Genomic DNA, 53,992 nt, shown 5'->3' on the forward strand with positions numbered 1-53,992 from the left:
CGGGCGGCCGGCGCGGGGGGTGTCCCCCCCGGCCTTCCCGCGCGCGGCCGCCCCGCCGGGGCCGGGGGCCGCGCGGCGCGCCCCCCCCCCCCCCCCCCCCCCCCCCCCCCCACTACGGGAGGCATCAAACAAGGCCCGCCCAGCGCGGGCCTTGTCCGTTTCAGGTGCCCACGCCGCTTTCAGGCGAAAGCAACGGCCGCGCCAGCCTGCGCTTCGTTTAAACTCCCGGCTGGTTTTTGTGTTTCCCGTCGATAACAGACTCTCCTGAACGAGCCTAGCCCCCAGACATGACCAACATCGCCAAGATCCACGCCCGTGAAATCCTCGACAGCCGTGGCAATCCCACGCTGGAAGCCGAAGTCACCCTGGCCGACGGCTCGTTCGGCCGCGCCGCCGTCCCGTCCGGCGCTTCGACCGGCACCAAGGAGGCCGTGGAGCTGCGCGATGGCGACAAGACCCGTTATCTGGGCAAGGGCGTGCGCAACGCCGTAGGCAATATCAATGGCGCCATCGCCACCGCACTGGCCGGCTTCAACGCCGAAGACCAGGACGGCCTGGACCGTCGCCTGATCGATCTGGACGGCACCGAGAACAAGGGCCGCCTGGGCGCCAATGCGCTGCTCGGCGTTTCCATGGCCGCCGCCCACGCCGTCGCCGCTTCCAGGAAGCAGGCGCTGTGGCAGTACCTAGCCAGCAAGACCGGTGCCACCCCGTCGCTGCCGGTGCCGATGATGAACATCATCAACGGTGGCGCGCACGCTGATAACAACGTCGACTTCCAGGAATTCATGGTGTTGCCGGTTGGCTTCAGCTCGTTCAGCGAATCGCTGCGCGCTGGCACCGAAATCTTCCACGCGCTCAAGTCGGTGTTGAAGAGCCACGGCCTGAGCACGGCGGTGGGCGACGAAGGCGGCTTCGCGCCGGACTTCCGCAGCAACGTCGAAGCGCTGGACACCATTCTGGAAGCGATCGGCAAGGCGGGTTACAACGCTGGCGAAGACATCCTGCTGGGCTTGGACGTGGCTTCCAGCGAGTTCTACGAGAACAGCAAGTACAACCTGGTCGGCGAGAACAAGCGCCTGACCTCCGAGCAGTTCGTCGACTTCCTGGCCGACTGGGCCGCGCAGTACCCGATCATCAGCATCGAAGACGGCCTGGCCGAAAACGACTGGGCCGGTTGGAAGCTGCTGACCCAGCGTATTGGCAACAAGGTGCAGCTGGTCGGCGACGATCTGTTCGTCACCAACCCGAAGATCTTTGCCGAGGGCATCGAGTCGGGCACCGCCAACGCCATTCTGATCAAGGTCAATCAGATCGGTACCCTGACCGAAACCCTGGAAGCCATCGCCATGGCCGACAAGGCCGGTTATGCGGCCGTGGTCTCGCACCGTTCGGGCGAAACCGAAGACACCACCATCGCCGACATCGCTGTGGCCACCACTGCCACCCAGATCAAGACCGGCTCGCTGTGCCGCAGCGATCGCGTGGCCAAGTACAACCAGCTGCTGCGCATCGAGGAAGCCCTCGGCAGTGGCGCGCGCTATGCCGGTCGTGATGCGTTTGTCTCGCTCAAGCGCTGATCGTCATGCGTAATTGGCGCTGGCTGCTGCTGGTGCTGGCGGTACTGCTGGGTTTACTGCAGTACCGCTTCTGGTTTGGCCAAGGCAACTCGGGCGAAGTGATGATGCTCGAGGCGCAGGTGGCCAACCAGAAGCGTGACAACGACGGTCTGCAGCAGCGCAATGATTCCCTGGCGGCCGAAGTCCAGGACCTCAAGGATGGCGAGGCTGCCATCGAAGAGCGTGCGCGCAGCGAGCTGGGCATGATCAAGCCGGGTGAAAAGTTCTACCGGGTCGTCGAAGACGCGCCGGTAGCTGCTCCCGTGGTGCCTGCGCCTGCAGCGGCAACCGCAACGACAACGCCGGCCGGGCAGGGTAATCAGCAGTCGCCACCGGAGAACATCCCTTGATCGTGCAGACCTGGGCGGTGGTTCCCGCAGCTGGGCGCGGTGCGCGCTTCGGCGGGCCGGTGCCCAAGCAGTACCTGTTGGCCGATGGCGAGCCCTTGCTCGCCCATGCCCTGCAGTCCTTGCTCGCCCATCCGGGCGTGGCCGGGGTGATGGTGGCCATTGCCGAGAACGATGTCGATTGGCCGGGCTGGACCTCGTTTGCCGACAAGCCGGTGCTGACCTGTGTGGGTGGAGAGACCCGCGCGGCGTCGGTATTGGCGGGCCTACAGGCTTTGCCCGACAGCGTACGTGCCGATGATTTCGTGCTGGTCCACGATGCGGCCCGGCCAAATCTTGCAGCGACCGATCTGAGCCGTTTGCTGGAAGTAGGGCGCGCTGATCCGGTTGGCGGCATTCTTGCCGCGCCGGTGCGCGACACGCTCAAACGAGCTGGCGATGACGGCGGCATTGACCGCACCGAGCCACGCGAGCGGTTGTGGCGCGCGTTGACCCCGCAGTTGTTCCGCCGCCATCAACTCACCCGCGCGCTGCTCGATGCCGCCGCCGCCGGGGTTGAAGTCACTGATGAAGCGATGGCGATGGAGCGGCAGGGTGTACGCCCGTTGCTGGTCGAAGGTGCGGAAAGCAATTTCAAGGTCACCACCCCCGCCGATCTGGCCCGTTTCGAATTCGAGCTGTCGCGGCGCGGCAGCTGATCCCTTGCCGGCGCGTTGGCGTCGGCTCTGCCAAGAAGTATTGCCATGAACTCTTCTGTTTCCTTCCCTCCCATCCGTATCGGCCAAGGCTATGACGTGCATGCCTTTGGTGAGGGCGACCACATCATGTTGGCCGGCGTGCGCGTAGCGCATAGTCGCGGCGTGCTGGCACATAGCGATGGCGATGTGGCGTTGCACGCATTGTGCGATGCCATGCTCGGCGCGCTGGCGCTGGGTGATATCGGCGTGCATTTCCCGCCTTCCGATGATCGCTGGAAGGGCGCGGACAGCAGTCGCTTCGTCACCCATTGCAATGAGCTGCTGCGCGCGCGTGGCTGGCAGGTTGGAAATGTCGATATCACGGTGATCTGCGAGCGGCCCAAGGTGGGCCCACATGCGTTGGCGATGCGCGAGAAAGTCGCGCAGCTGTTGGCGATCGATCTGGACCGGGTCAGCATCAAGGCCACCACCAGTGAGAAGCTGGGCTTCACCGGTCGCGAAGAAGGCATTGCCGCGCAGGCCGTAGCCTTGTTGGTGGCCGCATGATCGCGCTGCCGCTGGCCTTTGGCGAACCGGTTCTGACTGCGGCGATCCGCAGCGTGCCGGAAGATTTCCAGGTCGATGAAATTCCCGCCTTCGAAGCAACCGGCGAGGGCGAGCACCTGCTGCTCGACATCCGCAAGCGCGGAGCCAATACCGTGGCCATTGCCAAGCGGTTGGCGCAGTGGGCTGGCGTGCCGGAAATGGGTGTCAGCTATGCCGGGCAGAAAGACCGGCATGCGGTGACCACGCAGCGCTTCAGCGTGCATCTGCCGAAGAGGGTCGCCCCGGATCTGGCGCTGCTGGAGTCGGATGAGCTGCATGTGCTGGCATCGACCTGGCATAACCGCAAGCTGCAGCGTGGCGCGTTGGCGGGCAACCGCTTCAAGCTGGTGCTGCGTGGTGTGCAGGGTGACAAGGCGACCATTGAGGAGCGCCTGCAGATTGTCGCGGCGCGTGGCCTGCCGAACTGGTTTGGTGAGCAGCGGTTTGGTCGCGATGGCGGCAATGTGCCGGCTGCGCTGCAGATGTTTGCTGGCCGTCGGGTGCGCAAGGATCAGCGCTCGATGCTGCTGTCCGCCGCACGCTCGGCCTTGTTCAATCGCGTGCTCGCCGCCCGCGTTGAAGCGGGCAACTGGGACACCGCACTGGAAGGCGAGGTGTGGATGCTCGACGGCAGCCGCTCGGTGTTTGGCCCGGAGCCGATGAGCGATGTGCTGGCCGAGCGTCTGGGGCGATTCGATATCCATCCCAGTGCGCCGTTGTGGGGCATTGGTGAGCTGCGTGCGACCGATGCCGCACGGGCGCTGGAAGATCAAGCGCTGGGTGATGAGCAGGCCTTGGCGCTGCGTGCCGGTCTGGAACAGGCCGGGCTCAAGCAGGAGCGTCGCTCGCTGCGGCTCAAACCGTCGCTGATGCAGCACCAATGGCTGGCCGAAGACGTGCTGGAAGTGTCGTTCGCCTTGCCGCCGGGCTGTTACGCCACCGCAGTGCTGCATGAACTCGGTGAAGTGACCGACGCCAGCCGCAATGAAATTGCGGGCGCTCCGGCAGCTGAAGCCGATGCATCGAGCGAAGAGAGCGCCGCTGACTGAGTACGGCTGGTCAGATCGCAGCCCGGGTAAGCGCAGCGCACCCGGGAAGTGGGATCCAGTGGTACTTCAGTATTCGTCGCGAACAACCCCGGGTGCGCTGCGCTTATCCGGGCTACGGAGACTGCAGTGCTGCGCCGTCCACGCGAACAGACTGGCCGAGCGGGCCGCTCAGCGGTTGGTCAGTAATACAAGTACCGCACCGGTTCCGCCCTGGGTGGGCGGCGCCGAATGAAACGCCAACACGTCATTGCGCTGGCGCAGCATGCGATCGACCAGGTTCTTCAGCACCGGCGCACCGCCGTCTGATTGCAGGCCCTTGCCGTGGATGATGCGCACGCAGCCGTGTTCATGTGCGCGTGCTTCCAGCAGGAACTGGCGCAGCAGGTTCTCGGCCTGGGCTGCGGTGGCGCCGTGCAGGTCCAGTTCGTCCTGTACTGAATACTGGCCACGTTTGAGCCGCTGGAACATCTGCGGTGGCAGGTTGTCGCGCCGGTAACTGGCGTTGTCGCCGGCTTCCAGTGGTTTGCTGGAACGTAACAGGCGGGCGAATTCGCCCAATGCCTCGGATTCATCCTGTTCGGCCATGCGCGCGCGCGGCTTGGGCCGTGGTTTGCCCGCAGCCGGTGCCTCCACCTGGCGCATCGGCGTCACTTCGCCAATGGCCGAGCGGAACAGTGCGGCGTCATCTTCTTCATCTGGGTACGACATTCCTACAGCGTAACGTGCGCGCGGTCGCAGGCAAGTCCCTCGAGGGTGGAAAGTGCCGCAGCGCATTCCGGTATCATGGCCGCTCAGGTCGGTCCGTCACGGTGATGTACTAACCGGAGGTTCCGGCGATTGCGGCGCTGAGTGGGAGCGTCGCGTGTTGATCCAGTAACCCAGGCCTTTAATGCGCGTACTTGTATCAAATGACGATGGTGTGGACGCCCCCGGCATCAAGATGTTGGCCGAGGAGCTTCGCAACGCCGGACACGAAGTCACCGTGGTGGCGCCGGACCGTGACCGGTCGGGTGCCTCCAACTCACTCACGCTGGATCAGCCGGTGCGTCTGCGCCGCATTGATCACTACACCTGTGCGGTGGCGGGGACGCCCACCGACTGTGTGCACCTGGCGCTGACCGGCATGCTCGAATTCGAGCCGGATATCGTGGTGTCAGGCATCAACAATGCCGCCAATCTCGGCGACGACGTGATCTATTCGGGCACGGTGTCGGCGGCGATGGAGGGGCGCCACCTCGGCCTGCCCTCGGTGGCGGTGTCGCTGGTCACGCACAAGCACGAAGCCAAGAACTTCGTTACTGCCGCGCGTGCCGCGGTGGAGATCGTGTCCCGGCTGATCGCTGACCCGCTGCCGGCCGACACCATCCTCAACGTCAACGTGCCGGACCTGCCTTGGGACGAGATTCGTGGCTTCGAGGTGACCCGGCTTGGTAACCGCCATCGTGCCGAGGCTTGCGTTCCGGCGACAGATCCGCGCGGTAACACCGTGTACTGGATCGGTCCGGCTGGCAGCGAGCAGGACGCCGGCCCCGGTACTGATTTCCATGCCGTGCGCACCGGGCATATTTCCATCACCCCGATCCAGGTTGACCTGACCCGCTATTCGGCCTTGGAAAAGGTCGCCAGCTGGGTAGGTGGTCTGACCGAAACGCTGGGGAAGCCTGAATGACGCCGCGCATGCGCCTGCAGCCGGAGGCCGTGGGTATAGGCATGACCTCGCAGCGGGTGCGTGATCGTCTGGTTGATCGCCTGCGCGAAGTGGGCATTGCCGACGAGGCTACGCTCAATGCCGTGCGCGTGGTACCGCGCCATCTGTTCATTGATGAGGCGCTGGCCTCGCGCGCTTACGAAGATACTGCGTTGCCGATCGGCCATGGCCAGACCATCTCCCAGCCTTGGGTGGTGGCGCGGATGACCGAGGTGGTGTTGGCGGTCGCGCCGAAGAAGGTGTTGGAAGTCGGCACCGGCTCGGGCTACCAGGCCGCCATCCTCGGCGCGCTGGGCCTTGAGGTATTCACCGTCGAGCGTATCGGCGACCTGCTGCGGCAGGCGCGCAAGCGCTTCCGGCACCTGGGCATGAACATCCGCACCAAGCATGACGACGGCCGCATTGGCTGGCCTGAGCACGGCCCGTATGACGCCATCGTGGTGACGGCTGCCGCGCCGGCGCTGGTGGATGCATTGATCGACCAGTTGGCCGTGGGCGGCCGCTTGGTCGCGCCGGTTGGCGGGCCCGGCGGACAGGTGCTGTTGCAACTGACCCGGCAAGCCGATGGCACCATTACCCAGGAAGAGCTGGCACCGGTGAGCTTCGTGCCGTTGTTGCCGGGCATGCTGGACTGAGAACAGGATTACTCACTGAATGAAGATTTTCGGGCCGCTATACGACCGTGCCATGGTCTGGGCCGCCAACGAGCGCGCGCCCACCTATTTGACCGTGCTGAGTTTCATCGAGGCGATCATTTTCCCGGTGATGCCGGAAGTGATGCTGATGCCGATGTGCGTGGCGCAGCCGCGCAAAGGCTGGCGCTTCGCCTCGCTGAGCCTGGCCGGTTCGATGGTCGGCGCGATGGTGGGTTACGCACTGGGGCATTACGCATTTGAGGTGCTGAAGCCGGTGTTCGAGGCGATGGGCATGCTGCCGGCGATCGAAAGTGGCATCGCCACCCTGCAGGCCAAGATGGCAGAGTCGCCGTGGGCGGTGTTCACCTTCCTGGTGCTGGGCGGTTTCATGCCGATCCCGATGAAGGTCTTCACATGGGCCTCGGGTATCGTTGGCGTGCCGTTGCCGCAGTATTTTTTGAGCATGCTGGTTGGGCGCGGCAAGCGGGTTTACTTGTTGGCAGCGGTGATCCGCTTCGGCGGCGCACAAGCGGCTGAGCGGTTGCGGCGCTGGATTGAGCCACTGGGCTGGATCGCCACCGCATTGGTGGTGGGCTTGGTGGCGTGGCTGGTCTGGAGGGCTAAATTCGCATGAATGCATTGATGTTGGGCAAGGGATTGAACAGGGCGCTGGCGGTGCTGGCGGTGGTCTCGTTGGCAGCGTGTGGCACTGCTACGGTGGTCAAGCCTTCGGGCGGAAGCTCAGGCTCGTCCAGTTCGACCACGCCGCGTACCTCGGTGGCCAAGCCTGGACAGACGGCGGTAGTGCGTCGTGGCGATACCTTGTTCGGTATCGCCCGGATCAACAACATCACCCCGCGTGATCTTGCTGCCTGGAATGGCTTGTCCGAGCCTTACACGATCTATCCGGGGCAGGCCCTGCGCCTGTATCCGGGCGGGGCGACGGCTGCTCGGCCGGCAACCGGTGGTTCGACGACGGCCGCCACGCGTCCGGTAACGCCGCCAACGGTAGTTACTCCGACCCCGGTCAATAGTGGCATCGGCTGGCGCTGGCCTGCGGACGGCGCTCTGGTAGGTCGTTTCGTTGCTGGTGAGGCCACCAAGCAGGGCGTGGATATCGCCGGCAGCAGTGGCCAGGCAGTACGTGCCGCCGGCCCGGGCGTGGTGGTGTATTCCGGCGCCGGTCTGGTCGGCTATGGTGAGCTGATCATCATCAAGCACAATGACCAGTGGCTGTCGGCCTACGGCCACAACCGCAAGCGCCTCGTCAATGAAGGGCAGAGCGTGAAGGCAGGCGACCAGATCGCTGAGATGGGCCGTACCGGTACCTCGCGCGACATGCTGCACTTTGAAATCCGCTACAACGGCAAACCGGTAGATCCACTGGTTTACCTGCCGAACCGCTGAGTGTTCGCGGTCCCGCCCTGATCATTGGGCGGGACCTGCAGCAGATATGTTGCGCCCACGAATCGTGGTGGTGACAGGATTGCCGGGGTGTCGCGACGGCATCCGCGGTTTGAGAAGGAGGGGGGATGCAGAAGCCGAAGTACTGGTTCCAGGCCGCAAGCCACGGGCAGGGTTGGAGTTGGCCGCTGGCTTGGCAGGGCTGGGTCGTATATGCGCTGGTGGCGGTGCTGTTGGCGGCGGCTTTTCTGCTGTTTCCGCCTACGATCAAGCCGGTCGCGTTCGCCGGTTTTCACGCTTGCGTGGCCCTGTCGATGCTGCTGGTGTGTTGGCTGAAGGGAGAGCCGCTGACTCGTTAGATAGCGACATGAAGAATCCGGTATCACCGGGTTTTCGATATCTGTAGGTGTGGCAGGAGATTCGGCCGGCGTTTCCGGCGTTGCAGCTTTACCTGTAGTGCCGAGCCATGCTCGGCAGCGGCTTTCCCGGTGATGCGTCAATGCGCACCGCACTTGTGGGAGCGGCGTAAGCCGCGAGGCTGATGAACTAGCTGATGCCTTGGCGGTAAGGCCCCTGCCGAGCATGGCTCGGCACTACAGTGCGGCATCCAGCTTTGCTGGCACGGACTGCGGGTCAGGTGTCGTTGGGATTGCCGGCATGTCTGCGGGCTGCTAAACCGTCAGCTTCGCGGCTTGCGCCGCTCCTGCAAAAATGCCCCGACGCAGCATGGCTGCGCGCTACGGGGCACTTTCCAGAATGATGGCCATCACCACGCGGCGGTTTTCACCGGCCAGCACGTTGTAGGTGCGTGCGGCCGAGGCGTTGTTCATCACCTCGATGCCGATGCCGCGGGTCAGGCAGGCCGCCATGATCGCGGCCGGCGGGAAGATCTGCTTCTCACCCGTACCAAGGATCACCAGCGCCGGATTCAGTTCCAACGCTGCGTCCAGATCTTCGGCGCGCAACTCGGCCACCGAGGCAACCGGCCAGTCTTCAATCAAACTGTTCGGCGCAAGGATGAAGCTGCGGCTCAGTGCGCGGTCGTTTACCTGCGCATTGCGACCATCGGCCGAGCGCAGGGAATAGATGTAATCAGGAAGCTCGCGACTGAACTGCATGGGTATTCCTCGGCAATCAGCCGCGCGGCAGCACGATCTGGCGCTTTTCCTTGGCCGGGCGGTACAGCACGGCGACGTGGCCGATGCGCTGTACCAGGGCGGCGCCGCTGGCCTGGACCAGCTCATCGATCAGGGTATCGCGGGCTTCGCGGTCTTCTGCAGCAACCTTCACCTTGACCAGCTCATGGCGTTCCAGCACCTCGTCCAGCTCGGCCAAAAAGGCCGGAGTGACCCCTTTGCCACCGATCTGCAGCAGTGCTTTCAGGTCGTGCGCGGTGCCGCGCAGGAATCGGTTCTGGGCCGAGGTCAGGACGATGGACATGCAGGACTACAGGTAATCAAGGGGGTTCAGGGTATCATGACCACCCCTGTGAGCCCCATTGCCGATGCCTTCCCGTAGCAAAAGTAGCCAGCGCTGGCTGAAAGAACACTTCTCCGATCCTTTTGTGAAAAAGGCCCAGAAGGAGGGCATGCGCTCGCGCGCGGCCTACAAACTGGAGGAGTTGCTGGAACGTGACCGGCTGCTGAAGCCGCATATGGTGGTGGTCGATCTGGGCGCCGCGCCGGGTGGCTGGTCGCAGCAGGTGCGCAGGCAGATGGGCGATACCGGCCGCGTATTGGCCTTGGATATTTTGGAGATGCCGCCCTTGGCTGGCGTGGAGTTCCTTCACGGGGACTTCAGGGAGCAGGACGTTCTATCAGCATTTGAAGCCATGCTTGGGAATCAGCCGGTAGACCTTGTGCTGTCGGATATGGCCCCCAATAAGAGTGGTATGGATGCGGTTGACCAGCCGCGGATGATGCACCTGGCGGAGTTGGCGATGGATTTTGCCGACAACCATCTCAAGCCGGGCGGGGCGTTCCTGATCAAGTTGTTCCAGGGCGTCGGCTTTGATGACTACGTGCGTGAAATGCGCCGTCGTTATGACAAGGTCGCCATTCGCAAACCGGACGCTTCACGCAAGCGTTCATCCGAGGTTTATGCCTTGGGGCAGGGCAAGCGTACCCAGATAAAGTAAGCTCAGCCATACGACTTTTCAGCATTTAGTATCTAGAGGGACACCGGAGCCGATGAGGATGAACGACCTGACCAAGAACCTCCTGTTATGGGTGGTTGTCGCCGTCGTGCTGATGGTGGTGTTCCAGAGTTTTGCCCCGCGCAGTGGGGCAGCCGCCGCTGGCGATGCACGCAATTACACGCAGTTCCTGCAGGAAGTGGATGCTGGCCGGATCAAGTCGGTTGAATACACCGACAAGACCACGTTGACCACCAACCATCTGCGCTTCAAGCGCGCTGACGGCTCCGACGGCGCGCTGTATGCGCCGGCCGACCCGAAGCTGCTGGATCAGCTGTATTCCAAGAATGTTGAAGTTGCCCGTCAGGAACCGGCTGGCCCGAGTTTCTGGGGCATCGTGCTGCAGTTCCTGCCGATACTGCTGCTGATCGGCTTCTGGATCTTCATGATGCGTCAGATGCAGGGCGGTGGCGGCGGTGCCAAGGGCGCGATGTCCTTCGGTAAATCCCGCGCCAAGCTGCAGGGCGAAGACCAGATCAAGGTCACCTTCGCCGATGTTGCAGGCTGCGACGAAGCCAAGGAAGAAGTCGGCGAGCTGGTCGAGTTCCTGCGTGATCCGTCCAGGTTCACCAAGCTGGGCGGCAAGATCCCGCGCGGTGTGCTGATGGTCGGTCCGCCGGGTACCGGTAAGACCTTGCTGGCCCGTGCCATTGCCGGCGAGGCCAAGGTGCCGTTCTTCGCGATCTCCGGTTCGGACTTCGTCGAGATGTTCGTCGGCGTCGGCGCCAGCCGCGTGCGCGACATGTTCGAGCAGGCCAAGAAGCACGCGCCTTGCATCATCTTCATCGACGAAATCGATGCCGTGGGCCGTCACCGCGGCTCGGGCACCGGCGGTGGCCACGATGAGCGCGAGCAGACCCTGAACCAGATGCTGGTCGAGATGGACGGCTTTGAAGGCGGCGAAGGCGTGATCGTGATCGCTGCCACCAACCGTCCTGACGTGCTGGACAAGGCGCTGCTGCGTCCGGGCCGTTTCGACCGCCAGGTCATGGTCGGCCTGCCGGACATCAAGGGTCGCGAGCAGATCCTGCGCGTGCACCTGCGCAAGGTGCCGGCCGCCGACGACGTGCGTCCGGAAGTGCTGGCGCGCGGTACCCCGGGTTTCTCCGGTGCCGATCTGGCCAACCTGATCAATGAAGGCGCCCTGTTTGCGGCTCGTCGCAACAAGCAGGAAGTCGACATGAAGGACTTCGAGGACGCCAAGGACAAGATCTACATGGGTCCCGAGCGCCGCAGCATGGTCATGCGTGAGGAAGAGCGTCGCAATACCGCTTATCACGAGTCCGGCCACGCTGTTGTCGCCATGTCGCTGCCCAAGGCCGATCCGGTCCACAAGGTCACCATCATGCCGCGCGGTTGGGCCCTGGGCCTGACCTGGCAGCTGCCGGAGCATGACCACATCAGCAAGTACAAGGAGCGCATGCTGGAAGAGCTGGCGATCCTGTTCGGTGGCCGTATCGCCGAGGAGATCTTCGTCGGTGAGATGTCGACCGGTGCGTCCAACGACTTCGAGCGTGCAACCAAGCTGGCCCGCGCCATGGTCACCAAGTACGGCATGTCCGATGTGTTGGGCATCATGGTCTACGCCGATGAAGAAGGCGGCTATGGCATGCACAGCAAGACCATTTCCGAGGCCACCCAGCAGAAGGTGGACGCGGAGATCCGTCGCATCCTTGACGAGCAGTACAACGTTGCCTACAAGATCCTGGATGAGAAGCGCCAGATCGTCGAGGCAATGACTGCCGCGCTGCTGGACTGGGAAACCATCGACGCCGACCAGGTCAAGGCGATCATGGAAGGCCGCAAGCCGTCACCGCCTGCAGGTTGGGTGGACAAGGGCGGCAACAACGACCGTGCCGACGATGGCAAGGGTGGCGATGCCCCGCAGCCGGTGGCGCCGATCACCGATCCTGCCGGCCAGCACTGAGCCCGCAGTATCAACGCAACCAGAACGGGCCGGTTTTCCGGCCCGTTTTTTATGCGTCAGGCCCTGCACTGGGCGAGAATGGCGTCACTTTGGTTTTCTCAGGTTTTTCCCATGAATGATGCTCCGTCGCCGCCCAAGGCACCCTCGGCCAATGTGCCGGAGATGATCATCGCCACCGTGGCCGGTGTCGGTTTCGGGGTGAAGACCAACAACTTCCTGGCTGGTATTTTCATCGGCGTGGTGCTGGGCGTGATCCTGAGCCTGATCGGCAGCCGGATCCGTGCCCGCAACAAGCACTGAGGCTTGATGCCGCCGCTCCTGTAACACGGTGGGATTGACCGGTGACTTAGCTGGAGCGCCGTTGCGGTGGCTTAAACTAGGCGCTGTTGCAGTCCGCCGGAGCGCCCATGTTTGATGTTTTCCCAACCCTTGAATGTGGCGAGCGTACGCTGCGGCTGGATCGACCGCAGGTGATGGGCATCGTCAACGTCACCCCGGATTCGTTCTCCGATGGTGGCCAGCATGCCGACACTGCCGCTGCCGTCGCGCATGCCTTGGCACTGGTCGAACAGGGGGCTGATCTGCTGGATATCGGTGGCGAATCCACACGGCCGGGAGCAAGCCCGGTATCGGTGCAGGAGGAAATTGACCGCGTCGTGCCGGTGATCGAAGCGTTGGTCGCGCAGGTGGCAGTGCCACTGAGCGTGGACACGTTCAAGCCGGAAGTGATGCGCGCTGCTTTGGCGGCTGGTGCGCACATGATCAATGACGTGCAGGCGCTGCGCCAGCCTGGGGCGTTGGAAGTGGTTGCTGCATCCAAAGCTGCGGTCGTGCTGATGCATGCCGTTGGCGGCCCTTACGACGCGGGCGTTGCGCAGGCCTACGTCGATATTGCGGGTGACGTGCAGCGTTTCCTCGCCGAGCGGATTTTCTCCGCCGAGATGGCCGGTATCGGGCGCAAACGCCTGCTGCTGGATCCTGGTTATGGATTCAACAAGGACACCGCGCAGAATTTTGCCTTGCTGGCGGCACAGGATCGCTTGAATGATCTGGGCGCGCCGGTGCTGGCGGGCTTCTCGCGTAAGCGCTGCATTGGTGATGTCACCGGGCGAGCGCTTGCTGCAGAGCGCATGGCCGGTTCGCTGGCCGCGCACCTGCTGGCGGTGCAGAAGGGCGCGATGATGGTGCGCGTGCACGATGTGGCTGCGACTGTGGATGCGCTCAAGGTGCTGGCTGCGTTCGATGCGGTACCTGCACCGCGTGCCGACAAGCCTGCAATGCCGCGCTGGCCGGACGAGGATTGATGGGCATCGATCAACGGCCCTTGGCCATTGCCTTGATGGGCCCGACCGCCTCGGGCAAGACCGCGGCGGCGATTGCTTTGGCCAAGGCCTATGACGGTGAGATCGTCAGCGTCGATTCGGCGCTGGTCTACCGTGGTTTGGACATTGGTGCAGCCAAGCCGGACGCCGCCGAGCAGGACGGCATCCGCCATCACCTGCTGGATCTGCGCGATCCGTGGCAGACCTATTCGGCGGCGGAGTTCTCCGCTGACGCGACAGCTGCGGTGCGTGACATCGTTGCACGTGGCAAATTGCCGATCCTGGCCGGCGGCACCGGGCTGTACTTTCGTGCCTTGCTTCAGGGGCTGTCGCCGATGCCTGAGGCCGACCCGGAGATGCGCGCGGCCATTGCCGCCGAGGCCGAGGTCTGCGGCTGGCCGGCCTTGCACGCGCAGCTGGCAGCTATCGATCCGGTCGCCGCAGCGCGTATCCACGCCACCGATCCGCAGCGCATCCAGCGGGCGTTGGAGGTGTATCGACTGACCGGCAAGCCGATCAGCTATTGGCAGGGTTTGCCGGGGATCGCGCGCCTGCCGGCACGGGTGCTGAAGCTGGTACTGGCGCCGGCTGACCGCGCGGTCCTGCATCAACGGATAGAGCGCCGCTTCGACCTGATGCTGGAGCGCGGCTTTCTGAACGAGGTGCGGGCGCTGCGGGCGCTGCCGCAGATGACTGCGGTGGCTGCGCCCTTGGACCTGCCGGCGGTACGTGCGGTGGGTTACCGGCAGGCCTGGCAGTTCCTGGACGGGCAGGGCAGCGCCGGCGAGTTCCGCGACAAAGGCGTGTTTGCGACCCGCCAACTGGCCAAACGACAGCTCACCTGGCTGCGCGGCGAGCTGGATGCGCGCTGGTTTGACCCGGTTCGGGACATGTCTGGTGTGCAGAACGCGGTTTCCCGCTTTGTGCAAGGCTGAGCAAGCGCGTGGCGGTGTACCATCAGGGTTCCGGACGGGCAGGGGATGCCGCCATCGGTCCGGTCCATAAAAACAATAACGAGGAGTAGACGATGTCCAAGGGGCAGTCTTTGCAGGATCCGTTTCTGAATGCGTTGCGCCGCGAGCGCGTGCCGGTTTCGGTCTACCTGGTAAATGGCATCAAATTGCAGGGCACGATTGAGTCGTTCGACCAGTTCGTGGTGCTCCTGCGCAATACCGTCAGCCAGATGGTCTACAAGCACGCCATTTCCACCGTGGTGCCGGCGCGTAACGTGCGCGTGGGGCCGGGTGGTGGCTATGTGCAATCGGGTGACGGAAGTCAGGCAGCTGATGACGAAATTGACAACGACAACGAATAAGCAGGTGGCGGCGCATGTTTGACCGCTCTAAAAAGGGCGAACATGCGCTGTTGATCCAGCCGCATGTTGGCCGGCTGGAAGAAGATGTATTGGAGGAGTTCACCGATCTGGCGCGCTCGGCCGGGGCGACCATTGCCGCGACCATCAGTGCGCGCATGGATAGGCCGAACCCATCGACGTTGATCGGCAGCGGCAAGCTGGAAGAAGTGAAGGCTGCGGCCGACGCCACCGGTGCAGATCTGGTGCTGGTCAACCATCAACTCAGCCCGGTACAGGAGCGCAACCTTGAGCGCTACCTGGAGCGCCGGGTGATTGATCGCACCGGTCTGATCCTGGACATCTTTGCCCAGCGTGCGCATAGCCACGAAGGCAAGCTGCAGGTTGAGCTTGCGCAGTTGCGGCATATGGCGACGCGGCTGGTCCGCGGCTGGACCCACCTTGAGCGTCAGCGTGGTGGTTCCATCGGCCTGCGTGGCCCGGGTGAAACCCAGCTGGAAACCGATCGCCGCCTGCTGCAGAAGCGGGTGGAACAGCTGCAGAAGCGGCTGGAGAAGGTCGAGGTGCAGCGTACCCAGATGCGCCGTGCACGCGTGCGCAGCGAAATGCCGCGTATCGCGCTGGTTGGCTATACCAATGCTGGCAAGTCCACGCTGTTCAATGCCTTGACCGGTGCTGGCGCCTACGCGGCCGATCTGTTGTTTGCGACGCTGGACCCCACCGTTCGACGTATCAATCTGCCGGGCGGCAACGCGATGTTGGCCGACACGGTCGGCTTCGTGCGCAACCTGCCGCACGATCTGGTGGCGGCGTTCCGCTCGACCCTGTCCGAGGCGCGTGAGGCGGATTTCCTGCTGCATCTGGTCGATGCCGCCGATCCGCTGCGCGAGGAACGCATCGCCCAGGTCGATGAAGTGTTGGAAGCCGTCGGTGCCGGCGATCTGCCGCAGCTGCTGGTGTTCAACAAGATCGATCGCATCGAAGGCGCCGAAGTGCGCCACGACGCGCAGGATGGTGTGCCGGACGAATCACGGCGCGAGCGGGTATGGGTTTCCGCGCGTGATGGCCGTGGTCTGGAACTGCTGCAATCGGTGTTGGGCAAGCGCCTGGGCCTGCAGCATGTCACCGGTCAGATCCGTCTGCCGCCAAGTGCGGGCCGCCTGCGCGCACGCCTGCACCAGTTGGAAGTCATCCGCAGCGAGCAGGCCGATGAAGAAGGCTGGCTGATCGAGGTTGATATCCCGATTGCTGAAGCCGAAAAGCTGGCAGCAAGCGAGGATGGTGGCGTGATCCGACCGCTGCTGCCGGAAAAATTGCCTGAGTGGTGATTCAGGTGGGAAGAGACAGCCGGCCCCGTGCCGGCTGTTTTGTTTTGTAGGAGCGGCGTAAGCCGCGAAGCAGGGGTTCCCGAAGCTGGTAGCACCCGTGCAATCTGATGATGTGTCGGCTTAGCGGCTTAAGCCGCTCCTACAACTCCCACGCGGGCGTTATCTGCGGTAAAACGTAAGGGTTCTCCGCCCAGCCCCCTTTACCGCAATGTCCAATCCAACCGATGCCGATCTCAATGCCCTGGCCGCCGTGCTCGGCGAACGCCTGCAGCAGGCCTCCCTGCAGCTGGTAACCGCGGAAAGCTGCAGTGGCGGCTGGATTGCCAAGAGCATGACCGATATCGCCGGCTCCTCGGCTTTCTTCGACTGCGGCATGGTGGTTTACAGCTATGAAGCCAAGCAGCGCCTGCTCGGCGTCCGCGCGCAGACACTGGAGCAGTTCGGTGCGGTCAGCCGCGAAACCGTGCTGGAAATGGTGGCCGGTGCGTTGATCAATTCCGGCGCTGGAGTAGCAGTGGCGGTGACCGGCATCGCCGGCCCCGGCGGCGGCAGCCCGGGCAAGCCGGTCGGCAGCGTCTGGATAGGCTGGAAGCGGCGCGGCGGCTATGCGCGCGCGCAGTTGTTCCAGTTCGATGGCGACCGCGATGCCGTACGCCGGCAAACCGTGGAAGCTGCATTGCGCGGCATCGACGAGCATCTATGACATGCTGGCCCGGCCAGCAACCGGGATGAGTCGCGATGTGGGAAACACTGGGCACGGTCCGTGATCTGGGCCGCTTGCAGGAAATAGCCGCAGTTTTGATCCGCTATGGTTTCGGCGACGTGGTGCGCCGGACCGGGCTGGCCTCGGTGCTGGAGCGCGCGGGTCGGCTGGTGCGTTGGAACGACAGCCAGCAGATGCTGCGGATGACCGCGCCGGTACGTGTGCGCAGTGCGATGCAGGAACTGGGGCCGACCTTCGTCAAGCTCGGCCAGGTGCTGGCCACGCGCGTGGACCTGTTGCCGCCGGAATGGATCGCCGAGCTGTCCGAGCTGCAGAACGCGGTGCCCGCATTGCCTTATGCCGCGATCCGCGAGCAGCTGGAGGCCGATCTGGGCGCGCCGCCAGCGCAGGTGTTCGCCTTCCTTGATGAAACCCCGATGGCAGCCGCTTCCTTGGCGCAAGCGCATCGCGCACGTCTGCACGACGGCCGTGAAGTGGTGCTGAAAGTACGAAGGCCCGGCATCCGCGATGTGGTTGAGGCAGATCTCCGGTTGCTGGCGCGGTTGGCCGAGATCGTCGAAGCGCGGCTGCCCGATCTGCGCCGCTATCGACCAGCTGAAGTGGTGCAGCAGTTTACCCAGTCGCTGCGCAGCGAGATGGATTTTGCCGCCGAGTGCCGCAATTCCGAGCGCATCGCACGCAACTTCGATGGCCGCGATGACATCCTGATTCCGGGCGTGCATTGGCAGTGGACCTGCGAAAGCCTCAACGTGCAGGACTTCGTCGATGGCATTCCGGGTCGCAAGCTGGAGGCAGTCGATGAGGCCGGTCTGGACCGTGCTGCCCTGGCCCGGCGCGGCGCCGAGATAGTGCTGAAAATGGTGCTGGAAGACGGCTATTTCCATGCCGATCCGCATCCTGGAAATATCTTCTACATGCGCGACGGGCGCATCGGCGTGATCGACTTCGGCATGGTCGGTGCGCTGTCCGAAGCGCGCCGCTTCCAGGTCGCACAGCTGCTGCACGGGCTGGTTGAGCAGGAACCGCAGGTGGTTGCCGATGTGCTGCTGGACTGGGCTGGCGGTGTGGAAGTCGACGAAGGTCGCCTGCAACAGGACATCAGCCAATTCGTCGATCAATACCGCGGCGTGCCGCTGAAGGATCTGCGCATCGGCCTGATGCTCGGCGACATCACCCAGCTGCTGCGCAGCTACAGCCTGACCTTGCCGGCCGATCTGGCATTGATGATCAAGGCCTTCCTGACTCTTGAAGGCATGGGCCGGCAACTGGATCCGGATTTCGACATGGCCAGTGCCGCGCGTCCATTCCTGGAGCGGGTGGTGTTGCAGCGCTATGCGCCCAAGGCACTGCTCAAGCGTGGCCGCCGCAGCTTGCTGGGGATGCTGGACCTTGCCGGGGAATTGCCGCGTGATCTGCGCCGCTTGGTGCAGGCGGCACGGCGCGGGCAGCTGAAGCTGCGGGTGGAAACCACTGCCTTGCAGGGCTTCGGCGATCAGGTGAACCGCGCCGCCAATCGCCTGGTGGTTGGCGTCATTACCGCGGCATTGATCATCGGATCGTCGATCGTGATGCACAGCGTAGGCGGCCTCTCAAGCCGCTGGTTCCTGGCGCTGGGGCTGTGCGGCTTCGTTGGCGCGGGCATCTGCGGGGTCTGGATACTGTTCTCGATCTGGCGCAGCGGGCGCCATCACTGATCTTGGCCGAGGGGCTTGCAGATCTTTTTGTTAGTAGTAATACTACTAACCATGAACCTCACCGACACCCAGCAGGCCATCCTCGACTTGATCGCTGAGCGCATCGAGGCCGAGGGCATGCCGCCATCGCAGACCGAGATCGCCCGTGCCTTTGGTTTCAAGGGTGTGCGCTCGGCCCAATACCACCTGGATGCCCTGGAAGCGGCCGGCGCCATCGAGCGCGTCCCCGGGCGTGCACGTGGCATCCGCTTGGTGCGTCAGGAAGGTGAGGGCGATTCGGCGCCGGAGTCGCAGCTGCCTGCGCAGGCAGCCAATGACGACGTACTGCGCCTGCCGATCCTCGGCCGGGTCGCTGCCGGTCTGCCAATTGGCGCGGACATCGGTTCGGACGACTACGTGGTGCTGGACAAGGTGTTCTTCTCGCCGGCACCGGATTACCTGCTGAAGGTGCAGGGCGATTCGATGATCGACGAAGGCATTTTCAATGGCGACCTGATCGGCGTGCACCGCACCCGCGATGCGGCCTCCGGGCAGATCGTGGTGGCGCGTATCGATGACGAGATCACCGTGAAGCTGCTGAAGATCGCCAAGGACCGGATCCGCCTGCTGCCGCGCAACCCTGACTACGCACCGATCGAGGTCCTGCCTGACCAGGATTTCTCCATCGAGGGGCTGTATTGCGGGCTGCTGCGGCCGAACCGCTGAACCCCACGGATTTGGAAGCTGCGCATTTCGCAGCCGTAACTGACTGTTTCCCTTACGTAGGGCGGGTGTTTGGGCTGCTGTCGGTATCCTTGTCGGCCCAATAATTTTGTCGTCTCGGTTGCAGTCTCAGCCTGTGCGATACGACACCCCTACAGTGGACCCCATGACGAAATCAACGAAATCAACCCCGAGGACGAACGCGATGGACGAGAACAAGAAGCGCGCGCTTACTGCTGCACTGAGTCAGATCGAAAAGCAGTTCGGCAAAGGCTCGGTGATGCGTATGGGCGACCGCGTTGTCGAACCCGTCGAGATCATCCCCACGGGTTCGTTGATGCTGGACATCGCACTCGGCATAGGTGGCCTGCCCAAGGGCCGTGTGGTTGAAATCTACGGCCCGGAATCCTCCGGCAAGACCACCCTGACCCTGCAGGCGATTGCCGAATGCCAGAAGCTGGGCGGCACCGCCGCCTTCATTGACGCCGAGCATGCACTAGACCCGATCTACGCCGCCAAACTGGGCGTCAATGTCGACGACCTGCTGCTGTCGCAGCCGGACACCGGCGAGCAGGCGCTGGAAATCGCCGACATGCTGGTGCGTTCGGGCTCGGTCGACATCGTGGTGGTTGACTCGGTCGCCGCGCTGACTCCGCGTGCTGAAATCGAAGGTGAAATGGGCGATCAGCTGCCGGGCTTGCAGGCCCGCCTGATGAGCCAGGCGCTGCGCAAGCTGACCGGCAACATCAAGCGTTCTAACACGCTGGTCATCTTCATCAACCAGCTGCGCATGAAGATCGGCGTGATGATGCCGGGCCAGAGCCCGGAAGTGACCACCGGCGGCAACGCGCTGAAGTTCTATGCCTCGGTGCGTCTGGACATCCGCCGTATCGGTGCGATCAAGAAGGGCGACGAGATCATCGGCAACCAGACCAAGATCAAGGTGGTCAAGAACAAGTTGGCACCGCCGTTCAAGCAGGTCATCACCGAAATCCTCTATGGCGAAGGCATCTCCCGCGAGGGCGAGCTGATCGACATGGGCGTGGAAGCCAAGCTCGTTGAGAAGGCTGGCGCCTGGTACAGCTACGGTGAAGAGCGCATTGGCCAGGGCAAGGACAACGCCCGCGGCTATCTGCGTGACAACCCGCAGGTTGCAGTCCGCCTTGAGGCCGAGCTGCGCGAGAAATTCCAGCCCACCGAAGCGGCGCGCGAAGAAGGCGACGACGAAGACGGCGAGGAGTGATTTTCCCGCGGGAGCGGGCGGCGCATCGTCAGTGACGCCGTCCGCTCCTGCGGCATTTTGTCCATGAATACCCCGCGGCAGGGATGGCGCGGGGTTGGGTATTGCCGGGGCTGGGCTCTTGGAACTGGACTCGCTGGAGTCAAGTCGGGCTGGGTTGAGCCTGGTCGAGACGAGCTTGGCTGAAGCTGGCCTGGCCGAAACGAACCTGGCTGAAACGAACGTGGTGGCGTGATGACCGAGATGGATGATCAGCCTGAGGGCAAAACCAAGCGCGGTCGCCAGCAGACGCCGCTACAGCGCGCACTGGGCTTGCTGGTCAGGCGCGAGCATTCGCGTAAAGAGCTGGGCCGCAAGCTCAAGTCCCGCGGCGTCGATCCGGATGCGGTCGATGCGGCGGTGGCCAAGCTGGCCGAAGAAGGCTGGCAGGACGACACCCGTTTTGCCCAATCGGTAGTACGCAACCGCGCCGGTAGTGGCTATGGGCCGCTGCATATCCGCGCGGAGCTGGGCACCCACGGGCTGGACAGCGAGCAGATCGAGGCCGCGATGGCCTCGTTTGAAGGTGATTGGACTGAAAACGCGCGCGAGCTGGTGTGCCGCCGTTTTGGTGCCAGCGGCCCGGAAGATCTGGCGCAGCGGCGCAAAGCCGCGGATCTATTGGCCCGGCGTGGCTTTGATGGCAACTGTATCCGCCAGGCCAGCCGCTACGATCCAGAGGACTGAACAGGACTGGGCGGGCTGGGCCTGATACCCTTTCAGGGTTTCGGTTGTCCCGAATTCCCGCGCCCGCAATGGCTGCTGGGACCCGCTTGCCAGCTTACCGCCAGTCCCCATGAATACACCTGCCAAATTTACTACCTCCCAGATCCGCGCTGACTTCCTCGATTTCTTCAAGGGCAAAGGCCACACCATCGTGCCGTCGGCACCTCTGGTGCCAGGCAATGACCCGACCCTGTTGTTCACCAACTCGGGCATGGTCCAGTTCAAGGACGTGTTCCTGGGCGCGGAAAAGCGCAGCTATGTGCGCGCGGCCGACGTCCAGCGCTGCCTGCGTGCCGGCGGCAAGCACAACGATCTGGACCAGGTCGGCTACACCGCGCGCCACCACACTTTCTTCGAAATGCTGGGCAACTGGTCGTTCGGCGACTACTTCAAGAAGGACGCCATTGCCTGGGCTTGGGAACTACTGACCCAGGTCTGGAAGCTGCCGGCCGATCGCCTGTTGGTTACCGTTTACCAGACCGATGACGAGGCCTACGCGCTGTGGCGCGACATGATCGGCATCCCGGAATCGCGCATCGTGCGCATCGGTGACAACAAGGGCGCGCCGTTCGCGTCGGACAACTTCTGGCAGATGGCCGATACCGGTCCCTGCGGTCCCTGCACCGAGATCTTCTTCGACCATGGCGACCATATCGCCGGTGGCCCGCCGGGTTCGCCGGACGAGGATGGCGACCGTTTCATCGAAATCTGGAACCTGGTGTTCATGCAGTTCGACCGCCAGCCGGATGGTTCGCTGCAGCCGCTGCCGGCGCCGTGCGTGGATACCGGCATGGGCCTGGAACGGCTGGCGGCGATCCTGCAGCACGTACACACCAACTATGAAATCGATCTCTTCCAGGCGCTGATCCGCAAGGCGTCCGAGCTGACCGGCATGGCTGACCTGGAGAACAAGTCGCTGCGCGTGATCGCCGATCACATTCGTGCCTGCTCGTTCCTTATTGTCGACGGTGTGCTGCCGTCCAACGAAGGTCGCGGTTATGTCCTGCGCCGTATCATCCGCCGCGCCCTGCGCCATGGCTGGATGCTGGGCGTGCGCCAGCCGTTCTTCAACAAGCTGGTGCCGACCCTGATCGAACAGATGGGTGAGGCCTACCCGGAATTGCCGGCGCAGGCCGACACCGTCGTGCGTGCCCTGCATGCCGAAGAAGAGCGCTTCGCTGAAACCCTCGATTCGGGCATGAAGATTTTCGATGACGTTGCTGCCAAGGTCAGCGATGGCGTCATTCCCGGCGTGGATGCATTCCGTCTGTACGACACCTACGGCTTCCCGGTCGACCTGACTGCCGACATCGCCCGCGAACGCGGTATGACGGTGGATATGGCCGGCTTTGATGCCTCTATGGAGCAGCAGCGCGAAATCGCGCGTGCGGCCGGCAAGTTCGGCGGCGGCGTGACGCTTTCCGCGGAACTGGTCTCCACCCTGAGCCCAACTGTTTTCCTCGGCTACGACCGTCTGCAGGCCGATGGTCTGAAGGTTGTTGCGCTGATCAAGGACGGCCGCGCGGTCGATGCCGTGCAGGCTGGCGATGAGGTCATCGTGTTTACTGCGCAGACCCCGTTCTACGCCGAGTCCGGTGGCCAGGTCGGTGATACCGGCGTGCTGTCGGCAAGTGACGTCAAGCTGGCGGTGAGCGATACGCAGAAGTTCGCTGGCCAGTTCCACGGCCATGTCGGCAAGCTGGAGCAGGGCGCGCTGAAGGTCGGCGATGTACTGGCCGGTGCGGTCGACGCTGCGCGCCGCAGCGCCACCATCCTCAATCACTCCGCTACCCACCTGCTGCACGCCGCCCTGCGCGAAGTGCTGGGCACCCATGTGCAGCAGAAGGGCTCTTTGGTAGCGCCGGATCGTCTGCGTTTCGACTTCTCGCACTTCCAGCCGATCACTGCCGAAGAACTTGCCGTCATCGAGCGCAAGGTCAACGAGCAGGTGCGTGCCAACAATGCCGCCGAAGTGCACAACATGGGCATGCAGGAAGCCTTGGACTTCGGTGCGATGGCGCTGTTCGGCGAGAAGTACGGCGAGAACGTGCGCGTACTGAAGATGGGCGAGTACTCCACCGAACTGTGTGGCGGCACCCATGTTTCACGTACCGGTGATATCGGCCTGTTCAAGATCACTTCCGAAGGCGGTGTGTCTTCGGGCGTGCGCCGTATCGAGGCGGTGACCGGGCAGGGCGCGCTGGACTATGTGGCTGACGAGGAGGCACGCCTGCACGAAGCGGCGCAGCTGCTCGGCGGCAGTGCCGGTGACGTGGTCGAGAAGATCCGCCAGCTCGGTGAGCGGCAGAAGAAGCTGGAGCGCGAGCTGGAGGCCCTGAAGGCCAAGGTCGCCTCAGGCGCTACTGCTGACCTGGGCGGCTCGGCGGTTGATGTGGCTGGCGTGAAGGTGCTGGCGGTGCGCTTGGAAGGCTTTGATGCCAAGGCGCTGCGCGATGCGATGGATCGCCTGAAGCAGCAGCTGGGCGATGCGATCATCGTGTTGGCCGGCGTGCAGGATGGCAAGGCAGCCTTGGTTGCCGGCGTCAACGGCGCGGCGCTGGGTAAGGTCAAGGCGGGCGAGCTGCTGGCCCATGTTGCGGCCCAGATCGGCGGCAAGGGCGGTGGTCGTCCGGACATGGCCCAGGGTGGCGGTGAGGATGGTCCCAAGCTGGTGGCGGCCCTTGAAGGCGTGCTGGCATGGGTCAAGCCACATCTGGCCTGAATGTGACAAGTCGCGCACCTTGAAGGTGTTCGCGCCCTGACGGTAACATTGGGAGTCTTTTCCCCTTTGTCGTGGGGCGCATAGCTCTAAGCGCGCCAATGCCGGTGGGAAACCCACCGGTTCCATGGAGATTTACACAATGTTGATCCTGACTCGCCGAGTAGGCGAAACCTTGATGATCGGCGACTCGGTCAGCGTGACCGTGCTCGGCGTCAAGGGCAACCAGGTACGTATCGGTATCACCGCACCGAAGGATGTTGCTGTCCATCGTGAGGAGATTTTCCAGCGTATCCAGCGTGGCGATGAGCCCGCAACTCCCGGAAGTGAAGAAACTTCCGAATAAGGGGTTTACCTTTCACCTCGTTTAACGTTATTCTTCGCGCCCCGCTACGGAATACACGTAACGGGGCAAGAGAAACGGAGTGATGCCCGAGTGGCTGAAGGGGCTCCCCTGCTAAGGGAGTATAGGGTTAAAAGCTCTATCGAGGGTTCGAATCCCTCTCACTCCGCCAGTTTCAAAAAAGCCCCTTTATCGGGGCTTTTTTGTGTCCGCAGGTTTTTCATTTGCGGTCTCTTTGAGTTTCTCTTTGGGGGTTGTCGCGCTTGGCGCGTGCAATGGTGCTGCGTGATTGTAGAGCGCTGTGAGGCTGTGCTGATGGTCGCGCTGTAGTGCCGAGCCATGCTCGGCAGAGGCTCTCCCGATAATGCCTCTGCCGAGCATGGCTGGGCACTGCGTTGCTTGCGCTGAAACGCACTCGCTTCTTTTGTAGGAGCGGCATACGCCGCGAAGCTGATGCTCGATCAGGTTGCGGGCATGCGGGTGATTTCAATGACGTCAGTTTCGCGGCGTATGCCGCTCCTGCAGGTGCAGATGCGCCTCTGGGGGTTTGTAGGGCGTTGTCGTGCTGTGCTGATGCGGTACTGGGAAAGCCCCTGCCGAGCATGGCTCGGCACTACAGTACTCGCGCTCCTGTATCGCTGGTGTGCGCTGAAGGGCCTGTAGCCTGCGATGGCGCTGCATGGTGGGGTGCAGTAGAGCCGAGCCATGCTCGGCTGAGGCTTTCGTGGTGAGGCCTCTGTCGAGCATGGCTCTGCATGCGCTCCTGCGTCGCTGGTGCGCTTGTAGGGGTGTAGTGGCGCGCACGGAGGGGTGCTGTTGTAGGGCCGAGCCATGCTCGGCTTGGGGCTTTCCCGGTAACGCCTCTGCTGAGCATGGCTCGGCACTACCTGTCCGGCTGTCCGGTTGAATTACGCTCAAAAAACGCGCATAAAAAAACAGCAGGCAATGCCTGCTGTTTTTAGTATTGGTGCGCTCGGAGAGATTCGAACTCCCGACCACCTGGTTCGTAGCCAGGTACTCTATCCAACTGAGCTACGAGCGCTCAACATTGCTGTTGTAGTTTGAAGCGGTGCAGATTGACTCTGCGTTCTGACATGGTGCGCTCGGAGAGATTCGAACTCCCGACCACCTGGTTCGTAGCCAGGTACTCTATCCAACTGAGCTACGAGCGCCTCGTTGCCAGGAGCGAGATTATGCGGATTTGAGACGTTTGCGTCAACGCTTTTGTGAAAATTTCTTAATCTTCGGGATGAATCAGTGCCGAAGCCACGTTCTGTGGTGATTTCATCCAATGAAAGTGGTCGGCACGTGCGCCCAGTTCGCGTGATGACAATACTTTCAGGCTGCGTGCCGACGCTGGAAGCTTGGCCAGCAGCTGCTGCATCGAGCTGGCCGGCGCCAGCCAATCGCTGTCCAATACCACGGCGCGTGTCGGTGCGCTGATACGGCGCATGCCAGCTTCAAGGTCGATAGGCATTCCCTGTGCGGCGTAATGATTGCTCAGGCCCACGCGCGCCCAGTCGTGTATCAGTCCGCGCGCTTCGGTGCCGCCGAAACCGACGCGTCGGCCGGGCAGGGTGCCATTGCGTTGTGCAAGCCATGGCAGGAAACGATAGGCCAGCGGCAACAGCCAGCCGCGCGGTGGCGGAAAGCTGCGCCACCATGGCGTGCCGCTGGCGACCAGCCATAATGCATCGAGCTCGGCATCGCGCAGGCCGGCATAGCAACAGCTGAGCTGACCGCCAAGGCTGTGGCCGCCAAGCCGGAACGGCAATCCGGGTAGCACTTCATGCACGGCCGCTTCGGCTGCTGGCAGGTCGATCTGCAGCAGTTCCTTGTATCCCCAGTCGTGGCTGCGGTCCGGGCGCAGAGTGCTGCTGCCGTTGCCGCGCCATTCGTGCAGGAAGACCGCAATGCCGTGGACGGCGAGGGCCTCGGCGAAAAGTTGGTAATGGCGCGCAGCCACGCCCAGCGCCGGCAGCCACAACAGGCAGGCGCGGGGCTGAGCGGGCAGGCAGGTCAGCAGTTCGAAGCTGTGGCCATCGGTGCAGTTGACTGGAACCGCCGTTGTTTTGAAAGGCGGGGAGTTCGTACTCATGCCGAAGGTGCCGCGCCAAAATGATCCAGCACCATCACTTTGCTGCGGCCCGGGTGATAGCCGCCCTGCAGGCCGCGTGCGACATAGTCGATCGCCGCTTCGCAGGCATTGGCCAGCGACAGTCCGCAGCACAGCTGCGCAGCAATCGCCGAAGCCAGCGTGCAACCGGTGCCATGCGCATCCACCGGCAGGCGGACGTGGCTGAATTCCTCGCGGCTGACACCGTCGAAGTAACGATCAACGACGCGGTTGCCTTCCAGTAGATGGCCGCCTTTGAGCAGCACTGCGCCAGCACCCATCTCGATCAATGCGGCAGCTGCATCTTCGGCCTCGTCGCCATTGCCGATGCTGCGACCGAGCAGGAGTTCTGCTTCGGGTGTGTTGGGTGTCAGTAGGGTGGCCAGTGGCAGCAGGCGCTCGCGCATTGCGCGCAGGGCGCTGTCTTCAAGCAGTTTGGCGCCGCTGGTGGCGACCATTACCGGATCGAGCACGATATGGGTGGGGCATCGCTGCTCCAGTACATCGGCAACCAGGTGGATCACGTCGGCGTTGGCTAGCATGCCCAGCTTGACCGCATGGATGTCGAAATCGTCAAAGCAGGCATCCAGCTGCGCCTGCAGGAACGGCAGCGGTGGCACGTGCACGGCGGTAACGCCGCGGGTGTGCTGTGCGGTGAGGGCGGCGATTGCCGACAGGCCATGCACGCGATGTGCGGCAAAGGCTTTGAGGTCAGCTTGGATGCCGGCACCGCCGCCGGAATCGGAGCCGGCGATGGTGAGGGCGGAAACGGGCGTTGAAGGACTCATGCGCCGATTGTGCAGGGTTTGCCGCTGGCCTGCCTCAGGCTTGCCGGCGCATGGTCCATTGCCGGTACAGCACATAGCCCAGGCCGCTGAGTCCGGTCAGTACAGCCGGGACAAGCAGTGCGTCGTATTGCCAGCGCGCGAACAGCCATGCACCCACTATGCCGCCAGCCAAAAAGCCGCCAATGATCAAGCCGCTCAAGGTCAGCCGGTGCATCGGTACCGGCAGGCCGCGCAGCAGATGGCCCAGACCGATGCCGAGATCGGTGAACATGCCGCTGAGGTGTGTGGTGCGCACTACCGCGCCGCTGAAGGTGGTGGCCAGCGCGTTCTGCAGCCCACAGGCCATCGCGGCAGCCAGTGCGCCCCAGACCTGCTGTTGCTTGAACAGTGGGATGGCCAACAGCAGCAAGGCCGATTCCAGCGCCAGTGCGATGCCGTAGCGTCGGCCAAGTTGCAGGGTGCTGTCCTGGATGATCAGGCCGCTGAGCATCGCACCCAGCGCAAAGGCGATCAGCAATCCCCACAGATGGCCGACGGAGCGCCAGTCGGCATGCGCAAGGGCAATGCCGAGCTGGCTGGTGCTGCCGGTGACATGACTGACCGCTTGATGCTCAAACCCCAGAAACCCGACCGAATTGACCATGCCGGCCACGCAGGACAGTGCAATGGCACCTATCCAGATCCAGGTGGGCAGGCGGACCTTCATGCCGACGCCGGATCAGGGCTTGGACAGCGCGCCGTTGCGCTCGATGCTGGAGAACGTGCCGGCCTGCGGGTCGTACACAGCACCCCAGAACTGCGCGCCACCATCGCAGACACGGATGGCTTCGCGGGCCGGATTGGTGTCGCTGTGGTCGGGCAGGGTGAAGGCGTTGATGTAGATCAGGCGCTTGCCGCTGGACTCGAAGCCCACGTACTGCCGGCCGGACAAGGCCGGCTCGGCAATGGTGGGTTGCAGCTGTGCCAGTTGGCTTTCCAGTGCGTCGATATCGGCGCGGCTGGGTGCCCAGTAGCCGGTGACTTCACCGGCATGCTTGGCGGGGCTGTCGCGCGAGCAGGTGTCCAGCACCTGCGCGGCGACCACGGGGCGGGTAACGACCCAGGACTGTCCCGTCTTGACCGCCGTCGGCACGCTGCCGGGGCGCGTGTTCGACGGCGTGCAGGCTGCCAGGGTGAGTGTTGCTGCAGCCAGCAGGGACAGCGTGTGCAGATGTTTCACAGAACCTCCGAAGCGTAATCGGCCAGACGCGAGCGTTCGCCCCGGCGCAGTGTGATGTGTGCACTGTGCGGCCAATTCTTGAAACGGTCCACCGCGTAGGTGAGGCCGGAGGTGGTTTCGGTGAGGTAGGGCGTGTCGATCTGCTCGACGTTGCCCAGGCAGACGATCTTGGTGCCGGGGCCGGCGCGGGTGATCAAGGTCTTCATCTGCTTCGGGGTGAGGTTCTGCGCCTCGTCCAGGATCAGGTAGCGCGACAGGAAGGTGCGGCCGCGCATGAAGTTCATCGAGCGGATCTTGATGCGGCTGGCCAGCAGGTCATTGGTGGCTGCGCGGCCCCAGGCGCCGCCGTCCTGGTTGTGGGTCAGCACTTCCAGGTTGTCGGTGAGCGCGCCCATCCACGGCGTCATCTTTTCTTCTTCGGTGCCGGGCAGGAAGCCGATGTCCTCGCCGACGCTGACCGTGGCGCGGGTCATGATGATCTCGCGGTAACGCTGCGTGTCCATGGTCTGCGCCAGGCCGGCAGCCAGTGCCAGCAGGGTCTTGCCGGTGCCGGCGGTGCCGAGCAGGGTGACGAAGTCGATCTCCGGGTCCATCAGCGCATTGAGCGCGAAGTTCTGCTCGCGGTTGCGCGCGGTGATGCCCCAGACCGAATGAGAGCCATGGCGGAAGTCGTTGACCACCGACAAGGTGATGCGGCCGTCGCCCTCGACCTTGCTGACCTTGAGCTCCACTTCGTCGTCGCCGGCCAGGTAGGCGTACTGGTTGGGATGCCAGTCTTCGTCGTCGGCGGCCTGGATCTCGTAGCTGGTGCGGCCCTTGTCGCTCCAGCTGCGCAGGCTTTCGCTGTGCTTCTTCCAGAAATCCTCCGGCAGCACGGTGGCGCCGGTGTAGAGCAGGCTGAAATCGTCCAGCGCGCGGTCGTTCTCGTAGTCTTCCGAATCGATGCCGGCGATGGCGGCCTTGATTCGCAGGTTGATGTCCTTGGAGATGAACACCACCGGGGTTTCCGGGTGTTCTTCCTTCAATGCCAGGATCGCGCCGAGGATGGCGTTGTCCGGGATCACCTTGCCAAAGCTTTTACCGGCCTCGAAGTGGCTGGTCTGGAAGTACAGGTTGCCGGCGCTCTGCGCGCCACGCAGCTGCAGGCCCTTGGGTCGCGCCAGTGGCACGCCGTTCTGCACGCTGCCGATACCGGCTTGTTCGATCAGCTCGTTGAGGAAGCGGCTTACCTGGCGGGCGTTGCGGCTCGCTTCGGTGGTGCCCTTCTTGCCGTTGTCCAGCTCCTCGATCACCTGCATCGGCAGGTAGACATCATGTTCCTCGAATTTGAACAGCGCGGTCGGATCGTGCATCAGCACGTTGGTATCCAGTACGTAGATGCGCTTGCCTCGGGTCATCGTCGATTCCTGGTGGCGGGACAGGGTCACGCCATCGCACCTGCAGAGCAGGGCGATGACGTGGGTTGGAACGGGATGTGGGTCACTTGGTTTGAGCGGCCTTCAGTGCTTCAAGCACGGCATCGGCATGGCCGGCGACTTTGACCTTGCGCCATTCCTGCACGAGCTGGCTGTCAGGAGAGATCAGGAAGGTGCTGCGTTCGATGCCACGCACCTGCTTGCCGTACATGTTCTTCATCTTGATCACGTCGAAGGCGCTGCATAGCGCTTCATCGGCGTCGCTGATCAGTGGGAACTTGAAACCCTGCTTGGCGCAGAAGTTGTCGTGCGACTTCACAGAGTCGCGGGAGATGCCGAACACCTGCGCGCCTGCACGCTTGAACTTGGGCAGCAGCGCATTGAAATCCAGGCCTTCGGTGGTGCAGCCGGGGGTGCTGTCCTTCGGGTAGAAGTACAACACCAACCATTGGCCGGCGAGTTCGCCGAGGCTGGTAGTGGTGCCGCCGGACAGGGCCAGTGGCAGGGCTAGGGTGTTTCGGTCCAGGGTATCGCCGATGTTCATCAGATCCTTTCCGGAGCCTGGGGTAGTTCGATTGCAATTACATGAAACGCCGCGCGCCTGTGACGGGCGCGCGAATTTCAGAACTTCATCGGGTCCATGATCGCGTCCAGGTTGAGGTGGTCGCAGAACTCGAGGAAATCGTCGCGCAAGGCGGCGATGTGCATGTTGGAGGGTACGCCAATGGTGATCTGCGCAGAGAACATTTCTGCACCGGTCTGCATGGCCTGGTAACGGGTGCTCTGCAGGTTCTCGATGGTGATCCCCTGGCGGTCGAAGAAGTCGGCCAGCTGGAACAGGATGCCCGGCTTGTCGGCGGCAACCACTTCCACGATGTACGGCAGCAAGTTGGACTGCGCCTGCTTGGCGGCGGTGCGGTACCACACCAGCTTCAGGTTCTCTTCGCGCTCGAGCCGGGTCAGCATGGCTTCGAGCTTGGCGACGGCATCCCAGGAGCCGGTGGCCAGGGTGGTCACCGAGACATCGCGGCCTACCGTGGACAGGCGGGCATCGACCAGGTTGCAGCCGCTGTCGGCAATTCGACGGGTAACGGACAGCAGGGGGGACTCCGGATGCGTCGTATAGGCGTTGATCAGGAGGTGGTTTTCGGTCGGCAGCGGCCGCGGCGTGGTGTCGGTCAAGGTGGTTCCGGGTGCTAGATGAGTCTGAACAACACCGTTTGGGGGTTGTTCGCTGGTGTCCAGCATACTTGCCCGTGCTTTCGACCGGCAAGTAACATGCCTTCGGTCACGAACCCGCCGCTCGGCGGGCTTCTTTACCCCCACGAAGAGCGACTGACCCTTTGTCCATATCTGGTCTCATCACCGCGCTGGCGACGCCTTTCAAGGCAGACGGCGCACTCGATCCCGACGGCTGGCAGCGCCTGTTGGCGCAGCAGCTCAAGGGCGGCGTCCAGGGTGTGGTGGTAGCTGGCTCCACCGGCGAAGCCTCCACCCTGTCCGACGATGAATACGATGGCCTGCTGCGCAGCGCCGTTGCCGCCTTTGCCGGCAAGGTGCCGGTGCTGGCCGGTACCGGCCTGTCCGGCACCGCCCGCACCGTCGCCCTGACCAAACGCGCGGCTGCCAATGGCGCCACCCATGCGCTGGTGGTCACTCCGCCGTATGTGCGACCCACCCAGGAAGGCCTGCGCCAGCATTACCTGGCCGTGGCCGAGCAGGGCGGCCTGCCGGTGCTGCTGTACAACGTGCCCGGGCGCACCGGCTGCGACCTGCTGCCGGAGACCGTGGCCGAACTGGCTACGCACCCGAACATCATCGGCATCAAGGAAGCGGTGGGCGATACCACCCGTCTGAAAGCCCTGCTGGAGCTGCGCAGCGACAGCTTCGCCATCCTCAGTGGTGACGACGGCTCGGCCGCCCGTTCCATGTTGTCTGGTGCCGATGGCCTGATTTCGGTCGGCTCCAACGTGCTGCCTGGCGCCTACCGCACCTTGTGTGACCTGGCCCGCGCCGGTCAGCACGAGGCGGCCGAGGCCTGGGATGCCCGTCTGCAGCCGTACCACGATTTCTGCGGTGTCGAGTCCAATCCCATTCCGGTCAAGGCGCTGCTGCAGCGCATCGGCATCGGTGATGGGCTGCGCTTGCCGCTGCTCCCGCTTTCCGCGCAATACCACGCACATGCCGATCATCTGGCCGCTGACGTGGGTGCGTTGGAAGAACTATCCAGCCGCTGATCCGGCGGCCTTTGAACTCTGGAGATTCACCCATGCGTCAAACCTCTACCGTTCGCGTGTTCTCGCTGGTGCTGCTGGGCGTGGTCACCGCCGTGGCCACCTCTGGCTGCTTCTTCAAGCGCGGTGCGCGCGGCGATTACGCGTTGGCCCCGGAAGCTCGCCCGCTGGAAGTGCCGCCGGATCTGAATCTGCCCAACACCGCCGGCTCGGCGCCGATCCCGGCATTGGCTTCGGCGGCCAAGCCGGCGGCTGCCTCGGCCGCTACCGTGGCCTCGTCGCAGAGCGGTTTCACCGTCAGCGGCAGCCGTGATGACGTATTTGGCAAGGTCGGTGAAGCGCTTGCGGGTGTAGAAGGCCTGACCATCGCCAGCCGCGCGCAGTTGCTGGGCTCCTACGATGTCGCCTTTGAGGGCAGCAACTTCCTGGTGCGCGTGGTCGCAACCGACGCTGGCGCCTATGTGTCGGCGGTGGATCCGCGCGGCATGCCGGCCACCGATGCCGCTGCGACCAAGTTGATTGCTGCGCTGAAGGCCAAGCTGGCCGGTTGATCGCGGCGGTTTGGCAAATAAAAAAGGGCGCCTGCGTAAGCGGGCGCCCTTTTCATTGGCTGGCTGTTGAGCTGGCTATGCGGCGGCTCAGCGTTCCAGCAGCTTCAGCTTGTCTGGTTTGCCGTCCCACTCGGCCGCATCGGCCGGCGGATCTTTACGGATGGTCAGCACTGGCCAGGCCTTGGCCAGCTCGGCGTTGAGCGCAACAAAACCTTCCTGGCCGGCGGGCACATCATCCTCGGGGAAGATGGCGTTGACCGGGCATTCGGGCTCGCACAGCGTGCAATCAATGCATTCGTCAGGGTCGATCACAAGGAAGTTGGGGCCTTCGTGGAAGCAATCCACGGGGCAGACTTCGACGCAATCGGTGTGTTTGCACTTGATGCAGTTTTCGGTAACGACAAAAGGCATGACGGGGTCCGGCTTTGAACCCTGCAATTCTAGATCAGGATGCAGGGGGTGGGCGGGGGCATTCTCATTGGCCAGGGCTGCGGGCGCAAAGAGGCATGCTGGAGCCAGAGCTCTGGCAGGTGTACAAAGCAAAAAACCCCGCAGGGCGGGGCTTTTGCTATCGCAGACGGAGTTGGTGCTCCCTAGGGGACTCGAACCCCTGTTTTAGCCTTGAGAGGGCCACGTCCTAACCTCTAGACGAAGGGAGCGTTTTGTTCGCGTCTGGCGAGCGCGCTAGTATATGCATCTGGTTGCCGCTCGGCAATCCCGTAAACCCAACTGGAAGCGCCAACATCAATTCCATAGTTACAACGCCGTTCACCGTCCGCGTGATCCCGCGCGACCAGCACACCATCTCGCGCCGGGACATCAGCCCCAATGCGCTGCGGGTGCTCTACCGTCTGCGCGAATCCGGCTTCGGCGCCTATCTTGTTGGTGGCGCTGTGCGCGACCTTCTAGTAGGTGGACGCCCCAAGGATTTCGACGTGGCCACCGATGCCACCCCGGAGCAGGTCAAGCAGCTGTTCCGCAATTGCCGCCTGATCGGCCGCCGCTTCCGCCTTGCGCACGTGGTGTTCGGCCGCGAGATCATCGAAGTAGCCACGTTCCGTGCCAACAGCGATGACGGCAGCGGCGACCGCGAGGTCGAGAACGGCATGCTGGTGCGCGACAACGTCTACGGCACCATTGAAGATGACGCGGTCCGCCGCGACTTCACCTGCAATGCGCTGTATTACGCCATCGAGGATTTCTCGGTGCGCGACTACACCGGCGGCTTTGAAGACGTACTGGCACGCCGGATGAAGCTGATCGGCGATCCGGAGCAGCGCTACCGCGAAGATCCCGTGCGCATGCTGCGCGCGGTGCGCCTGGCGGCCAAGCTCAACTTCGAGATCGAAGCGGCTACCGCTGAGCCGATCCCTCGTCTTGCTTCCTTGCTGAGCGAGGCCGCGCCGGCCCGTCTGTTCGAAGAAGTGCTCAAGCTGTTCCTGTCCGGGCATGGCGTGGCCAGCTTCGAAGGGCTGGAGCGTTACGGCCTGCTGGCGGTGCTGTTCCCGGAAAGCGCCGCTGCGTTGAAGAGCAACCGCACCGGCGCGCTGCGTCGCATTCTGATCGAAGGCCTGCGCAATACCGACGAGCGTGTCGCCAACGAGGAGCCGGTGTCGCCGGCCTTCCTGTTCGCACTGCTGCTGTGGCCGGCCTTCTGTCGCGCGCTGATCGGCCTGCAGAAGCAGGGCCTGGCGCCGGAAGAGGCGCAGCGCCGTGCCGCCGACCGGGTTACCCTGCATCAGCTGAGCACGATTGCCCTGCCGCGCCGCTTCTCGCTGCCGATGCAGGAAATCTGGCTGCTGCAGTCGCGTTTCAGTACCCGTCAGCGCAAGCGTGTGCTACGCACCCTGAGCCACCCGCGTTTCCGCGCTGCGTTCGATTTCCTGGCCTTGCGTCAGGCTGCTTCCAGCGAGCATCAGGAAGACATCGCGTTCTGGCGCGAGGCCCAGGCCGAGGCCGGGCACGAGCTGGGCGCTGGGCTGGATTCGGTGCATACCGATGGCGAGACGGAGGAGGGCGCGGCACCGCGTCGTCGCCGTCGCCGTCGCCGTCCTGGCGGTGGCAGCGCGACTGCGGGCGAGTAAGCAGCGATGGTTGTAGCGTGTATCGGCCTGGGCGCGAACCTTGGGGACGCGCCGGCCACCTTGCGTTCGGCAATCGATGTGCTGGCGCAGCTGCCGGGTGTGCAGCTGCTGGCCAGCTCGCGCCTGTATCGCACGCCGGCCTGGGGCAACGAGGCACAGCCGGATTTCATCAATGCAGCCGTTGCGCTGCAGACTGATCTGGCGGCGCCGCAGCTGCTGGAGCAGTTGCTGGCGATCGAGCAGCAGTTCGGGCGGGTGCGCGAGCCGGGCCAGCATTGGGGGCCGCGGCTGTTGGACCTGGACCTGCTCCTATATGCCGAGCAGGTGATCGACCTGCCGCAGTTGCAGGTGCCACATCCCTTCCTGCACCAGCGCGGTTTCGCCCTGCTGCCGCTGGCAGATGTGGCGCCAGACGCGCTGATTCCGGGCCATGGAACAGTGCGGGACGTATTGGTAGGCATCAATACCTGCGGTATCGACCCGATAGGGGGATAATGGTTGGCTCATAAGCCACCGTTATGACCACATGAGCACACACGCAGATAGCAAGCCCTGGACCGTACCCGCACTGGCCGAGGCCAAGCGCAATGGCCAGAAGCTGGTCATGTTGACCGCTTACGACGCCGGCTTCGCCCGTGCCTTCGACGCCAATGGCGTGGACCTGATCCTGGTCGGTGATTCGCTGGGCATGGTAGTGCAAGGGCACGATTCGACGCTGCCGGTCAGCGTTGACGACGTGGTCTATCACACCCGCGCAGTTGCGAGCGTGCTGGAACGCGCGCTGTTGATCTCTGATCTGCCGTTTGGCGCCGATGCCACCGCCGAACGTGCGCTGGATGCCTCGCTCAAGCTGCTGCAGGCCGGCGCGGAGATGGTCAAGATCGAAGGTGCCGGCTTCAAGCTGGACATCATCCGTCATCTGGTCGAGCGCGAAATCCCGGTCTGCTCGCATCTGGGCCTGACCCCGCAGTCGGTATTGCGCCTGGGCGGTTACCGCGTGCAGGGCCGTGGCGATGCTGCCAAGCAGTTGCTGGATGACTCCAAGGCCGTGGCCGAGGCCGGCGCCAGCCTGCTGGTGCTGGAGTGCGTACCGACCCCGATTGCCGGCCGCGTCACTGCCGAAATCACGATTCCCACCATTGGTATTGGCGCCGGTCCCGATTGCGACGGACAGGTGCTGGTGCTGCATGACTTCCTCGGTCTGGACAGCGGTCACCGGCGTCCCAAGTTCGTCAAGGATTTCCTTGCCGAAGGCGGCTCGGTGGCCGGTGCGGTCCGTGCCTATGCCGACGCCGTGCGCGCTGGCATCTTCCCCGACGCAGAACACGCTTACGCATCATGATCGAAACCGTTACCGAACTTTCCCGGCTGCGCGCCATTGTCAGCGGCTGGAAGCGCGAGGGCCTGCGCGTTGCGCTGGTACCTACCATGGGCAATCTGCACGCTGGCCACTACTCGCTGGTGAAGCTGGCGCGTGAGCACGCTGACCGGGTGGTCTCCAGCGTCTTCGTCAACCCGACCCAGTTCGGCCCGAACGAGGATTTCACCCGTTACCCGCGCACGCCCGAGGCAGACACCAGTGGCCTGGAGAAGGCTGGCTGTGACGTGTTGTGGCTGCCAACGGTGGAATCGATGTACCCGTTTGGCGTCGAATTGGCCGCCAGCGTGCATGTGCCCGGTGTCAGTTCGCTGCTGGAGGGCGCGCACCGCCCGGGGCACTTCGACGGTGTCTGCACGGTGGTCAGCCGTCTGTTCAACCAGGTACAGCCGGACGTGGCCGCGTTTGGGCGCAAGGACTACCAGCAGCTGGCAGTGATCCAGCAGATGGTGGCCGACCTGGCGTTCCCGATCCAGATCCTTGGTGGCGAGATCGTGCGCGAGACCGATGGTCTGGCGATGAGCTCGCGCAACCAGTACCTGACCGCCGATGTGCGGCCGCAGGCCACGGTGATCCGCAGGGTGCTGCTGGCCGCGCGTGATGCCTACCTGGGCGGCGCCGAGCGTGTGGCGGTGGAGCAGGAGGCTGCGGCACAGCTGGAAGCTGCCGGCTATCTGGTGGATTACGCGGTGGTGCGCATGCCCGACCTGAGCGAGCCGGGCGCCAGCCATGAAGGTGCCCGCGTGGCGCTGGTGGCGGCCAAGCTGGGTAATACCCGCCTGATCGACAACATTGAGTTCTGAGCTCGCGAGTTCTGAATAGGGCAACTGGCGGACTTTGTTTGTCCGTCAGCAGGTTCCCGCATGACAACCAATGGCGCCCTCGTGGCGCCATTGCTATATCCGCGCGGGCGTCGCTGGAAAGGTCATGTTGCGGTGCGGGCAGGGGCGCGCGCCGGTGCTAGACTGCGCCCTTTCTCACGCAGTTTCGGCATTGTCATGCAACTCTCCCTGCTCAAGACCAAGATTCACCGCGCTACCGTCACCCATTCGGAGCTGAACTACGAAGGCTCCATCGCGATTGACGACAACCTGTTGCAGGCGACCGGCATCCGCGAATTCGAACAGGTGCACATCTGGGACGTGACCAACGGTGCCCGGTTCACCACCTATGCACTGCGCGCAGAAGCCGGCAGTGGCGTGATCTCGCTCAACGGCGGCGCTGCGCGCCACGTGCAGGTGGGCGACATCATCATCATCGCTGCCTTCGCCGGCATGAGCGAAGAAGAAGCCAGCACGTTCAAGCCCAAGCTTGTCTACGTTGACGGCGACAACCGCATTTCCCACACCAACGACAGCATCCCCACACAGGCCGCATGATCACAAACAACGGATTCGACGTTTTGCACGCCCACGCCCAGCGTCTGCAGGGCACCGGCATTCCCTCGCTGATGGCCGCTGAGCCTGACCGGGTGCAGCGCCTGGCGCTGAAAGTCGGTCCGTTGTATGTGAACTTCGCGCGGCAGAAATACGACCGCGCGGCCTTGGATGCCTTGCTGGAACTGGCCGCCGCGCGCGATGTAGCCGGCGGTTTCCAGCGCCTGTTCGCTGGCCAGAAAATCAACCACACCGAAGATCGCGCGGTGCTGCACAGCGCGTTGCGCGGCGATGCCAGCGATGCGCCGGTTGCAATGGCTGCGCGCGCTGAAGCGGTGGCGGTGCAGGCGCAGATGGGCGCCTTGATCAAGGCGCTGGAAGCCAGCAACGTCACCGACATCGTCAGTGTCGGTATCGGTGGTTCGGACCTGGGCCCGCGTCTGGTTGCCGATGCTTTGCGTCCGGCATCCAGCGCGCGTTTCCGCGTGCATTTCGTTTCCAACGTCGACGGCGCGGCAATGCAGCGCACCTTGGCGACGCTGGACCCGGCGACCACCGCCGGCATCCTGATTTCCAAGACCTTCGGAACCCAGGAAACCCTGCTCAACGGCCGCATCCTCTGTGATTGGCTGGGTGGCAGCGAACGTCTATACGCCGTCAGTGCCAACCCCGAGCGTGCCGCCAAGGCCTTCGACATCGCCGCCGAGCGCGTGCTGCCGATGTGGGACTGGGTAGGCGGTCGTTACTCGCTGTGGTCGGCGGTGGGCTTCCCGATTGCCTTGGCGATTGGTTTCGAACGCTTCGGGCAGCTGCTGGAAGGCGCTGCGCAGATGGACGCGCATGCGGCCAGTGCACCGCTGGCAAGCAATCTCCCGGTGCTGCACGCACTGACCGATATCTGGAATCGCAACGTGCTGGGCTACGCCACCCATGCAGTGATGACCTACGACCAGCGCATGGCGCTGTTACCGGCCTATCTGCAGCAGCTGGTGATGGAGAGCCTGGGCAAGCGGGTCAAGCGCGACGGCAGCCCGGTCGACGGTGACACGGTGTCGGTGTGGTGGGGCGGTGCGGGCACCGACGTGCAGCACAGCTTCTTCCAGGCCCTGCACCAGGGCACCAGCATCGTGCCGGCCGATTTCATCGGCTGCGTGCGCAATGATGATCCCTACGAGATCAATCATCAGGCCTTGCTGGCCAACCTGCTGGCGCAGACCGAAGCCTTGGCCAACGGTCAGGACAGCGAAGATCCGCATCGCCAGTATCCGGGCGGCCGCCCGAGCACGATGATCCTGCTGGATGCGCTGACTCCGCAGTCGCTGGGTGCCCTGATCGCCATGTACGAACACGCGGTGTACGTGCAGTCCTTGATCTGGGACATCAATGCCTTCGATCAGTTCGGTGTTGAACTGGGCAAGCAGCTGGCCAGCCAGTTGTTGCCGGCGGTGCAGGGCGAGGCAGTGGAGATTGCCGACCCGATGACCCGGGAGTTGTTGGCGCGCCTGCGCTGACAGTGGGTTGTTGTTTGAAGAAAAAGCCGCGCAGAGATGCGCGGCTTTTTTTGTTCCCTCCCTTTGCCGAAGGCAAGGGGAGGGTTGGGGAGGGGTGGTTTTTTGTTGTTCGAGCGAACGTCAGAAGCTGCCCTCACCCCAACCCCTCTCCCGCAGGCGGGAGAGGGGCTTCAAGCGGTGTTACCTGTTCGGGTCCCGCTCCGGGCTGGGCCGCTTGGTCAGCTTGCGCTGCAGCGAGCGCCGATGCATGCCGAGCAAGCGCGCGGCGGCGGAGACATTACCGCCCGTCTCATGCAGTGCCTGCTGGATGTGCTCCCATTGCAGGCGGCTGATCGGCGTCATCGCATCCGGGGGCTCGACATCTTCTGGCTCTTCTCCGGCTTCGTCATCTTCGCCCAAGGCGCGCAGGATCATCTGCACGGTTGCTGGCTTTGGCAGATAGTCATCCGCGCCCAACTTGATCGCTTCCACTGCGGTAGCGATGGAGGCATAGCCGGTGACCAGCAGGATGCGCATGTCCGGGCGCAGCTCGCGCAGCGGCTGGATCAGATTCAAGCCGGATTCGCTGCCCAGCTTGAGGTCGATCAGCGCGAACGCTGGCGGTGTCTGCGTGGCCAGCTGCATGGCGCTGGAGATGTCGGTGGCAGTGATTGCTTCGATGCCGCGGCGGGCCAGGGTGCGCTGCAGGGTGCGCAGGTAGAGCGGGTCGTCATCGACCAGCAGGCCGTGGGTGGCAGCAGCATTCATGGACTTACCTCGATGTTGTTCAACGGCAGACGAAAGCCGACGCGTGCACCCTGGCCTTCGGCCGGGCGCATCCACAATTCGCCGTGCAGACGCTCAATGGTGGCATGCGACAGCGCCAGACCGACACCCATGCCGTTACTTTTGCCGCTGTTGAACAAGGTGCCGGGCAGGGCCGCGTCGTTGGCGTTGAATCCCGGGCCGTAGTCGCGGACCTCGCCGTAAAGCTGGCCTTCGTGGATGCGGATGTCCAGGTCGATCTGCGGGCGCCCTGCGTGTTCGCCGGCATCGGCGGCATTGTTCAACAGCACCTGCAGCAGATGACCAATGCCGGGGTCCAGCTTCAGATGCAGCGGTGCGTCCGGATTGCGGCGTAACTGGATGGTCGGGCGTACCAGTCGCCATTGTTCGAGCACGCTGGCTATGGATACCGGCGCGCGGCTGCCTGCGCCCTCGGCTGGTGCTGCCAGGGCCAGCACCTTCTCCCTGCACTGCACCAGCAACTCACGCAGGGTTTCCAGATCGTCACGCATTTCCGGGGTTGCGGCGCCTTGCTCGACGATGTCGTCGGTGAGCAGGGTCATGGTCGCCAGCGGCGTGTTCAGTTCATGGGCGACAGAGGCGGCATGCGTGGCCAAGGCAACAATGCCTTCGTTGCGGACGAAGCGCTCGCGCAGCATCGCCAGCTGATTCTCACGCTCACGAAGCGCCGCCGCCAGACGCGTGGAGAACACCAGGACCACCACGCTGGACAGCAGGAAGTTGGCAGCTGCGCCCCATAGGTGCAGGCTCATCGTGTCGAAGTAGCCGCCCTTCAGTGGCAGCCCGAACACGGCGCTCAGCGCATAGCCGCCGACGCAGGCCGCAGCTACCGCATGGGTCCAGCGCAGCGGCAGTGCCAATGCGGCCAGTGCGATCAGGATCAGGAACAGCGAGCCGAACGGATTGGCGATGCCGCCACTCCAGCCCACCATCCAGGTCAGTACCGTGACATCGACCAGGATGTGGCCGAAGGCGGTGACGGGCGCTGGGTCGGTGTCATGCACGCGCAGCTGCACGTACAGGTTGAACAAGGCCAGCACGGCGACGCCGGCCCACAGCGGCTCCTGCGGTAGTTCCAGCCCCAACAGCCAGGTGGCGACAAGGATGGTTGCGGCCTGGCCGGCGGTGGCCAGCCAGCGCAGGCTGCACAGCGTGCGCAGAAAAGAGGTGTCTCGGGTTTCCATGGCGTAATCGTATGCTGTCGCGGTGGCTACCACGCAATCCAAGGTTCATGCCGTACGGGCGGCTGGCGCGCTAAAATGGGCAATGCATGACGCCGTGACCCGCCCAACACCGCCCACCGACGCTACCGCGTGGCCCCGCCGCATCACCCAGTCCGTCGCTATCGGCGGGGTAAAGGTGGGCGGAGGTAATCCCGTGGTGGTGCAGTCGATGACCAATACCGATACTGCCGATGTGGCTGCCAGCGTCAAGCAGGTGGCTGAACTCTGGCGCGCGGGCTCGGAGATGGTGCGACTGACCGTCAACAATCCCGAATCGGCCGCGGCCATTCCGCGCATCGTCGAGAAGCTGGCGATGATGGGCATCGAGGTGCCGCTGATCGGCGACTTCCATTACAACGGCCATCAGCTGCTGACCGGCGAGCCGGCCTGCGCCGAGGCGCTGGCCAAGTACCGCATCAATCCGGGCAATGTCGGCTTCGGCAAGAAGAAAGACACCCAGTTCGCGCAGCTGATCGAGTTCGCCATCAAGTACAACAAGCCGGTGCGCATCGGTGCCAACTGGGGCTCGTTGGACCAGGCGCTTGCCGCCAAGCTGATGGACGAGAACAGCCAGCGTTCGCAGCCCTGGGATGCCGGCCGCGTGCTGCGCGAGGCCTTGATCCGCTCGGCGCTGGATTCGGCCGAGACCGCGGTTGAGCTGGGCCTGCCGCGCGATCGCATCGTGCTGTCGGCCAAGGTCAGCGGCGTGCAGGAATTGATCGCCGTCTACCGCGATCTGGCGCTGCGCTCGGATTTCGCATTGCACCTTGGCCTGACCGAGGCCGGCATCGGCAGCAAGGGCATCGTGGCTTCGTCGGCGGCGCTGGCGGTGCTGATGCAGGAAGGTATCGGCGACACGATTCGTATCTCGCTGACGCCCGAGCCGGGCCAGTCGCGCACGCAGGAAGTCATCGTTGCCCAGGAGTTGCTGCAAACCACCGGTCAGCGCGCTTTCACGCCGATGGTCACCGCCTGCCCGGGCTGCGGCCGTACCACCTCCGAGTTCTTCCAGGAGCTGGCCAAGGTGGTGCAGAACCACGTGCGCGAAAAGATGCCGGTGTGGCGCGTCAGTCATCCCGGTGCGGAAAACATGACGCTTGCGGTGATGGGTTGCATCGTCAACGGTCCGGGCGAATCGCGTCACGCCAATATCGGCATTTCGCTGCCGGGTACCGGCGAAACCCCCGCGGCGCCGGTATTCGTCGACGGCGAGAAGAAAGTCACCTTGCGCGGTGAGAACATCGCCCACGAGTTCGTCGCCTTGATTGATGACTATGTCGAGACCCGGTATGCCCGAAGCTCCGGTTGATTCCCGGAGCGAAGCTGCCGGTCTGCGTCGCTGGCTCGCCCACAATACGTGGCGGCTGGTGGTGTTGTTCATCGGTGTGCTGCTGCCGCTGGCCGGCTTCGTGGCCCTGGCCGACGAGATCCATGAGGCTGAAGCCTTCCATTTCGACGCGGTCCTGCTGCTGCGCATGCATGCGATGGCCACGGCCGGCCTGAATGGCTTCTTTGTGCTGATGTCCAAGCTTGGCTATCAGTGGGGCGTCATCCCCTTGGACATCGTGATTGTGGCGGTGTTGCTGGTGCGGCGGCGCTGGCGCAAGGCCGCATTCGCGGCAACGGCATTCATCGGCTCGGCGCTGTTGAACCTGGGCAGCAAGCAGATCTTCCAGCGCGAGCGCCCGAGCCTGTGGGAATCGATCGCCCCCGAAAGCACCTTCAGCTTCCCCAGCGGGCATGCGATGGGCTCGATGACGCTGGCATTGACCCTCGTGTTTTTGACCTGGCGCACACGCTGGCGCTGGCCGGTGGTAGCGGTTGTCAGTGGTTTTGTCGTCTCGGTCGGGCTGTCACGGGTCTACCTGGGGGTGCATTACCCCTCGGACATCCTCGGCGGCTGGTGTGCCGCAACGATCTGGGTAACAGGCGTGTATATGGTGATGTTCCGCCGACGCTGGTCCTTGCCCGCGCCCTGAGGTGCACTGCAATTGGTAGTGTCCAAAAGGTAAGAGAAGTCCTAAGTCATTGGACGAATTGACCTGATGGATACAGTATTGGCTGCGACGGCATAGTGAGCTCGCCAGCCGCAGGCGCATAAATCGCATCATCCTGATGCTCAAAACTACAGATACATTTCCTGCGAGCGGGTGTCCGATAGAGCCCAGTTGGGCCACTTCTGCTTGATAATACACATGGCCTTGCCATGAGGGACGGGGGAGGGCCGTCGCCTCGCATGCTCGGATTTTGCCGCGCCCAAGGCTTCAACTGTCACCTCGCCGCGAGGAATCCTTCATGACCATCAGCGTTTTTCTTATCGATGACCACGCACTTGTGCGCACGGGCATTCGGATGATTCTTTCGGGGCAAACCGGGATAGAAGTCGTAGGAGAAGCGGACAGCGGCGACGTCGCGCTGCCGCAGATCCGCCGCCTGAAGCCGGACGTCGTACTGTGTGACCTGCATCTGCCGGGCCTCAGTGGACTGGAGATCACCGAGCGCATCGTCAAGGGCGATCACGGCACCAAGGTAATCATCGTTTCCGTGCTGGAAGATGGGCCGATGCCCAAGCGCTTGCTGGAAGCGGGTGCTTCCGGTTACGTGGGCAAGGGTGGGGACTCGAAAGAGCTGATCCGTGCCGTACATGACGTTGCCATCGGCAAGCGTTATCTGGCCACCAGCATTGCGCAGAATCTGGCGCTGTCCAATCTGGAGGGCGGCGCATCGCCGTTCGACCTGCTCTCGCCGCGTGAACTGGAAGTGGCTTTGTTGCTGATCCAGGGGCACCGCCAGGAAGAAATCGCCCGCCGCTTGAGCCTCAGTGCCAAGACCGTGAACACTCATAAGGCGCGCTTGTTCCAGAAGCTGGGCGTGCAGGACAACATCGCCCTGGCCAGGCTTGCCGCGCAGTACGGCGTGGGTGATCCCAGCAAGGCGATTTGAGGGGGAGGGGCGGGCTTCTGGCTGGCATTGCTCAGTACAACAGGGCCCTCCAACTGAAGTTGAATCAAACAGAGCGCAGCGGCAACGTTGCGCTCTGTTTGTTTGTACGCGGTGTGCTTATGTCATGGACAGGTCGAACGTTGGCGAAGCGGCTGATGTAGCAGCCCAGCGATTATCTGTAGGAGCGGCGTGTGTCCGTAGGAGCGACGTGAGCCGCGAAGCTGACGGTGCGTGGGCCCTTGGCACCTGTGCCACCTGATGATGTGCGTGCTTCGCGGCTCACGCCGCTCCTACAAAAAATCCAACAAGAAATCCAAATCATGGTCAGGGCGTTTACGTGATCCAGAAACGCAGAAAGCGGCCCTGGGGCCGCTTTCTGCTTTTACACAAGCTGGACGGATCAGCCGTTGCGCGGCTGGTCGTTGTCCTGCTTCTCGGCCTCAGCTTCGGTCGCGAAGCTGTCGGCATGCACGGCCGGAGCTGCGACGACAACAGGCGTCGGTGCAGCGGCCGGTGCTGGTGCTGCGGTCTCGACGACCGGCGTTACAGCGCTTTCCTCAACAACCGCGGTCGGGGCGAACAGCTGCCCGTTTTCCGGTGCTGCGGGTTCCGGTGCTGCAACTACGGCCGGTTCCGGCTGCAGTGTGCTGACCGGGGGCGGCACTTCGCTGATCGGTGCAACAGCTGCGGCCTGCTCGATCGTCGCAGCGGCAACTGCCGGTGCACTGACAATCGCCGGAGCAGCGACAGGCGCTTCGACCACGACCGCAGCCGGGGCTGCGATGACGGCTTCGGCAACTGTTTCCACCGGAGCGGCGATAGCTTGCTCGGCCTTGACCACTGCCGGTTCGGCGGCAGCTGCCACTTCGACGGGAGCGGCTGCTACCGGTGCGGCCACTTCGATAACGGCTGCTTCGACAGCAAGCACTTCGACATCAGCGGCAGGTGCTGCGGCAACAACTGCAACAACGGCTGCAGCAGCTTGTACCGGTGCAGCAACAGCCGGTTTGGCTGCTACTGGTGCGGAAACCGGAGCGGCCGGGGTTGCAGGCTCGTCATCGAACTCGAACTCTGGCTGGCTGCTGGCGGGCTTGGCCGGGGCTTCATTGATTTCGCCATCGGCGTCATCAAAACCGTCCAGGCCGTCCTCGTCACCGCCCAGGTTTTCGCCACCGGCGGCGCCTTCGCCATTGCCGCGACGACGACGGCGACCGCCGCGACGACCGCGACGACGACGACCACCGGCTTCACCGGCAGCTTCTTCGCCTGCGACCGGATTGCCGTTTTCATCGACGACCACGGCCACGGCCACTGCGGGCTGCTCTTCGGACACGGCCGCCGGCTTGGCGATCTCGGCAGCCAGGTTGTTTTCCTTCACCACTGCATCGGTGCTGACAACGGCTTCGTTGGCAACAATTGCTGCTGCGGCAACGACCGGCGCTGCGACGACCGGTGCAGCTACGCGAGCGGCTTCCGGCTGTGCCTGCTGCTGGCGTGCGGGCTTCTCACCCTGCACATTCTGCTGCTGGGCCTGCTTGTCGGTGTCCTGCTGCGGCTTGGGCTGCTTCGGTTGCTTGGGCTGCTTGGCCTGCTGCTGCTCGTTGTTGCGCTGCTGCTTGGGCTGCTGCTGTGCCTGCTCACCGCGCGGCTGCTCGTTGCGCTGCTTGGGCTGCTGCTGGGCGTTGTTCTGCGCCTGCGGCTGGGCCTGCTGCTGCGGCTTGTCAGCGTTCTGGCGGCGATCTTCGCGGCGCTGCTCGTCACGGCGGTTGCCGTTGGCGTTGCCACCGGTATTTGCATTGCCGTTGCCACCGCGACCCTGCTGGCCGTTGCGGCCATCACGGCGCTGGTTGCCGCGCTCGTTGCGGTTGTTGCGGCCGTTGTCCTGGCGCTGCGGCTGGGCCGGCTGTGCGGCCGGAGCCGGTTCGCCGCCGAACACTCGCTTGAGCCAGCCCATCACGCCGCCAGCGGCGGGCGCGACAGGTGCAGCAACCGGTGCCGGTGCCGGGGCGGCTTCGACGACTTCACGGATCGGCGCAGGCTGGCTGTGCTTGACGTGGGTCACGGCCGGTGCCGGAATGTTCAGCTGTGCCTTGGTCAGTGCATGCACCGGCAGCTTGCGCGGGGTGCCGCGCTGGTAGCTGGGCTTGCTCGACTCTTCACCCAGCTCGTTGTCGCGCAGGCGCGTGACTTCGTAATGTGGGGTGTGCAGCTGCTCATCGGCAACGATGACGATGGGGGCGTCGTGGCGCTGCTCGATTTCACGCAGGGCGCTGCGCTTCTCGTTGAGCAGGTAGTTGGCGATCTCGACCGGGGCCTGGACCAGCACCTGTCCGGTGTTTTCCTTCATCGCATGCTCTTCGGCAACGCGGATGATGGACAGCGACAGCGACTCGATGCTGCGCATGCGGCCCTGGCCGTCACAACGCGGGCAGACGATCTGGCTGGACTCGCCCAGGCTCGGACGCAGGCGCTGGCGGCTCATTTCCATCAGGCCGAAGCGCGAGATGCGGCCCAGCTGGACGCGGGCGCGGTCGTACTTCAGTGCATTCTGCAGGCGGTTTTCGACTTCGCGCTGGTGCTTGCTGGAGGACATGTCGATGAAGTCGATGACCACCAGGCCGCCCAGATCGCGCAGGCGCAGCTGGCGGGCGACTTCCTCGGCCGCTTCCAGATTGGTCTGGAAGGCGGTGTCTTCGATGTCGCTGCCCTTGGTGGAGCGGGCCGAGTTGACGTCGACCGCGGTCAGCGCTTCGGTCTGGTCAACCACGATCGAGCCGCCGGACGGCAGGCGCACGTTGCGCTCGTAGATCGCCTCGATCTGCGATTCGATCTGGAAGCGGTTGAACAGCGGGATGTCGTCTTTGTAATGCTTGAGCTTGCGCAGGGTCTGCGGCATCACCTGCTGCATGAAGTCGCGTGCGGTCTCGTACAGCTCTTCGGTGTCGACCAGGATCTCGCCTACGTCCGAACGCAGGTAGTCGCGCAGGGCGCGCACGATCAGGCGCGATTCCTGGTAGATCAGGAACGGGGCCGGCTTGGTCAGTGCGGCTTCGGCGATCGAGCGCCAGACCTGCAACAGGTAGTCCAGATCCCACTGCAGCTCTTCGGCATCGCGGCCGACGCCGGCGGTGCGGATGATCACGCCCATGTCTTCGGGGATGTTCAGCTTGTCCAGCGCTTCCTTCAGGGCGGCGCGGTCTTCACCCTCGATGCGACGGGACACGCCGCCAGCTGAGGGAGAGTTGGGCATCAGCACCATGTAGCGGCCGGCCAGGGAGATGAAGGTGGTCAGGGCGGCGCCCTTGTTGCCACGCTCTTCCTTGTCGACCTGTACGACGATTTCCTGGCCTTCGCGCAGGAGTTCCTTGATGCTGGCCTTGTGGTGGTCCACGCCGGCCTGGAAGTAATCGCGGGAGATTTCCTTCAGCGGCAGGAAGCCGTGGCGGTCACCGCCGTACTCGACAAAGGCAGCCTCGAGCGATGGCTCGAGACGGGTGATACGTCCCTTGTAGATGTTGGACTTCTTCTGTTCCTTGGACGGTTGCTCGATGTCGATGTCGTACAGGTTTTGCCCGTCGACGATGGCCACGCGCAGTTCTTCAGCCTGCGTGGCATTGATCAGCATTCGCTTCATTGTGCGTTCCTCGCGCGCTGCTACCGCGCGGAACGCCATGGGGTTTCGCCTCTGGACACGGTTCGCCGCCCATTCGCGCAGGCGCGGGCAGGGCGGCTTGGGTTTCCAGCGCTACGACACCACGGCAGGCCGCGGGAGCGCTTCTTTCTTGTTTTAGGTGTTTCAGGGCCGGCGGCCGCCCGCGGCCGTAGCCGATGGCGTCGCGCGGGACATGGGTTTCGTCCAGCTCGGATGCTTTTTGGCATCCGGCGATGGCCGGGAACGCCGACGAGCCGCTAACATGGCCGCCCCGGGGGCGGTGGCCGCGCACTGTGCCGGATTCGTAGGGAGCGGGGCTTCTGGCCCTGACCAACTTCCAACGAAATCAAACCCTTATATCGCCCCCCGAGTGTAGCAGAATAAATAGGCCGATGACTGATTCCGACAAGCCCCAAGCACCGCCTGCCGCCAAGAGCAGCGTGCGCATGATCAAAGTGCCCGAAGACAGGGCAGGACAGCGACTGGACAACTTCTTGTTGGGTCAGCTGAAGGGCGCGCCACGCAGCCTGGTCTATAAATTGGTCCGCAGCGGCCAGGTCCGTGTGAACGGTGGCCGGGCCAAGGCCGACCGCAAGCTGGACGGCGGTGAAGAGGTGCGTATCCCGCCGGTCAATCTCAATGAGATTGGAGACAAGGCGCCGCCGCCGAGCAGCTTCCTGCAGCGTATGGAAGAGGCCATCGTCTTCGAGGACGCCAAGCTGTTGGTGATCAACAAGCCTACCGGCGTGGCCAGTCACGGTGGCAGCGGTATCAGCCACGGTGCGATCGAGACGATGCGTGCGCTGCGGCCGAACATGAACCTGGAACTGGTGCACCGGCTGGACCGGGACACCTCCGGTCTGCTGATCCTCGCCAAGAAGCGTTCGGCCCTGGTCGAGCTACAGGCCTTGCTGCGTGAAGACCATGGCGGCATCCAGAAGCGCTACCTGACCTTGCTGGCCGGGCGCATGCCCGACGGCGTGATGAGTGTGGACGCACCGCTGCACGTCGGCCTGCGCCAGGGTGGCGAGCGCCATGTGCAGGTGAATGCGATCGGCAAGCCGTCGCTGAGTCATTTCAAGGTATTGGAACGTCGCGGCGGGCAGTCCTACTGCGAAGTCAGGATCGAAACCGGTCGCACCCATCAGATTCGCGTGCATGCCCAGCACATCGGTCATCCGGTGGCTGGAGACGACAAATACGGCGATCCTGCAGTCAACAAGCGCTTTCGTGAGCAGATCGGGCTGAAGCGCCTGTTTCTGCACGCCGCGTCGTTGGAGTTCGCGCTGGATGGCGGCAAGACACCTTATGTATTGAATGCGCCGCTGCCGCCGGATCTGGTGGAAGCGCTGAACAGGCTTTAGAGCGGGGAATTGGGAGTGGGGAATGGGGAGTCGCCAAAGCGGCGGTTCCCCAAGGTTGGCGTATTGGAATTGTTAACGTTGGGTTGGTGTCTCGATTAGCGCGCAATGCATGCTTTTGCGATTCCCGATTCCCGATTCCCGATTCCCGATTCCCGGCCGTCCTACCACTTGAACAGCACCAGACTCACCGCAATCGTCGCCATGCCGATCACCAGCCCGTAAACGGTCTCGTGGCCTTGGGCGTAGCGCTTGGCGGCCGGCAACAGTTCATCCAGTGCCAGAAACACCATGATGCCGGCGATCAGCCCGAACACCGCGCCGAAGGTGGCCGGGGACAGGGCGTCGGCCAGAATGAAGTAGCCAATGGCCGCGCCGACCGGCTCGGCCAGGCCCGACAGCAGGCTGGCACCGAAAGCGTAGGACTTGCGGCCGGTGGCCAGATACACCGGCACGGCGATGGCGATGCCTTCGGGGATGTTGTGGATGGCGATGGCGAAAGCCAGCGGCAGGCCGACCGAGGGACTTTCCAGGGTGGCGAAGAAGGTCGCCAGGCCTTCGGGGAAATTGTGCGCGGTGATGGCGATCGCACTGAGCAGACCGACCCGGCGGATCTGTTTGTGGCTGTGGTCGTGGAAGGCCGGGTCCTGCTTGTCCAGGCTGTCGTGCGGGTTCGGGACCAGATGGTCGATCAACACCACCAGCAGCACACCGCCAAGGAACCACAAGGTGCCGTAGGTATAGCCGAGGCGGTCGCCATAAGCCTGGGCAAATGAACCGATCGACTTGTTCAGGATCTCCGACAGCGAGACGTAGACCATCGCGCCACCGGCAAAGGCCAACCCGAACGCCAGCAGACGCGGGTTTGGGCGTTTGGAGAACAGCACCAGTAGGCTGCCGACGGCGGTGGCCAGGCCGGCAGCGAAGGTCAGGCTGAACGCAAGCCAGAGGTTTTCAGTGGAGATCGCATGCATGCGTGCAGGCCGTTGCCGGCTCAGCCGCCGCGGCGCGCGCGTTCTTCAATGGCGAAGCACTCGTTCGGCTTCGGGTCCGGCGGGTTGAAGCTGACCGGTACCTGGATGGTGGTAGGCACCGGCTGGCCGTTGCGGGTGGCTGGATTGAACTTCCACTCGCGCACGCGGCGCGCGGCGGAGTCGTCCAGCTGACTGTTGCCGCTACTGGTAACCAACGAGACCTCGGTAGGCGTGCCCTGCGGACCAACTACCACGCGCAGCACGCTCTTGCCGCCGACGCCGGTGCAGGCCAGTTCGGCCGGGTAGTCTGGTGGCGGGGTCTGTACGGCGGCCACTTCGGTAGGGGCGATCACCGGTGCGTCCGGTTGGTTGGAGGAGTTGCAGGCGCTCAGTGCAGCCACGGTACCCATTGCAGCGAACAGCAGACGCAGTTTCATGTCATTGCTCCGTTAATGCGGATGCCTTGGCGGCACAGATGAAGTCGTTTTCGCTCAGGCCGCCCACATCGTGGGTGGAAAAGCGCACAACGGCACGGTCGTAGTGCACGCCCAGGTCGGGGTGGTGGTCTTCGCGATGCGCAACCCAAGCCAAGGCGTTCACGAACGCCATGGTGCCGTGGTAGTTGTCAAAGCGGAATGTACGGGTCAGGGCCTGGCCGTTCTCGGCCAGCTCCCAGCCCGGGACCTGCGGCAGCAGCTCGGCAACGCGGGCCTGGCTGAGGCGATATTCGCTGCCCCGGCGCGGGCTGCAGTGCGCTTGTGCCAGCGGGATGAGATCAGGGGCCATGCATACCTCCATAACAGGTGACTGAACTGTGCCGCCGTTGGAATCACTGTCCCATCGGTGGCAACCAAGACACGGCTAGAATACCCGCATGATCCAGATCTCAGATACCGCCCAAACGCATTTCCGCAAGTTGATCGAACGTGAGGCCGTGCCCGGAATGGGCGTGCGCCTGAGCGCGATGGACCCGGGAACCCCGAGCGCCGACGCGCGCCTTGAATTTGCCGAGCCGGCTGACCTGCTCGGCGATGAGTGGGCCGTGGACTGCGATGGTTTCACTTTGTATATCGCCGCCACCAGCGTGGCGTGGTTGGACGGCGCCGAGATCGACATCGTTACCCAGGCTGCCGGTACCCAGCAGCTGACCATCAAGGCACCCAAGATCAAGGGAGAAGCCCCGGGTGATGCGGCGTCCATCGTCGAGCGTGTGCGTTGGGTGATTGAAAACGAAATCAATCCGCAGCTGGCCTCGCATGGCGGCCGCGTCGCAGTACAGGAAGTGTCGGCCGACGGCGTGGTGTTGCTGCGCTTCGGTGGTGGCTGCCACGGCTGTGGCATGGCCGATGTGACCTTGAAGCAGGGGATCGAGAAGACCTTGATGGGCCGGGTGCCGGGCATCACCGCTGTGCGTGACGCCACCGACCACGAAACCGGTCAGGCCCCGTATATTCCGCGCGACGGCGCGGGCTGAGCCGCCAACACGCATGCCGGTGGCATCGGTTACCGAGCTGATCAATCTGCTGGCCGCGCGCCGGCAGACCAGCATCCTGCACGATCGCCGCACCGGCATGCCGTATAGCTGGAGCAACTGGCTGCGCACGCGTGTATCCAAGGGCCTGTCCGCCTTTGTCGATGCCGATGCTGCCGAAGCGATGGCAGCTCGACCGCCGCGACCACGCGAGGCTGCCGCTGCGCCCTTGCCGTTGTGGCAACAGATCGTGTTGCTGTTCTGGAACGGTGGCGAGCCGCCGCCGCGCGACCAGCGTGGCCTGCGTTGGTTTGCCGGGTTCTTCAGTGCCGGCCTGCATGTGCTGTTCGCGCTGCTGTTGCTGTGGGTGGCGCTGGTGCGCAGCAATGTACCGGAACCGGATGCCGAAGAAGGCGAGCGCGTGCAGGTGGAGTATGTCGGGCGCGGTACGCCGGACGAAGAGGGCGGCGGTGCCCCGCAGGCTGCCGAGGCGGCGGGCGCGCAAGCGGCCGTTGCAGCGCAGTCTGGCGCTGCTACGGCCGAGCCATCGGCGCCCACAGCGCAGGAGTCTGTTGCAGCCCCGGCTGCGAGCGCAGTGCAGGACAATGTGGCGTCTGCCGCGGAACCAGAATTCGAGCCCGGGTGGATGCAGGTTGACGCATCCAAGCCAGTGCCGGAGCCACCAACCGCCAGCGAGCAGCCGTTGCAGGTGACGGAGACGAGCCGGCCGAGCAGCGAGTTCGTGCTGCCTCCCGCGACTGTGACAGCGCCTGCGTTGCGCAGCAGCCAAGCCCAGGTGCGCGAACGCACGATCGAAACCGCGGTTGATCGTCCGCAAGCGACGCAGACGCTACGCCAGCCTGCAGACGTTGCGGTGCAGCTGCGTTCGCCCCAGGTGCAGGTGCGCGAACGCCAGATCGAAGTGGCCACGCAACAACCAGCAACGGTAGCTCAGCCACAGGTGCGCGAAACGCAGGTGCAGATTCGCGCGCCTGAGCTTGGCGTGCGCGAGCGCCAGATCGAAACCGCAACGCAGGAATCGGTGGCGATGGCGACGCTGCCATCGCGCGCTGCCCAAGTGCAGGTGAAGACACCGACGATGGCGGTGCGTGAGCGTGCGGTGCCCGGTGTGCCGGACAAGCCCGGCGCGCAGGCGGCGACGTCTCCTGCTGCTGCGACGCAGGCATCAACCAGTACGCCGGCAGCAAGCGCATCGACCAGTCCGTCGCGCACTGGTGGGCAGGCCTCGGCCAATCCAAGTCCGCGCGCTGGAACCAGTACAGGTGCAGGCCCGAAACCGCAGGATCGCAGCGGCGGTTGGGCCGCGCCAAACCGTGGTGATGATTGGGGTGCAGCCCAGCGCCAGGTCGCCGGCAGCGCGGGCGGCCAGGCTGACAAAGGCACTGGGCTGTTCAATGCCGACGGCAGTGTAAAGCTGGGTGGCAACGAGGGGCAGGCGCAGGACGCGGCCAAGCGGGGGGCGCCGGGCGGTGATGCCGACACCTGGAGCCGTGAGCGCATCGCCGAGTCCGGCACCTGGCTCAAGCGCCCGCCGTATGACTACACGCCAACCTCGTTCGACAAATACTGGGCTCCAAACGAGTCCTTGCTCGCCGAGTGGGTGCGCAAGGGCATCAAAAGCGTGGAGATTCCGATCCCCGGCTCAAACAGCAAGATTTCCTGCGTGGTGTCGATGCTGCAATTCGGTGGCGGCTGCGGCTTGACCAACCCGAACATGCAGGAACAGCCGGCAGAAGCGCGGCCACCGCCGGATATCCCGTTCAAGAGAGAGCTGCAGGAAGACAACGGCAGTCGCTGATGGCTCCACGGTGCTTCGCATGCTGCGTTGGATCTTGTAGAAGCGGCGCAAGCCGCAAAGCTCGTACCGGATCAGATGCCGCATTTGCCTGCGGTTTCGGCAATGCCAGCTTCGCGGCTTACGCCGCTCCCACAAACAGAGTCATAAGCACGGCTGCCGCCGAATATCCCTTTCAATAAAGAACTGCTGGAAGACAACATCAATCGTTCAGGGTGGGGGCTCTGAGTAGCTCAGGTCTGCTGGAAGGTCAGCTGCCCATGACGAAGAATGTGAATCCGGAGTTCGGCACGCGCTCGCTGTCAGCGCTGACCTCCGCGATTTCCTCGAAGAACACCCGTGCGTCCTCGTTACGTAGTTCTGCAGGAATTTGCAGTGCAGCTTCGTTTCGAAGTGAATCCAGAACCTGGGCTTCCGCGGTATCTCGATTTGCTGCCTCCACGAAGCGGGTTGCGTAGAAGCCGATGGGCGAGCGCTTGCCCACCAGGGCGCCAGGGAAGTCTTCACCGCAGATCGAGCATCGATAAAGTGGCATGCGTGATCAGGTATCCGTTGTGGGAGCGGCGTAAGCCGCGAAGCAGATGGCGCTTCATATGGCATCAGTGGCTGGGGCTGCAACAATGTCAGCTTCGCGGCTGACGCGGCTCCCACAATCACTGCGAAGCGTATTGAGAACAAAGCCGCCCAAGGGCGGCTTTGTTGTGTCAGTGCGGTGCTGCGACGGTTGTCTTCAGTCCACGCCGTGCAGGTCGCGCAACTGGCTGGGGCGCGAACCGAAA

General features: G+C 63.8%; 58 protein-coding genes and 4 tRNA genes (1 of these 62 cut by a window edge). 39 read left to right on the forward strand and 23 right to left on the reverse strand.

From position 1 onward, the window contains the following. Window positions 1-287: 287 nt before the first annotated feature. Genes eno through truD form a run of 5 tightly spaced genes read left to right on the forward strand, consistent with a single transcriptional unit; the run spans window position 288 to window position 4,298 of the window. Window positions 288-1,580 (forward strand): phosphopyruvate hydratase, encoded by a 1,293-nt coding sequence (gene eno / locus ACVOLZ_RS01985; RefSeq protein WP_481514849.1) that lies wholly within the window; start codon window positions 288-290, stop codon window positions 1,578-1,580. Between the two features lie 5 nt (window positions 1,581-1,585). Further along, the gene (gene ftsB / locus ACVOLZ_RS01990; protein WP_481514850.1) at window positions 1,586-1,969 is read left to right on the forward strand and encodes a cell division protein FtsB; all 384 of its coding nucleotides are present in this window, start codon (window positions 1,586-1,588) and stop codon (window positions 1,967-1,969) included. Beyond that, window positions 1,966-2,664, forward strand: a complete 699-nt coding sequence (gene ispD, locus ACVOLZ_RS01995; RefSeq protein WP_481514851.1) for a 2-C-methyl-D-erythritol 4-phosphate cytidylyltransferase — start codon at window positions 1,966-1,968, stop codon at window positions 2,662-2,664. Before ftsB ends, ispD begins: the two co-directional genes overlap by 4 nt. A 45-nt stretch (window positions 2,665-2,709) precedes the next feature. Then, the gene (gene ispF, locus ACVOLZ_RS02000; RefSeq protein WP_481514852.1) at window positions 2,710-3,210 is read left to right on the forward strand and encodes a 2-C-methyl-D-erythritol 2,4-cyclodiphosphate synthase; all 501 of its coding nucleotides are present in this window, start codon (window positions 2,710-2,712) and stop codon (window positions 3,208-3,210) included. Next, entirely contained in the window at window positions 3,207-4,298 is a 1,092-nt protein-coding gene (gene truD / locus ACVOLZ_RS02005; protein ID WP_481514853.1) for a tRNA pseudouridine(13) synthase TruD, read from the forward strand. The genes ispF and truD overlap by 4 nt, the downstream gene beginning before the upstream one ends. Window positions 4,299-4,466: 168 nt before the next feature. Here truD and ACVOLZ_RS02010 read toward each other — a convergent pair whose 3' ends face one another. Beyond that, window positions 4,467-5,006, reverse strand: a complete 540-nt coding sequence (locus ACVOLZ_RS02010) for a Smr/MutS family protein (RefSeq protein WP_481514854.1) — start codon at window positions 5,004-5,006, stop codon at window positions 4,467-4,469. Window positions 5,007-5,187: 181 nt separating this feature from the next. Here ACVOLZ_RS02010 and surE point away from each other — a divergent pair, with 181 nt between their 5' ends. The 5 genes from surE (at window position 5,188) to ACVOLZ_RS02035 (ending at window position 8,404) form a co-directional block, all read left to right on the forward strand. Beyond that, window positions 5,188-5,967 (forward strand): 5'/3'-nucleotidase SurE, encoded by a 780-nt coding sequence (gene surE / locus ACVOLZ_RS02015; RefSeq protein WP_481514855.1) that lies wholly within the window; start codon window positions 5,188-5,190, stop codon window positions 5,965-5,967. Beyond that, entirely contained in the window at window positions 5,964-6,641 is a 678-nt protein-coding gene (locus ACVOLZ_RS02020) for a protein-L-isoaspartate(D-aspartate) O-methyltransferase (RefSeq protein WP_481514856.1), read from the forward strand. The genes surE and ACVOLZ_RS02020 overlap by 4 nt, the downstream gene beginning before the upstream one ends. A 19-nt stretch (window positions 6,642-6,660) precedes the next feature. Beyond that, a complete protein-coding gene (locus ACVOLZ_RS02025; RefSeq protein ID WP_481514857.1) occupies window positions 6,661-7,275 on the forward strand; it encodes a YqaA family protein in 615 nt (204 codons plus the stop codon). Then, on the forward strand, window positions 7,272-8,048 hold the full coding sequence (locus ACVOLZ_RS02030; RefSeq protein ID WP_481514858.1) for a peptidoglycan DD-metalloendopeptidase family protein: 777 nt from the start codon (window positions 7,272-7,274) through the stop codon (window positions 8,046-8,048). Before ACVOLZ_RS02025 ends, ACVOLZ_RS02030 begins: the two co-directional genes overlap by 4 nt. Window positions 8,049-8,173: 125 nt before the next feature. Beyond that, window positions 8,174-8,404 (forward strand): hypothetical protein, encoded by a 231-nt coding sequence (locus ACVOLZ_RS02035; RefSeq protein WP_481514859.1) that lies wholly within the window; start codon window positions 8,174-8,176, stop codon window positions 8,402-8,404. 378 nt (window positions 8,405-8,782) lie between these two features. Here ACVOLZ_RS02035 and ACVOLZ_RS02040 read toward each other — a convergent pair whose 3' ends face one another. Continuing rightward, on the reverse strand, window positions 8,783-9,163 hold the full coding sequence (locus tag ACVOLZ_RS02040; protein ID WP_481514860.1) for an Mth938-like domain-containing protein: 381 nt from the start codon (window positions 9,161-9,163) through the stop codon (window positions 8,783-8,785). Window positions 9,164-9,179: 16 nt separating this feature from the next. Next, on the reverse strand, window positions 9,180-9,485 hold the full coding sequence (gene yhbY, locus ACVOLZ_RS02045) for a ribosome assembly RNA-binding protein YhbY (protein WP_481514861.1): 306 nt from the start codon (window positions 9,483-9,485) through the stop codon (window positions 9,180-9,182). 64 nt (window positions 9,486-9,549) lie between these two features. On the opposite strand from yhbY, the gene rlmE reads away from it, so the two are divergent. The 15 genes from rlmE (at window position 9,550) to ACVOLZ_RS02120 (ending at window position 24,487) form a co-directional block, all read left to right on the forward strand. Next, window positions 9,550-10,182 carry a 23S rRNA (uridine(2552)-2'-O)-methyltransferase RlmE gene (gene rlmE, locus ACVOLZ_RS02050; RefSeq protein ID WP_481514862.1) on the forward strand — a complete coding sequence of 211 codons (633 nt, stop codon included), beginning with the start codon at window positions 9,550-9,552 and terminating at the stop codon, window positions 10,180-10,182. Between the two features lie 58 nt (window positions 10,183-10,240). After that, on the forward strand, window positions 10,241-12,166 hold the full coding sequence (gene ftsH, locus ACVOLZ_RS02055; protein ID WP_481514863.1) for an ATP-dependent zinc metalloprotease FtsH: 1,926 nt from the start codon (window positions 10,241-10,243) through the stop codon (window positions 12,164-12,166). Window positions 12,167-12,277: 111 nt separating this feature from the next. Beyond that, the gene (locus tag ACVOLZ_RS02060) at window positions 12,278-12,466 is read left to right on the forward strand and encodes a hypothetical protein (RefSeq protein ID WP_481514864.1); all 189 of its coding nucleotides are present in this window, start codon (window positions 12,278-12,280) and stop codon (window positions 12,464-12,466) included. 107 nt (window positions 12,467-12,573) lie between these two features. Next, window positions 12,574-13,470 carry a dihydropteroate synthase gene (gene folP / locus ACVOLZ_RS02065; RefSeq protein ID WP_481514865.1) on the forward strand — a complete coding sequence of 299 codons (897 nt, stop codon included), beginning with the start codon at window positions 12,574-12,576 and terminating at the stop codon, window positions 13,468-13,470. Then, entirely contained in the window at window positions 13,470-14,423 is a 954-nt protein-coding gene (miaA, locus tag ACVOLZ_RS02070; RefSeq protein ID WP_481514866.1) for a tRNA (adenosine(37)-N6)-dimethylallyltransferase MiaA, read from the forward strand. Before folP ends, miaA begins: the two co-directional genes overlap by 1 nt. Window positions 14,424-14,515: 92 nt before the next feature. Then, window positions 14,516-14,803 (forward strand): RNA chaperone Hfq, encoded by a 288-nt coding sequence (gene hfq, locus ACVOLZ_RS02075; protein ID WP_057628256.1) that lies wholly within the window; start codon window positions 14,516-14,518, stop codon window positions 14,801-14,803. Window positions 14,804-14,817: 14 nt separating this feature from the next. Further along, window positions 14,818-16,128 (forward strand): ribosome rescue GTPase HflX, encoded by a 1,311-nt coding sequence (hflX, locus tag ACVOLZ_RS02080; protein ID WP_481514867.1) that lies wholly within the window; start codon window positions 14,818-14,820, stop codon window positions 16,126-16,128. A gap of 208 nt (window positions 16,129-16,336) precedes the next feature. Then, window positions 16,337-16,831: a CinA family protein gene (locus tag ACVOLZ_RS02085; protein WP_481514868.1), complete on the forward strand. Its 495-nt coding sequence runs from the start codon at window positions 16,337-16,339 to the stop codon at window positions 16,829-16,831. 35 nt (window positions 16,832-16,866) lie between these two features. Further along, window positions 16,867-18,546, forward strand: coding sequence for a 2-polyprenylphenol 6-hydroxylase (gene ubiB / locus ACVOLZ_RS02090; RefSeq protein WP_481514869.1), 1,680 nt, complete (start codon window positions 16,867-16,869; stop codon window positions 18,544-18,546). Between the two features lie 51 nt (window positions 18,547-18,597). Then, entirely contained in the window at window positions 18,598-19,251 is a 654-nt protein-coding gene (gene lexA / locus ACVOLZ_RS02095; protein WP_481514870.1) for a transcriptional repressor LexA, read from the forward strand. Between the two features lie 202 nt (window positions 19,252-19,453). Further along, window positions 19,454-20,491: a recombinase RecA gene (recA, locus tag ACVOLZ_RS02100; protein ID WP_481512968.1), complete on the forward strand. Its 1,038-nt coding sequence runs from the start codon at window positions 19,454-19,456 to the stop codon at window positions 20,489-20,491. A 240-nt stretch (window positions 20,492-20,731) separates the two neighbouring features. Then, the gene (gene recX, locus ACVOLZ_RS02105) at window positions 20,732-21,214 is read left to right on the forward strand and encodes a recombination regulator RecX (protein WP_481514921.1); all 483 of its coding nucleotides are present in this window, start codon (window positions 20,732-20,734) and stop codon (window positions 21,212-21,214) included. A 109-nt stretch (window positions 21,215-21,323) separates the two neighbouring features. After that, window positions 21,324-23,975, forward strand: coding sequence for an alanine--tRNA ligase (alaS, locus tag ACVOLZ_RS02110; RefSeq protein ID WP_481514871.1), 2,652 nt, complete (start codon window positions 21,324-21,326; stop codon window positions 23,973-23,975). A gap of 139 nt (window positions 23,976-24,114) precedes the next feature. Next, entirely contained in the window at window positions 24,115-24,318 is a 204-nt protein-coding gene (gene csrA / locus ACVOLZ_RS02115; RefSeq protein ID WP_057628248.1) for a carbon storage regulator CsrA, read from the forward strand. A gap of 76 nt (window positions 24,319-24,394) precedes the next feature. Further along, window positions 24,395-24,487 (forward strand) — tRNA-Ser (locus tag ACVOLZ_RS02120). Between the two features lie 793 nt (window positions 24,488-25,280). Here ACVOLZ_RS02120 and ACVOLZ_RS02125 read toward each other — a convergent pair. From ACVOLZ_RS02125 to ACVOLZ_RS02165, 9 genes are all read right to left on the reverse strand, one after another. Further along, window positions 25,281-25,357: transfer RNA gene (locus ACVOLZ_RS02125), tRNA-Arg, on the reverse strand. 53 nt (window positions 25,358-25,410) lie between these two features. Then, a tRNA-Arg gene (locus tag ACVOLZ_RS02130) sits at window positions 25,411-25,487 on the reverse strand. A 65-nt stretch (window positions 25,488-25,552) separates the two neighbouring features. Further along, a complete protein-coding gene (locus ACVOLZ_RS02135) occupies window positions 25,553-26,413 on the reverse strand; it encodes an alpha/beta hydrolase family protein (RefSeq protein WP_481514872.1) in 861 nt (286 codons plus the stop codon). Continuing rightward, window positions 26,410-27,219 (reverse strand): bifunctional hydroxymethylpyrimidine kinase/phosphomethylpyrimidine kinase, encoded by an 810-nt coding sequence (thiD, locus tag ACVOLZ_RS02140; RefSeq protein ID WP_481514873.1) that lies wholly within the window; start codon window positions 27,217-27,219, stop codon window positions 26,410-26,412. The genes ACVOLZ_RS02135 and thiD overlap by 4 nt, the downstream gene beginning before the upstream one ends. A 34-nt stretch (window positions 27,220-27,253) precedes the next feature. Continuing rightward, the gene (locus ACVOLZ_RS02145; RefSeq protein ID WP_481514874.1) at window positions 27,254-27,925 is read right to left on the reverse strand and encodes a YoaK family protein; all 672 of its coding nucleotides are present in this window, start codon (window positions 27,923-27,925) and stop codon (window positions 27,254-27,256) included. A 12-nt stretch (window positions 27,926-27,937) separates the two neighbouring features. Beyond that, entirely contained in the window at window positions 27,938-28,429 is a 492-nt protein-coding gene (locus tag ACVOLZ_RS02150) for a hypothetical protein (RefSeq protein WP_481514922.1), read from the reverse strand. Window positions 28,430-28,434: 5 nt separating this feature from the next. After that, window positions 28,435-29,835: a PhoH family protein gene (locus tag ACVOLZ_RS02155; protein ID WP_282267591.1), complete on the reverse strand. Its 1,401-nt coding sequence runs from the start codon at window positions 29,833-29,835 to the stop codon at window positions 28,435-28,437. Between the two features lie 82 nt (window positions 29,836-29,917). After that, window positions 29,918-30,397: a peroxiredoxin gene (locus ACVOLZ_RS02160; RefSeq protein WP_481509108.1), complete on the reverse strand. Its 480-nt coding sequence runs from the start codon at window positions 30,395-30,397 to the stop codon at window positions 29,918-29,920. 77 nt (window positions 30,398-30,474) lie between these two features. After that, entirely contained in the window at window positions 30,475-31,101 is a 627-nt protein-coding gene (locus tag ACVOLZ_RS02165) for a glycine cleavage system transcriptional repressor (RefSeq protein WP_481514875.1), read from the reverse strand. Between the two features lie 95 nt (window positions 31,102-31,196). Here ACVOLZ_RS02165 and dapA point away from each other — a divergent pair, with 95 nt between their 5' ends. Then, window positions 31,197-32,090, forward strand: a complete 894-nt coding sequence (gene dapA / locus ACVOLZ_RS02170; protein WP_481514876.1) for a 4-hydroxy-tetrahydrodipicolinate synthase — start codon at window positions 31,197-31,199, stop codon at window positions 32,088-32,090. 32 nt (window positions 32,091-32,122) lie between these two features. Further along, window positions 32,123-32,638, forward strand: coding sequence for a hypothetical protein (locus ACVOLZ_RS02175; RefSeq protein WP_481514877.1), 516 nt, complete (start codon window positions 32,123-32,125; stop codon window positions 32,636-32,638). 87 nt (window positions 32,639-32,725) lie between these two features. On the opposite strand, the gene fdxA is transcribed toward ACVOLZ_RS02175, so the two are convergent. Then, the gene (fdxA, locus tag ACVOLZ_RS02180) at window positions 32,726-33,049 is read right to left on the reverse strand and encodes a ferredoxin FdxA (protein WP_481509654.1); all 324 of its coding nucleotides are present in this window, start codon (window positions 33,047-33,049) and stop codon (window positions 32,726-32,728) included. Window positions 33,050-33,222: 173 nt separating this feature from the next. Beyond that, window positions 33,223-33,297 (reverse strand) — tRNA-Glu (locus ACVOLZ_RS02185). 42 nt (window positions 33,298-33,339) lie between these two features. Between ACVOLZ_RS02185 and pcnB the strand changes: the two genes are divergently transcribed. The 6 genes from pcnB (at window position 33,340) to pgi (ending at window position 38,987) form a co-directional block, all read left to right on the forward strand. Next, on the forward strand, window positions 33,340-34,722 hold the full coding sequence (pcnB, locus tag ACVOLZ_RS02190; protein WP_481514878.1) for a polynucleotide adenylyltransferase PcnB: 1,383 nt from the start codon (window positions 33,340-33,342) through the stop codon (window positions 34,720-34,722). A 6-nt stretch (window positions 34,723-34,728) separates the two neighbouring features. After that, entirely contained in the window at window positions 34,729-35,217 is a 489-nt protein-coding gene (gene folK, locus ACVOLZ_RS02195; RefSeq protein ID WP_481514879.1) for a 2-amino-4-hydroxy-6-hydroxymethyldihydropteridine diphosphokinase, read from the forward strand. Between the two features lie 31 nt (window positions 35,218-35,248). Continuing rightward, on the forward strand, window positions 35,249-36,064 hold the full coding sequence (panB, locus tag ACVOLZ_RS02200; RefSeq protein ID WP_481514880.1) for a 3-methyl-2-oxobutanoate hydroxymethyltransferase: 816 nt from the start codon (window positions 35,249-35,251) through the stop codon (window positions 36,062-36,064). Beyond that, complete coding sequence (panC, locus tag ACVOLZ_RS02205; RefSeq protein WP_481514881.1) at window positions 36,061-36,903, forward strand: pantoate--beta-alanine ligase; 843 nt, start codon at window positions 36,061-36,063, stop codon at window positions 36,901-36,903. The genes panB and panC overlap by 4 nt, the downstream gene beginning before the upstream one ends. A gap of 195 nt (window positions 36,904-37,098) precedes the next feature. Continuing rightward, entirely contained in the window at window positions 37,099-37,479 is a 381-nt protein-coding gene (panD, locus tag ACVOLZ_RS02210; RefSeq protein WP_282268181.1) for an aspartate 1-decarboxylase, read from the forward strand. After that, entirely contained in the window at window positions 37,476-38,987 is a 1,512-nt protein-coding gene (gene pgi / locus ACVOLZ_RS02215) for a glucose-6-phosphate isomerase (RefSeq protein WP_481514882.1), read from the forward strand. The genes panD and pgi overlap by 4 nt, the downstream gene beginning before the upstream one ends. Before the next feature lie 180 nt (window positions 38,988-39,167). Here the strand turns inward: pgi and ACVOLZ_RS02220 are convergent, their stop codons facing one another. Both ACVOLZ_RS02220 and ACVOLZ_RS02225 read right to left on the reverse strand, forming a co-directional pair. Then, a complete protein-coding gene (locus ACVOLZ_RS02220; protein WP_481514883.1) occupies window positions 39,168-39,734 on the reverse strand; it encodes a response regulator transcription factor in 567 nt (188 codons plus the stop codon). Next, window positions 39,731-40,957, reverse strand: a complete 1,227-nt coding sequence (locus tag ACVOLZ_RS02225) for an ATP-binding protein (protein ID WP_481514884.1) — start codon at window positions 40,955-40,957, stop codon at window positions 39,731-39,733. Before ACVOLZ_RS02225 ends, ACVOLZ_RS02220 begins: the two co-directional genes overlap by 4 nt. 82 nt (window positions 40,958-41,039) lie before the next feature. Between ACVOLZ_RS02225 and ispG the strand changes: the two genes are divergently transcribed. From ispG to ACVOLZ_RS02240, 3 genes are all read left to right on the forward strand, one after another. After that, window positions 41,040-42,305: a flavodoxin-dependent (E)-4-hydroxy-3-methylbut-2-enyl-diphosphate synthase gene (ispG, locus tag ACVOLZ_RS02230; protein ID WP_481514885.1), complete on the forward strand. Its 1,266-nt coding sequence runs from the start codon at window positions 41,040-41,042 to the stop codon at window positions 42,303-42,305. Continuing rightward, window positions 42,286-42,975: a phosphatase PAP2 family protein gene (locus ACVOLZ_RS02235; RefSeq protein WP_481514886.1), complete on the forward strand. Its 690-nt coding sequence runs from the start codon at window positions 42,286-42,288 to the stop codon at window positions 42,973-42,975. The genes ispG and ACVOLZ_RS02235 overlap by 20 nt, the downstream gene beginning before the upstream one ends. A 316-nt stretch (window positions 42,976-43,291) precedes the next feature. Next, window positions 43,292-43,939: a response regulator gene (locus ACVOLZ_RS02240; RefSeq protein ID WP_481514887.1), complete on the forward strand. Its 648-nt coding sequence runs from the start codon at window positions 43,292-43,294 to the stop codon at window positions 43,937-43,939. Between the two features lie 400 nt (window positions 43,940-44,339). Here ACVOLZ_RS02240 and rne read toward each other — a convergent pair whose 3' ends face one another. Then, window positions 44,340-47,573 (reverse strand): ribonuclease E, encoded by a 3,234-nt coding sequence (rne, locus tag ACVOLZ_RS02245; protein WP_481514888.1) that lies wholly within the window; start codon window positions 47,571-47,573, stop codon window positions 44,340-44,342. Window positions 47,574-47,983: 410 nt separating this feature from the next. Here rne and ACVOLZ_RS02250 point away from each other — a divergent pair, with 410 nt between their 5' ends. Continuing rightward, window positions 47,984-48,955, forward strand: a complete 972-nt coding sequence (locus ACVOLZ_RS02250; protein WP_481514889.1) for an RluA family pseudouridine synthase — start codon at window positions 47,984-47,986, stop codon at window positions 48,953-48,955. Window positions 48,956-49,116: 161 nt separating this feature from the next. Here the strand turns inward: ACVOLZ_RS02250 and zupT are convergent, their stop codons facing one another. Genes zupT through ACVOLZ_RS02265 form a run of 3 tightly spaced genes read right to left on the reverse strand, consistent with a single transcriptional unit; the run spans window position 49,117 to window position 50,712 of the window. Then, the gene (gene zupT / locus ACVOLZ_RS02255) at window positions 49,117-49,926 is read right to left on the reverse strand and encodes a zinc transporter ZupT (protein ID WP_481514890.1); all 810 of its coding nucleotides are present in this window, start codon (window positions 49,924-49,926) and stop codon (window positions 49,117-49,119) included. A gap of 20 nt (window positions 49,927-49,946) precedes the next feature. After that, window positions 49,947-50,363: an energy transducer TonB gene (locus ACVOLZ_RS02260; protein ID WP_481513709.1), complete on the reverse strand. Its 417-nt coding sequence runs from the start codon at window positions 50,361-50,363 to the stop codon at window positions 49,947-49,949. 1 nt (window position 50,364) lies between these two features. Further along, complete coding sequence (locus tag ACVOLZ_RS02265) at window positions 50,365-50,712, reverse strand: 4a-hydroxytetrahydrobiopterin dehydratase (RefSeq protein WP_481514891.1); 348 nt, start codon at window positions 50,710-50,712, stop codon at window positions 50,365-50,367. Window positions 50,713-50,800: 88 nt separating this feature from the next. On the opposite strand from ACVOLZ_RS02265, the gene ACVOLZ_RS02270 reads away from it, so the two are divergent. Both ACVOLZ_RS02270 and ACVOLZ_RS02275 read left to right on the forward strand, forming a co-directional pair. After that, entirely contained in the window at window positions 50,801-51,400 is a 600-nt protein-coding gene (locus ACVOLZ_RS02270) for an NfuA family Fe-S biogenesis protein (RefSeq protein ID WP_481513707.1), read from the forward strand. A gap of 13 nt (window positions 51,401-51,413) precedes the next feature. Then, window positions 51,414-53,216 (forward strand): DNA polymerase III subunit gamma/tau domain-containing protein, encoded by a 1,803-nt coding sequence (locus ACVOLZ_RS02275; protein WP_481514892.1) that lies wholly within the window; start codon window positions 51,414-51,416, stop codon window positions 53,214-53,216. Window positions 53,217-53,287: 71 nt separating this feature from the next. Here the strand turns inward: ACVOLZ_RS02275 and ACVOLZ_RS02280 are convergent, their stop codons facing one another. The 3 genes from ACVOLZ_RS02280 to ACVOLZ_RS02290 all read right to left on the reverse strand — a co-directional run. Then, window positions 53,288-53,416, reverse strand: coding sequence for a hypothetical protein (locus tag ACVOLZ_RS02280; RefSeq protein ID WP_481514893.1), 129 nt, complete (start codon window positions 53,414-53,416; stop codon window positions 53,288-53,290). 47 nt (window positions 53,417-53,463) lie between these two features. Further along, the gene (locus tag ACVOLZ_RS02285; RefSeq protein WP_481514894.1) at window positions 53,464-53,748 is read right to left on the reverse strand and encodes a hypothetical protein; all 285 of its coding nucleotides are present in this window, start codon (window positions 53,746-53,748) and stop codon (window positions 53,464-53,466) included. Between the two features lie 195 nt (window positions 53,749-53,943). After that, on the reverse strand, window positions 53,944-53,992 hold the 3' portion of the coding sequence (locus ACVOLZ_RS02290) for a c-type cytochrome (protein WP_481514895.1). 413 nt of this gene lie beyond the right edge of the window; 49 of the gene's 462 nt are visible here — the last part of the coding sequence; the start codon falls outside the window, past its right edge; the stop codon is at window positions 53,944-53,946.

The organism is Stenotrophomonas sp. STEN020 (genome assembly GCF_056760195.1).

What these genes read in the sequence shown, in the direction of transcription:
- hflX (WP_481514867.1), top strand. Translation starts at nt 14,818, where the DNA reads ATGTTTGACCGCTCTAAAAAGGGCGAACATGCGCTGTTGATCCAGCCG.
- ACVOLZ_RS02175 (WP_481514877.1), top strand. Translation starts at nt 32,123, where the DNA reads ATGCGTCAAACCTCTACCGTTCGCGTGTTCTCGCTGGTGCTGCTGGGC.
- ACVOLZ_RS02135 (WP_481514872.1), bottom strand. Translation starts at nt 26,413, where the DNA reads ATGAGTACGAACTCCCCGCCTTTCAAAACAACGGCGGTTCCAGTCAAC.
- fdxA (WP_481509654.1), bottom strand. Translation starts at nt 33,049, where the DNA reads ATGCCTTTTGTCGTTACCGAAAACTGCATCAAGTGCAAACACACCGAT.
- ACVOLZ_RS02220 (WP_481514883.1), bottom strand. Translation starts at nt 39,734, where the DNA reads ATGAATGCTGCTGCCACCCACGGCCTGCTGGTCGATGACGACCCGCTC.
- lexA (WP_481514870.1), top strand. Translation starts at nt 18,598, where the DNA reads ATGAACCTCACCGACACCCAGCAGGCCATCCTCGACTTGATCGCTGAG.
- surE (WP_481514855.1), top strand. Translation starts at nt 5,188, where the DNA reads ATGCGCGTACTTGTATCAAATGACGATGGTGTGGACGCCCCCGGCATC.
- ubiB (WP_481514869.1), top strand. Translation starts at nt 16,867, where the DNA reads ATGTGGGAAACACTGGGCACGGTCCGTGATCTGGGCCGCTTGCAGGAA.
- ACVOLZ_RS02270 (WP_481513707.1), top strand. Translation starts at nt 50,801, where the DNA reads ATGATCCAGATCTCAGATACCGCCCAAACGCATTTCCGCAAGTTGATC.
- ACVOLZ_RS02265 (WP_481514891.1), bottom strand. Translation starts at nt 50,712, where the DNA reads ATGGCCCCTGATCTCATCCCGCTGGCACAAGCGCACTGCAGCCCGCGC.
- ACVOLZ_RS02260 (WP_481513709.1), bottom strand. Translation starts at nt 50,363, where the DNA reads ATGAAACTGCGTCTGCTGTTCGCTGCAATGGGTACCGTGGCTGCACTG.
- recX (WP_481514921.1), top strand. Translation starts at nt 20,732, where the DNA reads ATGGATGATCAGCCTGAGGGCAAAACCAAGCGCGGTCGCCAGCAGACG.
- csrA (WP_057628248.1), top strand. Translation starts at nt 24,115, where the DNA reads ATGTTGATCCTGACTCGCCGAGTAGGCGAAACCTTGATGATCGGCGAC.
- ACVOLZ_RS02235 (WP_481514886.1), top strand. Translation starts at nt 42,286, where the DNA reads ATGCCCGAAGCTCCGGTTGATTCCCGGAGCGAAGCTGCCGGTCTGCGT.
- ACVOLZ_RS02035 (WP_481514859.1), top strand. Translation starts at nt 8,174, where the DNA reads ATGCAGAAGCCGAAGTACTGGTTCCAGGCCGCAAGCCACGGGCAGGGT.
- zupT (WP_481514890.1), bottom strand. Translation starts at nt 49,926, where the DNA reads ATGCATGCGATCTCCACTGAAAACCTCTGGCTTGCGTTCAGCCTGACC.
- miaA (WP_481514866.1), top strand. Translation starts at nt 13,470, where the DNA reads ATGGGCATCGATCAACGGCCCTTGGCCATTGCCTTGATGGGCCCGACC.
- ACVOLZ_RS02275 (WP_481514892.1), top strand. Translation starts at nt 51,414, where the DNA reads ATGCCGGTGGCATCGGTTACCGAGCTGATCAATCTGCTGGCCGCGCGC.
- ACVOLZ_RS02060 (WP_481514864.1), top strand. Translation starts at nt 12,278, where the DNA reads ATGAATGATGCTCCGTCGCCGCCCAAGGCACCCTCGGCCAATGTGCCG.
- ftsH (WP_481514863.1), top strand. Translation starts at nt 10,241, where the DNA reads ATGAACGACCTGACCAAGAACCTCCTGTTATGGGTGGTTGTCGCCGTC.
- panB (WP_481514880.1), top strand. Translation starts at nt 35,249, where the DNA reads ATGAGCACACACGCAGATAGCAAGCCCTGGACCGTACCCGCACTGGCC.
- rlmE (WP_481514862.1), top strand. Translation starts at nt 9,550, where the DNA reads ATGCCTTCCCGTAGCAAAAGTAGCCAGCGCTGGCTGAAAGAACACTTC.
- folP (WP_481514865.1), top strand. Translation starts at nt 12,574, where the DNA reads ATGTTTGATGTTTTCCCAACCCTTGAATGTGGCGAGCGTACGCTGCGG.
- panD (WP_282268181.1), top strand. Translation starts at nt 37,099, where the DNA reads ATGCAACTCTCCCTGCTCAAGACCAAGATTCACCGCGCTACCGTCACC.
- yhbY (WP_481514861.1), bottom strand. Translation starts at nt 9,485, where the DNA reads ATGTCCATCGTCCTGACCTCGGCCCAGAACCGATTCCTGCGCGGCACC.
- ACVOLZ_RS02165 (WP_481514875.1), bottom strand. Translation starts at nt 31,101, where the DNA reads ATGCTGGACACCAGCGAACAACCCCCAAACGGTGTTGTTCAGACTCAT.
- rne (WP_481514888.1), bottom strand. Translation starts at nt 47,573, where the DNA reads ATGAAGCGAATGCTGATCAATGCCACGCAGGCTGAAGAACTGCGCGTG.
- ACVOLZ_RS02280 (WP_481514893.1), bottom strand. Translation starts at nt 53,416, where the DNA reads ATGTTGTCTTCCAGCAGTTCTTTATTGAAAGGGATATTCGGCGGCAGC.
- ACVOLZ_RS02240 (WP_481514887.1), top strand. Translation starts at nt 43,292, where the DNA reads ATGACCATCAGCGTTTTTCTTATCGATGACCACGCACTTGTGCGCACG.
- thiD (WP_481514873.1), bottom strand. Translation starts at nt 27,219, where the DNA reads ATGAGTCCTTCAACGCCCGTTTCCGCCCTCACCATCGCCGGCTCCGAT.
- truD (WP_481514853.1), top strand. Translation starts at nt 3,207, where the DNA reads ATGATCGCGCTGCCGCTGGCCTTTGGCGAACCGGTTCTGACTGCGGCG.
- eno (WP_481514849.1), top strand. Translation starts at nt 288, where the DNA reads ATGACCAACATCGCCAAGATCCACGCCCGTGAAATCCTCGACAGCCGT.
- ACVOLZ_RS02155 (WP_282267591.1), bottom strand. Translation starts at nt 29,835, where the DNA reads ATGACCCGAGGCAAGCGCATCTACGTACTGGATACCAACGTGCTGATG.
- ACVOLZ_RS02030 (WP_481514858.1), top strand. Translation starts at nt 7,272, where the DNA reads ATGAATGCATTGATGTTGGGCAAGGGATTGAACAGGGCGCTGGCGGTG.
- folK (WP_481514879.1), top strand. Translation starts at nt 34,729, where the DNA reads ATGGTTGTAGCGTGTATCGGCCTGGGCGCGAACCTTGGGGACGCGCCG.
- ACVOLZ_RS02020 (WP_481514856.1), top strand. Translation starts at nt 5,964, where the DNA reads ATGACGCCGCGCATGCGCCTGCAGCCGGAGGCCGTGGGTATAGGCATG.
- ACVOLZ_RS02145 (WP_481514874.1), bottom strand. Translation starts at nt 27,925, where the DNA reads ATGAAGGTCCGCCTGCCCACCTGGATCTGGATAGGTGCCATTGCACTG.
- hfq (WP_057628256.1), top strand. Translation starts at nt 14,516, where the DNA reads ATGTCCAAGGGGCAGTCTTTGCAGGATCCGTTTCTGAATGCGTTGCGC.
- ACVOLZ_RS02040 (WP_481514860.1), bottom strand. Translation starts at nt 9,163, where the DNA reads ATGCAGTTCAGTCGCGAGCTTCCTGATTACATCTATTCCCTGCGCTCG.
- ftsB (WP_481514850.1), top strand. Translation starts at nt 1,586, where the DNA reads ATGCGTAATTGGCGCTGGCTGCTGCTGGTGCTGGCGGTACTGCTGGGT.
- ACVOLZ_RS02085 (WP_481514868.1), top strand. Translation starts at nt 16,337, where the DNA reads ATGTCCAATCCAACCGATGCCGATCTCAATGCCCTGGCCGCCGTGCTC.
- ispF (WP_481514852.1), top strand. Translation starts at nt 2,710, where the DNA reads ATGAACTCTTCTGTTTCCTTCCCTCCCATCCGTATCGGCCAAGGCTAT.
- ACVOLZ_RS02250 (WP_481514889.1), top strand. Translation starts at nt 47,984, where the DNA reads ATGACTGATTCCGACAAGCCCCAAGCACCGCCTGCCGCCAAGAGCAGC.
- ispG (WP_481514885.1), top strand. Translation starts at nt 41,040, where the DNA reads ATGCATGACGCCGTGACCCGCCCAACACCGCCCACCGACGCTACCGCG.
- ACVOLZ_RS02010 (WP_481514854.1), bottom strand. Translation starts at nt 5,006, where the DNA reads ATGTCGTACCCAGATGAAGAAGATGACGCCGCACTGTTCCGCTCGGCC.
- recA (WP_481512968.1), top strand. Translation starts at nt 19,454, where the DNA reads ATGGACGAGAACAAGAAGCGCGCGCTTACTGCTGCACTGAGTCAGATC.
- panC (WP_481514881.1), top strand. Translation starts at nt 36,061, where the DNA reads ATGATCGAAACCGTTACCGAACTTTCCCGGCTGCGCGCCATTGTCAGC.
- ACVOLZ_RS02225 (WP_481514884.1), bottom strand. Translation starts at nt 40,957, where the DNA reads ATGGAAACCCGAGACACCTCTTTTCTGCGCACGCTGTGCAGCCTGCGC.
- ACVOLZ_RS02285 (WP_481514894.1), bottom strand. Translation starts at nt 53,748, where the DNA reads ATGCCACTTTATCGATGCTCGATCTGCGGTGAAGACTTCCCTGGCGCC.
- ACVOLZ_RS02160 (WP_481509108.1), bottom strand. Translation starts at nt 30,397, where the DNA reads ATGAACATCGGCGATACCCTGGACCGAAACACCCTAGCCCTGCCACTG.
- pgi (WP_481514882.1), top strand. Translation starts at nt 37,476, where the DNA reads ATGATCACAAACAACGGATTCGACGTTTTGCACGCCCACGCCCAGCGT.
- ACVOLZ_RS02025 (WP_481514857.1), top strand. Translation starts at nt 6,661, where the DNA reads ATGAAGATTTTCGGGCCGCTATACGACCGTGCCATGGTCTGGGCCGCC.
- alaS (WP_481514871.1), top strand. Translation starts at nt 21,324, where the DNA reads ATGAATACACCTGCCAAATTTACTACCTCCCAGATCCGCGCTGACTTC.